Genomic DNA, 57,671 nt, shown 5'->3' with positions numbered 1-57,671 from the left:
ACTCTACTACCGCTCCACCACTAGCTGGTAAACCTACTGTTTGCATTCCTTTTAAGTGGTTTGCTGGATGACCATCGATGTAGACATCTTCCATGATTGTACCAATTACATGGAAGCTACTTAATTCGTTTGGTCCAACATTGTTTATATAGAAACGGATTCTATCCCCTACTTTTGCTTCAAGCGGTGTATCGATTAATGCTCCAACGGTACCATTGGTATTAATTTGTCCCTCTTCCAGAGCTTTTGCAGAGAATACAACTTGGTTAGGTTCCCCTTCTATCATGTCTTCCATATTGTTGTAGTCGTACCACTCATTTTGTACAATTACAAATTCTTTATCAACTAAATCATCTGTTGGATAGCCATCCGCTGGTTTAACGATGATTACTCCATGCATACCATTTGCAATGTGTGCTATAACTGGAGCTGTACCACAATGATACATAAATACCCCCGGACTGTTAGCTTTATATGCGAAGGTACCTTCTTCATTTGGCATTACATCAGCAAAGCCTACGTTAGGTGCAGTATGCACAGCATGGAAGTCCATACTATGTGGTACTGCTGGATCCATATTGTCTAATGTAAAGTGAATGGTGTCACCTTCATTAACAACAACTACTGGACCTGGAGCTTCACCATTAAATGTCCATGCTTTATACAATGTGTCTTTATCCAGTTGTATATCTGTAATCTGTGCAGTCATTTTCACAAAAACATCCGTTCCATCACGTTCCATCTCTAGGGGAACAGGCTCCTGATTTACTCCTTCATGAGGCGCAAATACTTGTGTGCTAACTTCCACGACATTCTTATCTGCAGCATCCTTTAGTTCAGTATTCTCTGGTTGTTCACCACAAGCAGATAATAATAATACAGGAATACTTAACCCTACAAGCAAACCAAATTTTATTTTTTTCATAATGCTCACCTCAGAGTTTTTTAATAGATAAGATAAATTAGCATAAAGATAATTTGTGATTTATTGAACATTTAATTAATCATTTATCTTATCTTCACCTTGATTATAAAACCATTCCATCATTATCGTTGTGATTTGAATCACACTTCCTTGTGAAATTATGAACAATTAATGTCGGAGCAATAGTATTGCACAAATACATACTACGGTCGTACTATGTTCCATAATAATTAGCATTACTTTTAAGTAAAAAATAGATCATTTACTTACAGTTTGTTGCTATTGGTATAAACTATTAAGTAACTACATGAGGAATACATTGCTATATATCATTTTGAAGTAGATAATGGGTTGAAATGATGTATAAAAGTGTTCTATACGTTATTTTGAAGCCAGTTAGATGTTTAGAACATAATCATAATCATAAGCAATTTACTTCACACTTTCCATCAACTATTCGTTGGGTTCAAAGCTTAGAAAAACTCGCATTCGTTCTTCCTTTTGCAAATGTGTTAGTTTTTCTTATGTTGGCGGAAAGTTTTTTATACTTTCCTAACTACAAAAAAAGAAACCCCAAGTCCTTTTCGAATCTTGAGGTTCCATTAGTATATTCATTATTGAACTACTAGAGTTGATACCATATCGCCGTGGCCTTCACCGCACATGATGCTACAGATTATTTTATATTCTCCAGGTTCTGTTGGTGTAAAAGTCGCTTCTCCTTCACCATCAATATTTACATCTAATCCTTCGATAGTAATTCCATGCATACCTTCATCATTTTTAAGTGACACTTTAACTTCTTCACCTGATTTTACTGTATACACATCTTTATCAAATTGGAAGTTTGAAGCAACAATATTTACTTCATTGTTTGGATCTGGAGTGCTTGAATCTGCGCTTTGTTCTGTGTCAGATGATGTATCCGAATCCTTAGACTCTGCGTCATCCCCACCACATGCTGCTAAAACTAAAATTAATGAAAATAGTAATGCTAAAAGTAATTTTTTCATAATAAATTTTCCTCCTAAATGCAATTTTTTTTACATCTTCATCATAAAGTCTTCCTGTGCACTTGAATGTGATATAAATCACATTCAAGTTAAAAATTAGCCATTTTTCACCATCTTGTCACAAAAATTCCATAATTATAAGCTAATGATTCTACCCTCATCACCTATTTTTTACCGATTGCAACTCTCCAAAGGGTTGGTCCATCTTCTAAATATTCCCAAGTAAACTGTCCTTCTCTTTCCATCATAAATTGATACTGAAGTGGTTTAGGATCATGATCATTGGTAAGTTCCATAAACTCACCAGAATTCAAGCTTTCAAACACTTCAAAAATTCGCGGGTGACGAATCCTTGGTTCTATATCTGGTGCATGTAATTTTTTTGAAAATTGTATTTCACTCATCTAAAATGCCTCCTTTTTTTGTACATGTCCATCATATGCCCTACAGAAAAACATTTTAGTGAAATACTTCACTCTATACCTGTGATTTTCATCACACCAAAAGTAGGGTATGATGATAATATATAATTGTCAATCTAATAGAAAGGATGATTCTATGTCACCAGATACTATCAGAGAACTATTACAGCGATTTCCTATATTTAAAGATTTAACAAAAGAAGAAATGAACCCCATTGTTAATATCGCAAATACTCGCTTTTTCCCTCAAGGAACTCATATATTTATGCATGGAGATCCATTAACGAACGTCTATTTTATTCAAAAAGGACGAATTAAGATATATCGAACTGATTTACAAGGTAAAGAACAACTTATTAATATGCTTGGAACTAATGAAATGTTTCCACATCAAGGATTTTTTCGAAAAGATAATTATCCTGGTCATGCAGAAGTAATGGAAGATTCTATTCTCATTTATGTCCCTATAAAACTATTCGAAGAGTTGCTATTTACTCATCCTGAAATTAGCGTGAAACTCTTTCGGGTACTAGGAGACAAAATTGTAGAATTACAAAATCGCTTAGAGGAAAAGATGCTACATAGTACATATGAACAGATTGTAATGCTTTTATTAAGACTTGCTAAAGATGGAAAGAAGCATGACGAAACATTTACTCGGTTAAACCTGCAATTAACAAATAGAGAATTAGCAAATATGATTGGCTCAAGCCGTGAAACAGTCAGTAGAACACTAACACAACTAAAAAAGAAAGATTTAGTTAGTGTAAATGATGGCGGATATCTTGTAATAGACATAATGGGCTTACATAAAGAAATATTTTGATTACGAAGAGAATGTGATTAGGAATTGACCTATTACATTCTCTTTAATTTTGGTTGTTTGTCAGTAATATACAATTTCATGGGATACAATCATTAATTATTTTCATAGTTTACCTATTATTTTTTGTATAAAACGTAATTTTTATCTTAGTAAAAAGAATAACTATAACCTAGCATTATAGTGATAAATACGCAAATACATCAAGTAGGTGAATGAATTCAAGTTAAATATCACTCAATACGATAATCAACAAATAAATGATATACTTAGCAATCAAAATAAAAAGACTATTGAACTAATCAACTTATTAAAAGGTTGCAAAAGGAAGTTTCACTCTAAAAGAAACAGCCAAGCATCTCGTTCGCTTGGCTGTCCTTATTACACGGTCTTTTGTTTTCCTTTTTGACGCATTGCTTTAGGAATATAAACACAATATGGTTCACTTTCCATATAATCACCAGTTACATTATAGGCTCTGGAACGTGAACCTCCACATACATGACGGAATTCACAGACCCCACATTTACCTTTATATTTATCTGGGTTTCTTAGATTTTGGAAAATCTCTGATTCCCTATATATTTTAGCCAACGGTGTTACGCGTACATTTCCCGCCTTAATGGGTAATAATCCACTAGGATAAACATCGCCAGTGTGAGAAATAAAGACAAAGCCATTTCCATCATTTACTCCTTTAGGAGCACGACCTAATCCATCAATCTGCCCAGTCTTACCCTGGTTAATTGCATCCTCATAAAAGATATGCTCGGAATCACTCATTCCTTTATTTTCACGCATTTTTTGTTGAATGACTACCCGACGATAATGTTGACCTGCTGTTGTTTTAATATCAAATGGTACCCTCTTGGAAAGCCGGTAAAGCCATCTAAATACTTTTTCATGTTCGGCAGGTGTAATCATATCTGATTCCTTTCCCCGACCAGTTGGTACAAGGAAAAAGACACTCCATAACACACATCCTAATCTTTCAACCATTTCTGCCATTTCATCTAAGTACTCATAATTATACCGTGAAATAACTGTATTTATTTGTAGTGGCATCGCTAATTCATGAAGATATTTGATTCTTTCCATGGTTAAATCAAATGAGCCTGTTGTTCCACGGAAATGGTCATGTACTTCTGCACAGTGCCCATCTATACTAAATGCCCACCTTGCTAGGCCAATGTCCTTTGCCTTTTGCATGGCTTCTTTCGTCACGTTAGGAGTTGCAGAAGGTGTCATTGATACCCGAACACCTTTCTTAATTGCATATTCTGCTATATCAAATACATCTGGACGTTCCAGTGGATCTCCACCAGTGAATACAAGCATTGGATTATCCATTTCATAAATATCATCAATTAACTTTTTACCTTCTTCAAATGTCAGTTCTAGTGGATGACGATGATGCTGTGCCTCTGCCCGGCAATGTAAACAATGTAGTTGGCAGGCTCTCGTCAATTCCCAAATTACAATAAATGGATTTTCATTATAGTCTCGATTAAACAAGTTAATCCCTCCTTGTCACTAATGACAACTTTAAGTTAAAATTATTTTCGTTTTCTCGCTGTGACATTCTTCACACTTTAAATAGATAAGTAGGATGTAAAAGTATATTGTCAAAAAACGTTTAAAAAATAGCCATTAAATTTGCACATTTAACGGTACAATTGAAAATAAGATTACTCTATGCTAGAAAAAAGATTGGAGATTTACGTAATGAAAAAAATTCACTTATATATAATCCTTATTGTAATTGTCCTACTAGCTGCAATTTTCCTTGTTTTAGCTTTTACTTCTGATGATGAGGAAAAATCGAAAAAAACATCTAGTGAGGATTTGTCTGCCTTAGTAGAATCAAAACCCTTACCTATTCCGCCTATTTTGGAAGATTTAGATCCTGATCCTAAGCAAGCCGAATTTCATTTAACCGCACAGAAAGGAACAAGTGAAATCTTAGAGGGTGTAGAATCTACAACACTTGGGTATAACGGAAACATACTAGGACCAGTTATACGAGTACACGAGGGTGAAAAGGTAAAAGTAAAAATGAAAAATGAATTAGACGAAGCAACTACCCTTCACTGGCATGGTTTACGAGTAGATGGTAAAAATGATGGCGGCCCACATTCCGGGATTAAGTCTGGTGAAACTTGGGAGCCTGAGTTTACCATTGACCAACCCGCCGCAACACTATGGTATCATCCCCACATGATGCACATGACTGCAAAGCAGGTCTATGAAGGATTAGCAGGGTTCTTTTATATTGAAGATGAGGTATCTGAACAACTTGATATTCCAAAAGAATATGGCGTCAATGACTTTCCAGTAGTCATCCAGGACCGAAGATTAGATTCTAAAGGTAATATGCAATATGATCCAGGCATGACCGATGTTATGATGGGACTTTATGGAAATGCCTTTCTTGTAAACGGTGTAATTTCACCATATTTAGAAGTACCAAAAGGAATGGTTCGATTGCGTCTATTAAATGGTTCAAACGGTAGAACGTATCATTTTGAATTAAGTAATGGACAAGAATTTTATCAAATAGCTAGTGATGGAGGTTTTCTAGAAAAATCTGTTGAAATGACTTCCATTCGGATGAGTCCTGCGGAACGAGCGGAGATTCTGGTTGACTTTTCTAAGTTAGAAACTGGAGATAGAATTAAACTAATCGATACTGGCTCAGAATTAAGTAAAACTGTTTCAGAAGTTGTAGAAGTGGAATTGATGGAATTTGTTGTAACCGATGAAGAGTCAAAGGTTTTTGAAATACCTGAACAATTAACAGAAATAGAATACATTGATCCAGATAGCGCTGTAGTTACCCGGGATATGGTCATGGCAGGAGTAGGAGCTACTTTAACCATTAATGACAAGTCTATGGATATGTCACGTATCGATGAGGAAGTAAATTTAAATGACACAGAAATCTGGGAAGTCACAAATCAACGAACTGGATTAAATGGTGGCATGCCACATCCATTCCATCTACATGGTGTCCAATTCCAAGTACTAGACCGCGACGGAAACCCACCACCAGCAAATGAAGCCGGCTGGAAAGACACCATCCTAGTACAACCAGGAGAAACCGTTCGAATCATAACAAAATTCACACACACCGGCATATTTATGTACCACTGCCACATCCTTGAACACGAAGACGCAGGCATGATGGGACAATATGAAGTGAAATAAAGTTTATGGTGCCTGTCACTTCCCGATTTTTGTTGCATTTTGTCGAAATGAAATAGCGGCTGAATAAAATAAGTATAAACTAGAAAAAGTTGCAGAGAAACCCTGCGACTTTTTTCTATGATTTATTTAGTCTTTTCAATACTATTCTCTCAATTATAGACCAAGGAACTAATTTCTTAATAAACCATAATGAATTTGCTCCTTTTCCTACTCGATAACGAAACTTCGGCTTTTTCTCATGGCATATTTTTCGTACTAGATTAGCTACTTCAAATGGATTCCCCGCATTTTTAGAAGCCTGCTTGGCAAAGTCAAAAGCATTTCTTTTCAATATTTCCTCTTCCATGATAATTTCTCCTATCTCTAGGCCTTTTTCCCATATTCCTGTTTTAAAAGAAGCTGGTTCAATAAGGGAAACAAAGATATGTTCAGATAGCAATTCCAGTCTCAAACTCTCACTAAATCCCTCAACAGCAAACTTAGACGAGCAGTACGGACCCATGCCAGGAAACCCAAAATATCCGCTAACACTACTAATATTAATGATTTGACCTTTATGTGATTTCTTAAGCAATGGTAATAATGATTTAGTTATTTGGATAACTCCAAATACATTGGTACCATACTGACTCTCCCAATCTTCCATCGTTAAATCCTCTATAAACCCACCTTGTGAGTATCCAGCATTATTAACTAATACATCCAATTGACCGAACCTAGACTGAATCCATCCCTTAATTTCTCCAATCTCTTCTTCTTTAGTAACGTCCATTTGGACAATTTCCAAATTTGCTTCTAACCCCAAATTCTTAACAATACCAACTAACTCATCTTGCTTAGCTGTATTTCTCATCGCTGCAATTACAAGAAACCCTGCCCTAATCAATTCCAACGATATAAGCTTCCCAATTCCCCCATTTGCACCAGTTACTAAAGCAACTCTCATCGCCTTCTCCCCTTTAAGCCCTATAGCTCATCCATTATTCGTTCGTAAAACTCGATAGTTTCTTGTTCAGTAGGTCGATTAAGAATAACATAATCATCATTTACCCGTATATAGAGAAACGGACCTTTATCACCTGTTACAAATAACCTTCCGAACCCATATGGTTCTTCCAACTTAAATTTACCCTTTCGTGAATTTCCAGAGGAAAAACCATTTGTTTTCATTACTACTTCGGGGAGTTTCTTCAATAATTCAACATTCTCTATTCTCTCGAGAGACCATTCTATACCATACATCCCTGATATAATGAATGTGTTATTTTCTATCAAGATCTCATTATCCTGATTTCCTGCAAATGAAACACCTATAATTAGTCCAATAGTAAGTATAGCAATTATTCCATATAACCAACGATACTTTTTTCTTTTCGTTGGAAATTCAAACTTTTGCAAATACAACAGACCACCAAACGTAAAAATAATAAATAATCCCCAACCAATCTCTACTCCATAAGGAATGTGAAAGATGGGCAATACTGCTGCAATTACTAACATAAAAAAGGAATAAAGCAAAACTTTCCCTAATTTTTCAATAAAGCCATTTTGTATCAAATATTCTTGTTCTTCTTTTGGCCGATTAGAAAAACCAGATATCAAACCATATTCTTTCTTTTTTATAATGAAATAGGCTATACTGCCGTAAACAATCAATGTCCAACCCATTACAATTATGTATATAAGCATTCCTGTAGACAAAAAATCACCTCAACAAACCTATTACTTTCTTAAGAAACACATTATTCCAACGATCAGCAGTACAATACCACCTGGGATAGTTGCCTTAACAAGTGTTAATAAAGTAAGACCACTTAGAACAAAAATAATGGCTGAATGTTTTGCTTCGTATTGCACATTGTAAGCTGCTTTGAATGCAATTATACAAGCACCAATACGCAATAATCCATGCAAAAAGTCTGTAATTATTTCTTCATTCCCTGGAACCATATTAAATTGCAAATACAGTATAGTTCCGATTAAACCTAGTAAGCCACCAATTACCCCTAATGCTAATTCTGCATCTCGCGGTAATAGTCTCATTTCTACTTTTTCTTTTAACATTTAATCACTCCTAAACATTTTCTTATCTAGAAGTTCCATCTTGTTTTTACTTCATACGATTGCAATAGTAAATATGTTTCATTTAAAAGATATATTAAAATGCTGTTCTCCTAAAGTGGGTTACCCTCATCTACTCTATTGATGGAAACTGCGCAGCAATTTAAAACATGAGCCCTATCTTACTGAGGATGGACCTTATTCGAGGAAACATGAGCCCTGTCTTACTGAGCATGGGCCTGATTTGAGAAACATGAGCCCTATCTTACTGAGCATGGGCCCGATTCGAGGAAACATGGGCCCTGTCTTACTGAGCATGGGCCCGATTTAAAAAAACATGAGCCCTGTCTTACTGAGCATGGGCCCGATTTGAAAAAACATGAGCCCTGTCTTACTGAGCACGGGCCCGATTCGAGAAAACATGGGCCCTGTCTTACTGAGCACGGGCCCGATTCGAGAAAACATGGGCCCTGTCTTACTGAGCATGAGCCCGATTCGAGGAAAACTTGGGCCTAGTTACTGCGCACCTTAAACAAATTATGTAACTTGTATCAAGTTATAAAACAAAAACTTTTTTATTTTCCAACTTGACCAATTTTTCTGATAGTGGTACTTTTTACTTATCCCTAAAAGTTAATCAACAAGGATGATGAATAATGAGAATTGTCTTTTCAGTAGGCGGACTATTAGCTTTTATCTTTTTATTAGCTGCTGTTCCTTTATCCATAACAATAATCGATGGAAACCTATCTATATCCTTACAGACTATAGTAGATTTGGTAAAAAGTTATTTAAACGGACTTTTAAATGGTGATTCTTTTACTTATCAAGAAGGAAAAAGTCGTACATACAGTTTCTTAAAAGATGTATCAGCTTATTTTTTCACATCATTACGGTACCTTTTATTAGCAGGGATTCTTGCCGTTGTCATTGGAATGCTTATTTCTGCTTGGTACAGTAAATCAAAAAAAGAATGGATAAAAGATATTATAGGATTCCTTGGAACAATTCCTGATTTTATCTTAGTATTTTTTTTGCAACTGGGAGTTGTTTTTATCTATAAATCTACTGGATTAAAAATAGCAAGAGTAGCATCACTTTCTGCGGATGAAAATGCATATTTACTTCCATTAATTACATTAACAATTATTCCAGCAATTTATCTTATTCGGACTTTGTCGGAACGTACATATGATGTTCTTTCTGATGACTACATCTTAACAGCAAAAGCAAAAGGATTGAAGAAGCGTTACATACATATTCACCACGTTGTACGTAATGTACTCCCTTTTTTAAAGGCAGATTTACATAAAGTTTTAGCTATTATGATGAGCAACTTATTTATTGTGGAATATCTATTCAATATTAGAGGCTTAACCACGATTTTGTTCGGTGGAACCTTGTATCAGTTTAACCTTACTGTAAATACATTAATTGCCCTAGTGTTCCTTTACTTAATTATTTACTGGTCCATTCGATTGCTTATTCTACTGCTAGAAAGGGTGTTTGCCCATGACTAATTGGCGATTATGGGTTGGGATGATTGCTACTGGCTTGATTGTTTTCGTTGCAATTTTTGGACCCATCCTTGCTCCTTATGAAAAAGATTATGTGGAGCCTACAGGGTATTTTTATAATGGGCCTGATGATTTTGGCATTCATACTTCCCCCTATCCCCCATCAAAGGAGCATCTATTAGGAACAGACCAATGGGGATATGACATCCTCACCCTTCTACTATATGGTGCAAAATACACTGTGTTTGTAGGAGTGGGGGTAGCATTTTTAAGAATTATTATTGGTGGATCATTTGGCATTTGGTTTGGCTTAGTTGGGAAGGAAAAAAATAAAGCGGGTACTATTTTTGGATTACTGGGTAGTATTCCAGCATTTCTAATCATTTATTTTCTTTTAATAAGAATCACCATTAATTCACCGCTATCAGTTATAGAACTAGTATTATTACAATCATTTCTAATGGTCATTGTCGGATTTCCTGGAGTATATGCAGCTGTCTTCAGTAAAACAGTTGAATTGAAAAAGGAGTTGTATATTACAGCTACAAAAGCGCTTGGATCAGGAAGAATTAGGATATTATGGAAACATATTTTCCCTCATCTAAAAGGTACTCTTGTAGCAATGTTTGTAAAAGAAATTATACTAGTTCTTACATTAATTGGACAACTAGGTATTTTTAATTTGTTTCTAGGGGGAACGATTTTACGATTAGGTGGCCCGCCGGTCTATATATCAATCAGCAGAGATTGGGCAGGTCTAATTGGACAATGGCGCTCCTTCATTTACGACTATCAGTGGATTCTTTATTTTCCATTACTAGCATTTGTTCTATTATTATTTTCTTTTTATATGCTGTCACGGGGAATAGAACTGAAGCAAAAAGCAACCTTACAAAAATTCCCACATATTTAAAAAACAGCCCTTAGGCTGTTTTTTATACTATTCAATATAATTACAATCACTGCTAGTTATACGACATTCGAGATAATCAAATCATTTATTACGCTTTTTTTAACTTGCTGCTTTTAGGAGTCCCCGAACTTTAGTATCAATTTCCTGTTACGTTTTATTTAGTGCAATAGCTAGTTCTTCGAATAAATTATGTTGTGTTTTTACAAGTAGCTTTTTGTCTTGCTCTGTAAAATGTTTCTTTTCATATTCTGTTTCAATTTTTTTCCGCATTAACGTGTTAACAATTTTCGAGATTCGTGCCCGATTACCTGTTTGGATAAAATTATTATATTCCTTATTACGTTGTCTCACATCAAGTACCCATTCGATTCCTGGACCATTAAAAGATTGAATTATTTCCTTTGCCTCTTCTACATCCATAACCTTCATCATTATTTCCTTCTCATTTTGAACTGGTATATTAATACTTAACTGGGCATTCTCTATAGGATGTAACACGTAATAGGTCCTTGTTTTGCCGCCATAGGTCTTATCACTAATATCATCTAAATTAAGTTCAATATGGTCAGTGTCGCATTTCAACATTGACCATATTGAACTTTTTGCTCCTACTTCCATTACTCTTTATTGTATTCATCAATATCTTCATTTAAAGTACTTGCCCAATATAATTTTTCCATACCATTCAAATAACGATGTATTATTTTCGTTAATGGATATGGTTGTAAATTATGCTCCTCTAACTCCTCCACATGTTGCCATAAAAATTCAATATGCGATTCTTTAGATATTGGAATCTCTATGTTAAGCAAATCGTCGCATTGCACTTCAAATACTTGATTCACTTCATAGTTAACCACACCTTGTTTCATCCATTTATGTTCAATCACCCCTACAAAGGTACCAACCTTACAATCCATCCCTAGTTCCTCATTAATCTCTCTAATCAAAGCATCCTTTGCACTTTCTCCAAATTCAATATGTCCACCTGGTAGAAAAGTATTTCTGTGTCCAATGGCATGTGCTACAAGTATTGTATTGTTTTTAATAATAATTCCCCGAGCCAAATGATGAAATGGTCTATCCATCAAATCCCCCTTCCTACTACACTTTTATACGAATAATATAGCGTGAAAATGTTATAGGTAGTCCTTTGTGTGAAGCATTTGCCTCAAATATTTTTAAGATTTGATCCATATTTTTCCCTTCAACCATCTCATAAACAGTTTCTTTTTGACCAAAGCAACACAATTTAATAACATCAATCGGTGACTGCAAAAATTCTATACTATTAATTGATTCTATTTCAGCCTTAGCAAAATTACTATTCTTTAATCTATCATTCAATACATCAATGATTTGTATTGTTGATTTTTGGAACAAATTAGGAAACCATTGTAGCAACTCCACTCCTGACTCATCACCCGGATGTAATCCTAGTATAGTACAACCTTTTTTAACTACGCGATTCACAAGAGGGTAGGCTGATGTAGGTCCTTTTCGAATGTAGGCGCAATCAAATTGATCCATTTCAAAGGGTAAGCCATCTTTCAAATCTCCAACTACAAAAGAAACGTTTTCCTTTTTATTCCTATTACCCGCTTCAACAAATTGTTGTGTTATATCAAATCCTACAATTTCTTTCGCGGTCTCACTACATTCGATAGCAAAATCTCCATGACCACATCCGATATCCAATACTTTTTTGTCGTGAACCATCCTTAATACTTCATTATCAAATATGGATTCTCCATTAGGCTTTTCTAAAATAGAATTCCATGGATAAAGGTACTTTCCATGAAGCGAAGCAAGTTGTTGATACCATTCCAATGAGTGTGGTTTTAACCAATCCGGATGTAGAGATGGATCAATCAATTTCTTCATTAGTAGTTGATCCCTTCGCTATTAAATCCAATACCTGCATTGGATTTTCTAGCTTAGGAAATTCGGTAATCCTCTCACTGATATAAGCAGGTAAGAACCATACCGCCTGGAAAGATTGCATTCCTACCATAGATGCCCCACGCAACTCATTTGATCCACCGTCACCAATAAAGAGACATGACTCAGGTGAAACTTTTAGATTTTGGCACGCAGTCAAATAAATCTCCGCATTAGGCTTTGCTTGTTTTACTTTGTATGAAAAAATAACATCATCAAATAATTTGGCTAATCTAGAATCCTTAAACCCTATTACTTCTTCAGGTGTGCAATTACTTATTAAACCAATCTTTACATTCCTCTTCCTTAAGGCTTGCAGCATGTTGATTATTTTAGAATCTATTTCCTGGAATGGTTTTAACTTTGTACTAACTCTTTGTTGATGTACTTCTTCAATCACCTGTTCATCAACGGATTTCCCTAAGGATGTTACAATCTCTCTCAGTACAGTTTGATGGTCTGGGTATGTCCCATCCATTCTTTTTTCTACTCTTTTTGCCCACTCCACTTTATATTCTTTTTCGTTTATACCTAATGGGGCAATTGAATATGTTGCTTTTTTTTGGTTATCCTCCCACTCCGTAATAAGTGTTTCATACAAATCAAATAAGACAGCCTGAATCAAATCATAAGCCTCCCTTAATTATTTTATATGGTAATTCCCCATATTTTCTATTTACCTATCATACATATAGGAATAAGATAAAATGAAATTTATTATTTTTACACTATAATTTCACAATACAATTCTATCATGATAAATGGAGGGCTAACGATGGCACTTGCACAGTATGTAAATATAAATACTCGAAGTATCCATATAAATATTATCGGAAAAGGTGAGCCGATTATTTTCCTACACGGAGGTCCTGGTAGTGAACATCGTTTTTTTCTCCCATATGTCTTACCTTTGTCTAAAAAATATAAAATAGTTTTATATGATCAGCATGGTTGTGGTAAGTCAGATCCGATTGAAAATGACAAATATTCTATGCAAAACGAAGTAAATACATTAGAGTCATTAAGAATTCAATTGCAACTTGAAAAAATGAATCTTTTTGGAGAATCATGGGGAAGTATGCTTGCACTGCTATATGCTACAACATATCCAGAAAGAGTTAATAAACTATTTTTAACAGCCGTCATTGGTATAAACCAGAAAGGATTTAAAGTATTCGAAAAAGCATTGTTAAGAAAAATATCCATAAAGGACAAAATAAACTTAGTAACCACAGATAGAAAAGTAAAGAAAGGTACGGCTTCTATTGAAGATATATTAGACATTGTAGATCCATACTACGTTTATTCTAAAGAATCATTACATGGGAAAATAAAAACTAGAATGAACCATACAGTCAATCACATAATGATTGAAGATATTGAGAAAAATTATGATTTATCTAATAAAGTAGATAGGTTGGCACGTATACCAATCACAGTTGCACAAGGAAGTCATGATATCCTCCCACCTTCTTTGATAAATGAATTATTTATCAACTACATACCACATGCAGAATTACATGAAATTAAAAACTGTGGGCATTGGACGATTGTAGAGAAACCGGATGAAATTAATTTAATGGCTGAACAGTTTTTTAGTAATGAATCATCTTAGAAACACATGAAAAGAATGGCTTGGTTACTCAAGCTGTTCTTTTATGGTGGTTACACCTTATTTGGCCCAAACACCCGATTTCCAGAAGTTGATTCCTTTCCTTTCAATCGTTTATGTAGTGTCTGCTTCCAATTTTCTGCTAGTGCTTCACAAGCAGCTAACTCTACTGCTAGATTTAGATCATCCTTTTTTTCATACATCACTTCATTACATTTTGCAATTGTCCATTCAGGAAAAGCTCGTTGTAATAAAATCAATTCTTCTCCACCTTGAACAAACCCTTCCTCTAACACTCGAAAATACCACCCCGTTCTACCTGAATTCTGAATTTGCAATGCAAGGTCCATCGTCCGAAAACGACGAGCTGGTTTCCAGCAAGGCCTGCGTGGTTGAGAAACCTGGATAATCGCCTCACCGAATTGATATGAATCCCCTATACAAACAGAATTTTCATCCATATTCTCAACAACTAGATTTTCACCAAATCCACCAAAATCTATTGCTTCAATATGTTGTTTATTCTTCCAAAAATCATAATGCATTGCTGAGTATGTGAAAATTGCCTTCTCCGGTCCACCATGATTTTTCTTATCTGCAACCTCGTCACCTACTAACCCAGTTTTACTAAGCCAGATTTTTTCGTTTGTTCCTTTTTTAAACATACCACTTTCCCATACTCGGTCCATTGCATTCTTTGCACCAGGGTCTCCAATCTGCTTCACTTTTCCAACAAATAGTTGTTTTACATTTGGTAAACTCATCGTAATATCTCCTTGTACATTAATGATTTTCAACTTAGAAAATAACTTAAAATATATGGACTAACAAGTAGTAAACATGAAACAGCTATGAGTGTAGTTGACACAGTTCTGGGTAGCTTTTTACTTCCTATGCCAGAAATTGGATCACTTTTTCTATGCCCAGGCAAAATACCTTTTCCATCCATGATGATGGGTGGGACATTATTCTGATTAAATAGTGTGATTTTAATTGTGCCTTCCTTGTCGACAATATTAAGTTTTTCAACATGTAGTTCAGTAAATTTCTGATTACTGTTTGGCATTTCTTTCCCCTCTTTTATTAAACATAAGTTTTCTAATAATATATTACCATAAAATTTTCAAACAATTTAGTCTAACAGTAAAAAGCAAGAAATTTTTCCAAAAAGAATAAGAACTGGTACCTCCCAGACATTAAAACGGGTCAATTAGGAAATGTCCCTATTTGACCCGTTTTTATTAATTGATTGCTTTTGTTCTGCTTGTAAAGTATAGACTGATAATACCTGCTGCTAGAATGATTGTTCCAAGAAATATGAGGTTGTAGATATTAGTCGCTGTGTTTGGTAATTTAGCACCTGTAACTTCCGAATTTCCATCAGTAGAGGTGCTAGTTTCTGTTTTAGCATTATCAGCAGCAGATTCTTTACCACCGTCTGCTCCTTTACCTTCTCCCACTCCAGCTGTTTCATCATCAGAACCAGTATTGTTATCTTCATTTCCTTCATTATCAGAACCAGTGTCCCCATCTTCGTACCTTCTTCTTTACCTGGTTCTTCCTCTTTAGGATCCTCTATACTGTCACGATTATCAATGAAATCTTCGTGATAAACTTGTACTCCTTCTTTAGATAATCTTTCTAAAAGCTCATAATCATCGTTCGATAACTGAACTCCGTATAAATACACTTCTTCCAAGTTCGGTAACTCACCTAGTGCACTAACACCTTTAATTGGGTTATCATTTAGATATAAATAGACTATTTCCTTTAATTGTAAGTGAGAGGTTAGGACACAGCAAAATTTCAGTTACTTTAGACACATACTCACACGTGTTACCAGATATGCAAAAACAAACTGCTGAGAATTTCTCTAATTTCCTACGTGGTCAAAATGTGGTCAAAACAGATAAATAGAAAAGTACCAAGAGCCTTAAACCCTTGGTACTACTAGTGATTCCGATTGGGCTCGAACCAACGACCTCTACCCTGTCAAGGTAGCGCTCTCCCTGCTGAGCTACGGAATCATTATGTCATGCGATTATTTAATTCTAATTATATGAAAGCAAATAATTAATGTCAATCAAAACTTATTACCACTACCCTGACCAAGAAGTACTTTAGAATCTCGCCCATCACATTTCTAAAGGTCAACTAATATTTGTATTTTGATCCAAAAGTAAGAGCCAGTTTCCGTCCACGTTTTCAAATAACAACTGTAAATAATAATCGAAATGATAGGAATTTGCATTCTCATCAAGATCATCGTAATGAATTTTTAAAAGGACTGAAGCTAAATCCGATGATACAATAGATTTCACAACTTTAAAGTCTATACTCCAATCATCATCAGCAAACCATTCCTTGTGGAAACGGATAAACTCCTTTCTGTCTTGAATCATTCGACCATTACCTAATATTAATGTAATAGAATCAGGATGAATGGTAGATTCAAATTCCTCCATATTTTTTTGCATAATGGAATTCATATGTTTATCAAATGTTTCGTAAAATGACATTTTATTTCCCCCAATTTTAAAGTCTAGTATATAACTAATATCACTCTAATAAACTATATGTTAATTTCCTTCCTACTATTTCATCATACAAATTTCATTCGAAACACGAAATAAATCCTTGGAACTAAACTTGTTTATCTATTATAATAAAATAGCATTATATTTTCCATATTGAAAAAATTCATATTTTCGACAACGGGGGTAAAATTCATTTGAAAACAGTATTTTCCTTTTTAAAGCCATACAAATTGCCTGCATTTGTTGCCTTTTTCCTCATGCTCATCGAACTTGCTGTCGAGCTACTTCTTCCATTTTTCTTAGGGAAAATGATTGATAATGGGGTTATGAATGGTGACTTAAATAATATAGTCATGTGGGGTAGCATCATGATTGGTTTAGCATTTTTCTCATTTATTTCTGGAATTATTAATTCCTTTTATGCTTCCCATGTAAGCTGGGGTTTCGCTCATGATATTCGCGAAAGATTATTTCGTAAAATACAAGAATTTTCATTTGCAAATTTAAATCATCACCCAACATCACATCTGATGACATTATTTACAAACGATGTTAGACAAATCCAAAACACTATTTTCATGGGACTACGAATAATGGCTAAGGCACCACTGATTGCACTAGGCGGAGTCATCATGGCTTTTGTTGTTAATCCAAGACTTGCTATTATTTTCTTAATTACAGTTCCAATTCTTCTAGTTTTCTTACTATGGGTTCTAAAGATAGCTTCCAAAATGTTTAATAAAGTTCAAAAAAGCATTGATAATGTTAACCGTGTCATGCAGGAGAACCTTGCAGGAATGCGATTGATCAAAGCCTTTTTTAGGCGGGATTACGAAGAAGAACGTTTTACAGATGCAAATACGAACTTAAGGAATAATACAAGGTTTACATTCCGCTTCATCGAGGCATCGATGCCTATACTATTATTCGTCATGAACTTAAGTATAATCGCCATTCTCTGGGTTGGTAATACGCAATCTATTTCTGGTACTGCTGAAGTTGGAGATGTTGTTGCAATACTTAACTATGCAATGCGTGTTGCCATGGCAATTTCAATGTTCTCATTCATTATCATGGCACTTTCGCGTACTAAAGCATCCGCAGAAAGAATTAGTGAAGTTCTGGTGGAAGAAGTTGATTTATTGGACTCAAAAGATTCTGATGCAAAACAAAAAATCACACATGGTAAAGTAGAATTTAAAGACGTATCTTTCCGATACCCAACTTCTGATGGTCCTGTACTTAGCAATATTTCCTTCACCGTAAATCCCGGTGAAAAACTTGCCATCATCGGAGCAACAGGTTCTGGAAAATCATCTTTATTCCAACTCATCCCAAGATTATATGATGTTACTGATGGAGAAATTTATATTGACGAAAGACCAATCTCTTCTTATAAATTAGATTCACTACGTAATGCAATCGGATATGCGCCGCAGACTCCTTTACTTTTCAGTGGACCAATCATCGAAAATATTTCTTGGGGTAAAGATAATGCATCGAAGCAAGAAATACTAAATGCAGCAAAAGACGCACAAATTCACGATACGATTATGGATTTACCGAACCAATATCAAACCCAAATTGGGCAAAAAGGTGTTAACCTCTCTGGTGGACAAAAACAACGTATTTCGATTGCTAGAGCATTAATTCGTAAACCTAAAATTCTAATGCTTGATGATAGTACTAGTGCACTTGATTTGGCAACAGAAGCAAAATTGCTCACAGCCATTCAAGATGACTTAAATACAATGTTTATTATTACACAAAAGGTTTCTACAGCTATGAATGCCGATCGAATTCTACTATTAGATGAAGGTAAAATGTTACACATTGGTACACATGAGGATTTACTAAAGGATTCCGAATTGTACCAAAGAATTGTGGAATCTCAGTTTGGAAAGGAGTATCCAAATGTCCGTTAAACAACAGCTAAAAGCTCCCTTTCAATATGAAAAAATACCGATTGAAAATATTTCCGAGGAAGTAACGAAAAAACGTGCCTCCAACACGGTTGGAACAATTAAACGAATTTGGTCGTATCTTGCAAAAGAAAAAGCTAAATTGTGGCTTGTTGTTTTAATGGTACTCATTAGCTCGGCTATGAGCTTACTTGGACCGTTTATGGTCGGGATGGCAATTGATAATTTTATTGTAGATAAGGAATTATCTGGTTTTGGAATGTTGGTAATCGGACTTGTTTTCGTTTATCTGTTGAATTCCCTTTCCATCTTTCTACAAAGTTTCTGGATGATAGGTATTGCACAAAATACGGTGTATGATTTGCGTTCTGAGCTTTTCCATAAATTCCATCGTTTGCCAATTGCCTATTTTGATAAAAGACAGCACGGAGAATTAATGAGTCGGATCACAAATGACATCGATAATGTCAATAACACGTTAAACCAGTCTGTAATCCAAGTTTTTTCCAGTGTAATAACACTAATTGGAACGATTGGTGTAATGATTTATCTTAGTCCAATATTAACGGTTGTGACTATGTCTATTGTACCTGTAATGTTCTTAGCAACTCGTTGGATTACAAGGAGAACCGGTCCATTATATAAGTTACAACAAAATCGACTTGGTGAACTTAATGGATATGTTGAAGAAATCGTGTCTGGACAACATGTTGTAAAAACTTATTCCCAAGAGGAACGTGTCACCAAAGAATTTGAAGTAAAAAATAAAGATTTAAATCAATCTGGTTTCTGGTCATTAACCATTGCTGGTTTTATACCTAAAGTGATGAACATGTTGAACTTCCTGAGTTTCGGAATGATTGCCCTTGTTGGTGGAATCTTAACTATTAATACAACACTTGTTACAGTTGGAACGATCGTAATTTTCACTGAATACGCTCGTCAGTTTACTCGCCCATTAAATGAACTATCCAACCAATTCAATCTTCTCCTGTCAGCTGTTGCTGGTGCCGAGCGCGTTTTTAATGTAATGGATGAAGTTGAAGAGGAATTAGATGAAGGAAAAGCTATGGATCTTCTAAAAACTAAAGGACATCTCAAATTTGAAAATGTATCTTTTGGTTATGAAGATGAACTAATTTTAAATAAAATTAACTTTGAGGCAAAACCAGGAGAGTCCGTAGCCTTTGTCGGGCATACTGGTGCAGGTAAAACGACTATCATTAATTTAATTTCTCGATTCTATAATTACGAAAGTGGGAAAATTACACTTGATGGAATTGATCTAAAGAATATCACTAGGTCTAGTTTAAGGTCCCATATGGCGTTCGTTTTACAAGATTCCTTCTTATTTCATAATACAATTAGGGAAAACATCCGATATGGTCGTTTAAATGCAACTGATGAAGAAGTTATAGAAGCTGCTATGAAAGCCAATGCCCATGACTTTATCGAACAATTACCAGAGGGATACGATACCATTTTAGACCAAGATGGTAGTGGAATCAGTCAGGGACAAAAGCAATTATTAACAATTGCACGTGCATTTATTGCAGAACCAACTATCCTTGTACTTGATGAAGCAACAAGTAACATTGATACAATAACCGAATTAAAAATCCAAGAAGCATTAAGTGAGTTAATGAGGGGCAGAACAAGTTTCATCATTGCTCACCGATTAAACACCATTCAAGAAGCTGATCAAATTGTGATGTTAGAACACGGGCAAATCTTAGAAAAAGGGAATCATGATGAACTACTAGAACGAAAAGAAAACTATTATAACCTTTACAAAGGCCAAATTCGTGAAGTAGTTGGTAGTTAAGGTTACAACTTAAGGGCTTTCATGATAAAATAGGAATAGGTAATTTGCTGATGAGGTGAATCGATTGGCCAGAAAAGGAAAAATGCAAGAGCATATAATAAACAGCGTTTATCTTGAAGAAAATATGACACTAAAAATTTATCAACCTGAAACTTTTTCACCCTTGTATAAGTATCATATTTGCATTATGCAGGATGGAAATGATTACTATCAGATGGGGCGTGTGGCAACATTTAGTGATCAACTTCATGATGATGCTGAAATTGAAAATACAATTTTCATTGGCATTCATTATAAGGACCGATACGATCGCTTAAAAAAATACCATCCATCTGGAGAACAATATGAAGCATATTCAAAGTTTTTAATGAAAGAGGTTGTACCCTATTTGGACGATATCCTCCCTACCTATCATATGGGTGGTACACGTGCCTTAATGGGAGACTCATTAGCGGGTACGCTAGCCTTAACAATGGCCATTAAATATCCAAATACATTTGGTAAGGTAATTATTCAGTCCCCACTTGTTGATGAAATGGTATTAGAAGCAGTTAAAAATACATCTAAAATTCATGCTCTCGATATATACCATACTATTGGTACTTCAGAGACTAACGTGGATACAACAAAGGGTCTGAAAGTGGATTTCTTAACTCCAAACAGAGAACTAAAGGAAGTACTAGAACAAAAGAGATTAACCTATCATTATAAAGAAATTCAAGACGGTGAGCATACGTGGAAGTACTGGCAAAATGATATGGTAAATGCTTTAAAAACAATCTTTGGTGACCATTAGTTTTAGTAATCATTTAAATAGGGAATAAAACACTTTAACTATTATAATTTTTGTTATAAATTAAGAGAAACCATAAAACCATAATACTTAAACGATAAAATAATAGGAGGTTCTAGCATGAAATACGGAATCGCAATTTTCCCATCAAAAAAAATTCAAGATGAAGCTAATTCTTATCGTAAACGTTATGACCCGCATTATCCTTTAATTCCACCCCATATCACATTGAAGGAAGCCTTCGTTGCTGATGATGATATGATAGAGGAATTGATTCCAGAATTAAAACGAATTGCAAATGAAACAGAACCACTGACAATACGTATTAATAAGGCTAGTTCATTTGTACCTGTAACAAATACGATTTACTTAAAAGTGGAGCCAAACGAAAAGTTAACCGAACTATATGAAAAGCTTCATGAAGGAAAGTTTCCACAAAATAAGAAATTTGCATTTGTTCCGCATATTACGATTGGGCAAAAATTATTGGACGATGAGTATTCTGATGTCTTTGGTCGAATGAAGATGAGAAGTTTTCAATATGAAGAAGAAGTAGATCGTTTCCAGCTTCTATATCAATTAGAAAACGGTTCTTGGACTGTTTACGAATCATTTGTTTTCGGTCAGGAACTATTATGAAAATAAAGATTGTAGAAACACCTGAAGAAAAGGAACATGCGTATCAAGTTCGTACGATTGTATTTGTTGAGGAACAAAAAGTTCCCATAGAAGAAGAAATTGACCGCCATGACGAAACTGCCATTCATTTTGTTGGATATAAGGATAACATTCCAATTACAGCCAGTCGTCTACGATTTGTAGAAGAATATGGCAAGTTGGAACGTATCTGTGTTTTAAAGGAATACCGTGGAAAGTCGTTTGGTAAAGAACTTATTCTAGCAATGGAAAATATTATTAGAGAAAAAGGCTTTAACAAGGCAAAATTAAATGCTCAAACACATGCCGAGAATTTTTATAAAAAATTGGGATATATATCTGTTTCAGGCGAATTCCTTGATGCAGGTATCCCCCACGTAACGATGATAAAAGAAATAATGTAGACAGTCCTTTGTTCGGACTGTCTTTTTTCTTATCCCCTAATCTGTGTATGACTTTTTACATTCCGGTTAATCTAAGAATGGAAAGGGGACATTAGGGTTGATTTCATATTTTCAAATGTTTATAGACACACTCTTTGGCTTTTTCGCCTTATATTTAATGACAAAACTTCTTGGCAAAACACAGATTTCTCAACTAACAGCATTTGATTTTATTTCAGCTATTATACTTGGTGAACTTGTTGGGAATGCGTTATTTGACGATAAAGCTGGGATTCTGGAAATTGCTTATGTGCTTTTTTTATGGGGGGGATTATTATATCTTACAGAGTGGATTACACAGAGGTTCAAAGGATCACGCGCCTTACTAGAAGGTTCACCCGAGATTGTTATTCGTAATGGGAAGTTGATTCGAGATGTGCTGAAAAAGAATAAATTAGATGTCAATCAGCTTCAACATCTTCTGCGTGAGAAGGATGTGTTTTCTATTCGTGAGGTAGAATACGCAATTTTAGAAACGAATGGTGCTATTTCTGTATTGAAAAGATCAGATTACCAGACACCCACTCGTAAAGATATGAAGCTAGCGCCACAACCCGCTAACCTATCCGTCACACTAATCAATGATGGAGAAATTATCTATGATAATTTAGAAGAAAAAAACCTTACAGAAGAATGGTTGTTGGAAGAATTAAAAGTACAAGGCTATGATCAAGTAAAAGATGTGTTTTATGCAGAGTATATGAAAGACGAGGAATTATTCCTATTACCATTTATCAATAGAGGGAAAAGGAAGCATTAAAAGCAGATTAAAAGCCCACTCTGGGTTTGTCAAATAAAGTGTGTAAATTAATTATTATTTATTGATATTTTAACCAACTATTCGTGAATGGAACCACTTACCAACAAATGTGCGAGCTATTAAATAAGTGTCACAGCAAGCCACCATTGACTGCAGCGCCCGATTCTTAGTATTCGGTGGAAGGGGTCGGGGCCCCGCCAGCGAATGCTTAGAATCGATTTGTCCGTGTTACAATTTAAAGCAGGATTGCCCCAAAGGGCTTTATTTTGACCATCCTGCGAAGAATTCAACAACACGGACAAAAGCAAAGTCAATGGTGGCGTACGTGATACGGGTTCTATATCCTCCTTAAATATATTTGTGTACTCTTTCTTCTAGTCCTTCATGAATTAATAGCTGATTCATTACGATAGACCAGTTATTAATATGACCACCTTCCCACTTAGCTCCCAACTCTTTAATTCGCAAATATAGAACTTTTAAAAGAGCATTTTCATTTGGAAACGCACCTTTTTTGGTTACCTTTCTAAAGCTTGAATGGATGCTTTCAACCGCATTCGTTGTATACATGATCTTTCTTATCGCACTTCCATATTCAAATAGCTGTTCAACATGATGATAGTTTCTTGTCCACACATTAATTGCCCCCGGATACGCTGACCATTGTTGTTTAAACGATTCAAATGCACTTTGACAGGCCTTAAGACTTTGAGCACCATAAACCTTCTTCAATGAGGCTGTAAAGGCTTTGTAATCCTTGCTTGGAACATATTTGATGGAGTTACGTATCAAATGAACCATACATCGTTGAACGGTTACTTCTGGGAAAATGGCACGGGCACCTTCCTCTAATCCACTTACACCATCCATAGAAATAAAGAATATATCTTCAACGCCTCTCGCCTTAATCTCATCAAATATTTGCATCCATTTATGCTTACTTTCGGTTTCATTTAACCACAAGCCAAGAACATCCTTTTTTCCTTGCATGGTATAGCCAAGAATCGTGTAAACAGCATATTTCTTGGTTTCATATTCATTCCTAATAGTTGTAAACATACAGTCTACAAACAAGAAAGCATAACAGTTACTTAGTGGACGGGTTTGCCATTCCTCTAACTCAGGAATCACCGAATCCGTGATATCTGATACCATGTCATGGGAAACAGAAAAGCCGTAAATATCTTCAATGGTTAATGAGATATCCCGTTGTGACATGCCCCGAGCATACATAGAAATGACTTTGTCCTCAATAGCTGAAACATCCCTTTGGCGCTTGGGAATAAGTTTTGGTTCAAATAATCCATCACGATCACGTGGGGTAGCAATTTCTACCTCTCCAGAACTTGTGTGTAACATTTTCTTACCGTATCCATTTCTTCTATTTGATGATTCTTTTTCACCTTTATCATTTGATTCATAACCTAAATGGTGATTCATTTCACCTTTTAACATTGCTTCGAACATTGGTCCGAAAATATCCTTAAGAGCTTTCTGCATGTCATCCACAGATTTTGGTTGATACTCTTCGATAATTCTATTAGCTAGGTCTACAGATTTAGGATCACGCTTAATTTTTGCCATATCAATTCCTCCAATTCCTTATATTCCCATTATGGGAATATAAAAAAAATCTAAACTGTCAAGCAGAAGCCGTACGCTCTTCTACTTACACAGTTTAGATTACACTCTCGCCCACTCTTATTTCGAGTGGGCTTTTTCAAATTCCTTAAGCTCGCTAATTTGCTCACAAATATGCAACTAAGTTCCACCTATGGACTGTTTCATTTCCCTTACTAAGAAGGTCCTCTACACACGTTCATTTACAAAATGTCCTAATCCTGTTATTTCTGTATATACCTCATCCATATCACTATAGGAAGATATAGGAGCTTTTGTTGGACGCATTGCCTCAAGATCCTGATTTCTTATCTCTTCCTCATGTTTCAATTCTTCATACTTCGTCCTTAAAACCGTTTTATAGGATTTTTCAACCGATGTTATTGTTCTTTTCCTTGTAACCATTCTTCTCTGATAATCCGCATATTCATGTTGTTGAATCGGTAATATATATCCCATATTACTACCCCCTCAACCTTTTACTATAGATATTCGATATCATTCCTTATTTTATGTCTGTCTATCACAACAAATTAACCTTCCATTTTCTTTTCTAACTCGGTTATCCAGTGCTCCATTTCGCCAATTGTTTTCAAAAAACGTGTATTCCATTCCCCCATTTCTTTTTCAAATGTAATCATTTTCTTTTCAGGCTGTTGAAACCACTTTTCATTTTTCTCTAGATGCTTTTCAATTATGCCTAGGTTTTTTATCAGTTTTTCCCTATCCATTCGCTTCCCCCTCCCTATTTTATCGCAGGTTAACTGGCTGTAAGATCCCCACTTCGAGAATTCGAGTGAAATTCAAGAATTATAAGTGAGGGATCAACAGCCAGTAAAAGCCCGATTCGTTCAACTAACAATCAGTGGGGGAAGTACAAAAACCCCCACTGATTGAAGTTTCACTTTATGTAAAAAAAAATGCAGCTAAATTAGCTGCTATGATGTTGGTTATAATGGGCCATAAAACTTATTCTATATCCAGGAAAATGGCCCTCTGCCCCTATTATTGTTATCACGTTCATCGCTTCCGGATTCACTGCTACTACTACTGCTTGATTCTAATTGATCGTCTTCATCTCTAAAGCCACCTAAAATTGGATCATGCCTTCTTTTTGGGTTAATAATTACATTTTCCGCTTCAATCACAAGATCTTTAACTCGAATTACTCTTCTATTTTCAGACATTGCTTGTCACTCCTTCATGAATTTTGCTCGTTATTAGTCTATGTAACTAGCCCGGGATAAGTATGGTCAAATGCCCTATTTCTACTGCTTTTTATTCGACTTTAAGACTTATCAAAATATCGTACAGGTGCCCACACCATATAGTTGCTAACACATATTCTATTAAAGACAATAAGTCAATAAGCATGATGAAAGGAGAAATGTTTCATGGGTTGTAGCCATGGTAGAGTAGAAGGTGCAGCAACAAGAGAAAACTGCGTTTGTGAGATTCTTCGTGATATTGTTGATGCTCAAAACGATGTTATTGAGAACTGTTGCGACACTAGTTGTGAACAATCAATCAACGATTTATTAGGTGAAACAGATCCTGGTAATGGGCTAGACACAGTACCTGTAATTTTATACTGTGCAGGTGATTGTAAACCATTTAAAGGATTCGGAGCAAAACGCGGTGGTGGATTAGGTACAATTGGAGATTTAAAAGCTAGCTTCATCTTCCGTGTAAAAAAAGTAACAGATGATTGCTGTGCAGTTCTAGAATTATTACGTGATCCTAATGATCCATGTCATTGCGACCACTTAAAAGACCCGTGCGATCAATCAACTAACAATCTAGAAAATACTGGAATATGTATTACTGTAGATCTTGATTGCTTCTGTCACGTTACTTGTTTACCTGCAATAAGTGTGTTTGACTGATAATTTGAAACACCATGGAGAGTTCACTGCTCTCCATGGTGTTTATTTTTTTAGTTTCCCAAGATTAAAGCTCATTCCAAGTGGTCCAAATACATAGGTGTATAAGGGCCACTTGGTCATATTAATTCAACTCATAAATCGTCTCTGTTATAAGCCTAAACCTAACAATTGTATTTCTATAATATCTTCCATCGTAATGAAAACAGTTCTTCTCCCTACTCTCATTCGAACTTCATTATCTTCTAAATCAAGAATAATACCTCGATATTTTCTTTCTTCGGTTCGCACTTCACATTTCATTCTCGGTAAATGACTAGGAGTATTAATGAAATAATGGACTTTCTCCTGGATAGTCATGTCCTTGAATTTCTTTTTACTTTTATCATCCGATTGTTCTTGTATTTGAGGTGAGGAAGTATTCATAATCATTTTTTCTTCTTTCGGACCACTAATACTTGGTCTTTTTTGTTTTACTTGTGGCTTCTGTGACTTCTGTGGCTTCTCAGCAATATCATTGTGGAAGGAATTTAATGTAGGTCTTTTTTTAATTGGAGTTGGTGTTGTATTTTTTTCCGTTTGTGGTGATAATGCTGACACTGCTGATTTCTTTGGTGTTATATAGGAATGCTGCATAGGGGCACTTGGTTTACCTTGAGTCGGTTGATGAATATACATTAACGGTTCATTTGCAAATTTACTACGTTCAGACAAGATGGGTGATCTCCTTTCTTTTTCACTTATCATCTCATTATATGAACCTCGATATGGAATTGTGTAAATGCCTAGGAAAAAGTACACCATTGCATTAGAAAACATGGTGTTTTCCTATAAGTAGAAAAAAAACTACCTATTTTTAGGTATACTTAAAAAAGTAGGAGAATCTCATTCCCCTACTATGCTCATTCTTCTTCGCTATTACAACAAAAAGCTCATAAAAGCTGTCGCTAAACCAAAATAGATTAATACGGAGATAATATCGTTAATCGTCGTAATAAATGGACCCGAGGCAACTGCTGGATCAATTTTCATGCGATGCATAATGATTGGAATTAATGACCCCGCGATTGTTGCAACAACCAAAGTGGCCATGATTGATAAACCAACAAGGATACCTAAGTACAGATTATGCTGCCATAAGAAAATAACTACCGTAATAATAATTCCACATACTGTTCCAGTAATAAGGCCTGTTCCAGCTTCTCTAAATATCAATTTAAGTTTTCCTTCCTCCCCATATTCTCCAGTTGCAAGTCCTCTAACTGCTACGGCAAGTGCTTGCGTACCAGTGTTACCCGCCATCCCCGCAATTAATGGAATAAAGATGGATAGGATTGTTACTTTACTTAAAGTTTCTTCAAACTGCCCAATAAGACTAGCAGTTAATAGCCCAAGGAATAATAATATGATTAGCCAAGGAAGCCGCTTCCTCGCTGCAACCAACGGATTTGTATCCGGTTTGTCCCCTTCGGAAATACCAGCTAATTTTGAGTAATCCTCACTTGCTTCTTCGTCAATAACGTCTAAAATATCATCAACTGTGATAATTCCCAATAAATGTTGCTGAAAATCAACAACTGGAACCGCTAGGAAGTCGTAATCACGCATAACCTTTGCAACTTCCTCTTGGTCTTCCGCAACAGATACATGGAAGACATTCTCATTCATAATGCTTTCAATCGTAATTTCATCACTTGAGATGATAAGGTCTCTTAAAGATAATACCCCAACCAATTTCTTGTCACTATCCACAACATATAAATAGTAAATGGTCTCTGCTTCTGGTCCCTCTTCCTTTAATTGAAGCATCGTATCTCTAACAGTTTGGGTTTTAAAGACAGAAATGAATTCCGTTGTCATAATACTACCAGCAGTTTTTTCTTCATAATGGAGAAGATCTTTAATATCCTCAGCATCCTCAGCATCCATAATCGTTAAAAAGCTAACAACCTTATCCTTTTCCATCTCATTTAATATATCAACTGCATCATCTGTTGCCATTTCTGCAAATATCATCGAAGCAAATTGCGGATCCATTTCAGAGAAAAATGGTTCTGTGTCTTCAAGCTCAATATGCTCCATCATTGCCGCAACTTCTAAAGGAGAAAGATAACTGTAAATTAACATTCGATCGGTTGCATCGACTTCCATGAAAAACCCAGCTTGATCGTATGGATGAATATCCAAGAAACTCATTCTGAATTCTTCAATATTCTCTTCCATCAAATCTTGTTTAAGTTTTTCAAACAATTCTTCTTTCAATTCTTCAATATTTTCCATGACGCAACCCTCCCTTTTTATTTCTCTTATAGTTATACCATACCCTTTAAAATCATTCAGCTAACACAAGAAAAAAATGTTATAATAATATAATGCTTAATAAATGATTGGAAATCGTGTAAACTTTAAAGAGATGTAAGTTCATACAGAAAGTTAGGATAATACATGAATAACACAAAAAATAACCTTGACTATACGTTAATAACAATTGTTATACTTCTTGGCATTGTTAGCGCATTTAGTATATATACTGTTGAACCAACATTGCCAGCCAACTTGCAGGGCCTTCACTTTACGGAAAAGCAAATCCTTTGGTATGTAGGTGGCAGTATTATAATTGCACTTATCATGCTGATTGATTATGACCGATTTAGGCAACTGACCTGGGTATTGTATGGTATTGGAACAATGATGCTCTTTTTGATATTCTTAAGGAAATACTTTGGAATTCTATCAGGCATCATCCCTGAAATAAATGGTGCCTACAGTTGGTTTAAGTTTCCAGTACTAGGTACCTTGCAACCGGCTGAGTTTATGAAAGTAATCCTTATCCTGGCACTAGCTCATGTCATCTATGCTCATAACCAAAAGTTTGTCGTACAGACTATTAAAAGTGACCTCTGGTTGTTAGCCAAAATTTCAATCTATTCTCTACCGCCAATGGGACTCATCGCTGTTCAGCCTGACTTAGGAGGATTTCTAGTATTATGTGCCATCGTAGGAGCAATGATTTTAGTTTCCGGAATTCGGTGGAGATTAATATTTTCAATTCTGTTACTTACACTAGCGATAATCGCTATTATTATGGCAGCATATTTTATGTTTCCAAATTCTGTTGCTGTTTTCTTAGATGAGACGGTATTTAAACATGTATCTAGTCGTTTTTATGGTTGGCTAGAACCAGAGAAATACTCTGATTCAGGCTTTCAACTTTTACGTGCAATGATGGCCATTGGTTCCGGTCAGCTATTTGGTAAAGGTATTGAAGTAATGCAAGTGAGTGTTCCTGAACGTCAAACTGATATGATCTTTACTGCCATTGCAGAACAATTTGGTTTTATTGGTTCCAGTATCGTAGTAACATTATTCTTCCTGTTACTTTATCGCCTTATCCATATTGCAATCCAAAGTAATGATAGCTATGGTAGCTATATTGTAACTGGAGTTGTCGGTATGTTTGCATATCAAATCTTCCAAAACATTGGCATGTCCATTAAATTACTTCCTATCACCGGGCTACCACTTCCATTCTTAAGCTACGGAGGTAGCTCAACATTAACGTATCTAATCGCAATCGGTATTGTATTAAATATTCACTCTCGAACGAAGAAATATATGTTTGAATAGAGCGGGAATAGCAAAAACTATTCTCGCTTTTATTTTATGGAGGTGAGACGATGAAAATTGATGTTATAGGTGATATCCATGGATGTTATAAGGAGCTATGTTCTTTGTTTGAAACGTTAGGTTATAAAAAAGAACAAGATATTTATACCCATCCCGATGGTCGTATTCCTATTTTCGTCGGCGATTTAACCGACCGTGGTCCAGAATCCATTAAAGTAATTCAACTGGTTTTTGAAATGGTTGTAAAGAAGAAAAAAGCATGGTATGTACCAGGTAATCACTGTAATAAACTGTATCGTTTTTTTCTTGGTAATAATGTTAAGCAACAGCATGGACTGGAAACTACCGTTGCAGAATACGAGGCACTAGATAAAAAAATGCAAGGACATATCAGCAGCCAGTTCATGCGCCTATATGAAGAGGCACCACTCTATTTAGAAATTCCTGAGGCAAACGCGGTAGTAGCACATGCAGGAATAAAAAAGGCCTATATTGGCCGACATGATAAAAAAGTGAAGACATTTGTTTTGTATGGGGATATTACAGGTGAATTTGATGAGGCTGGAAGGCCAATTAGAAGAGACTGGGCACAAAGCTACAATGGAGATAAATGGATTGTGTATGGTCATACACCTGTGTTGAAGCCAAGACTGGTTAATCAAACGATTAATATCGATACAGGATGTGTTTTCGGGAATACGTTAACAGCTTTTAGACTTCCTGAAGAAACAACTATCTCCGTCCCATCTGAACAACCATATAATGAAGAAAAATTTAGATCCTTTCCAGATGAATAATTAGTATTCGTCTGGAAGGATCTTTTTCATATCTTCGGGTAATTCTGTTGTAAAGGTCATCCATTCTTTTGATTGAGGGTGTTCAAATTCGAGTGAACAGCAATGTAATGCTTGACGGTCAATCACTGTTTTCTCTCCCCCATACAAATCATCTCCAGCCAGTGGATGCCCTAGATGGGAAAAATGAACACGGATTTGATGAGTTCTTCCGGTTTCAAGCTGTACTTCAAGCAATGAATGTGAATTGGTTTCTTTCATAACCTGGTAATGTGTAACAGCCCTTTGCCCATCATTACTTACTGTTCTCTCAATAATAGAGCCTTCTTTTCTACCAATATTCGCATCAATCATACCTTGCTCTTCTTGTAAAGCACCTTGAATAATTGCATAATACTTCCTCTTCACTTTCCCTTGTTTCTGGGAAGCAGATAAAATAGAATGGCTGTAGCGATGCTTAGCAATTAATAATAGCCCTGACGTATCTCGGTCAAGTCTTGTTACTACATGAACCGTATAAGGAATATGATGTTTTTCGTAATGAAATAGAACGCCATTAGCTACTGAATTGTTCGGATGGTTCAAAGATGGTATAGTTGCAATTCCTGCTTGTTTATTAATCACTATGACTGCATCATCTTCATAAATAATATCAATCAGTATTTTTTCAGGACGCATTCTACTTCCTTTTTCTTCTACAGGAAACGCAATGGTCACGATATCCCCTAACTTTAAAGAATAGCGTAAATTCTCTTCTTTTTCATTAACTAGTATACTGCCACCATCATAAATAAGACTTTTCAGGATTCTCCTTGAAAAGCCTTGGTCATTGCGTAAAAACTCTCGTAAAAGTTTACCCTCGTCTTGATGCTCAATTGTCCATTTCATGATGAATTCACCTTGTTATTTATTATTATCAGCAACAAATGAGTCACGAACTCGATTCCAGAATGGGAATGGTCTAAAACGTGCAAAACGAATTTTTTCTTTTGCTACACGACACTGGATAGACTTAACGTTCGTATAATTATATGTGTTATGATCAATGGTAATAAAGAAACTACGATCTACGATTGGCTTAAGTAAACATGTATGATGTTTAGGTAGGATTAATGGTGAACCAATGGTACGGAATACACGATTATTAATGGATGCCATTTCAGTTAATTGAATGGCTTCTATTGATGGATGTAGTATCCCACCTCCAAGCGCCTTATTATAGGCTGTACTTCCTGAAGGTGTAGAGATACATAGCCCATCACCACGAAACGTTTCAAAGTGTTCTCCCCTAATTTCAACATCAAATACGACAGAGCTTTCTGGAGTTTTAATGGTTGCTTCATTTAAAGCTAAGTAGCAATCCACCTTGTTACCGGTATTGGAACGAATAACCACCTCTAACAAAGGATATTCCACAATTTGATACGGTGTCTTTGCAATTTCAATTACGAGCTTCTCTAATTCCTCAGGTACATAGTCTGCATAAAACCCTAAATGGCCGGTATGTATCCCAATAAACGCCGTATTAGCTAATCGATGCTGATAACGATGGAAAGCCTCCAAAAAAGTTCCATCACCACCAACTGAAATAACCAAATCTGGCTCTTCTTTATCGTATAGTAAATCAAAATCGATTAAGTGCTGTTTCATTCTTGCTTTAATTTTATTCGATCTCTCGTCACCCTTAGAGATGATTTTAAACTTCATTAACATGACCTCCCTTTAGCCCCGACATTATTTCCGGTGAAAAATACGTTGTGCTTCTTGCACTTCTGTTTTTATCTTTGACATTTCTTCATCGAGTTTAAAAGCTGCTTCTGCTGCACGCTGCAATCTTTGTTTTACTTCAACAGGGATTCTTCCCTTATACTTATAATTTAATGAGTGTTCATTTGTTGCCCAGAAATTCATAGCCAATGTACGAATCTGAATTTCAGCTAAAACCTTTTTATTTCCGTGGATTGTTTCAACCGGATATTCAATGGTCATATGGTATGAACGATAGCCACTCGCTTTTTTATCAGATATATAATCTTTTTCTTCAATAATTTTAAAATCCTTTCGTGAACGAAGCATATCAACAACCATGTAAATATCATCAACAAACTGACATACAACGCGCACTCCAGCAATATCTTGTATATCTGTTTCGATTCTCTCTAAAGGTATTTGCCTTTTCTCCGCTTTTTCTAAAATACTTTGAACAGGTTTCACTCGACCAGTAATAAATTCAATTGGAGAATGCCTTGCTTCATACTCAAATTGCCGGCGCATTCCCTTTAATTTTACTTTTAATTCTTCGACAACCTGTGAATATGGTGCAATTATTGCTTCCCAATTCATCCTAACACCACCTGTGTCTAATAACTATTCGTCCTTATTTTACCACAAACTAAATGGATATTCTTTGCATATTTACTTCTATTTAGCCATAATCAATGTAATTAACCAAACTTTTTGGGGGAATATTCGTGACACAAGAAATAGAAATTGAATTTAAAAATCTTCTAACAAAGCGTGAATATGATATCCTATTAGAACGTCTTCCATTTCCAAGTGTTGGAAAAAAACAAATAAACTACTATTTTGAAACACCAGATTTTAAGTTGCGCAAAAATGGTTCAGCATTAAGAATACGGGAAAAAGAAGGAAAATACCAATTAACTTTAAAAGAACCATATAAAGATGGGCTTTTAGAAACACATGATAGTCTTTCAAAAATAGAAGTAACAGAGTGGCTTCAAGATAAACCAGTAACAAAAGAAGCTACTGCAAAGCAACTGGAAAAAATGGATATTTCAGTGGGAGAGTTACAGTATTATGGAAGTTTAACAACTATTCGTAGGGAATTTAAAGATAATGGTCTTATTTATGTTCTTGATCATAGTTATTACCATGATGTAGAGGACTATGAATTAGAAATTGAAGCAACCGATAAAGACTCCGGAATAAAAGCGCTAAAGACTACTTTAGACGAAAACGGAATTACTAGAAAAGAGACTCCGAATAAGATTGCAAGATTTTTCCAAAAAATATAATCAGATAATTTGCCCAGTATTATCTAATGTTGCTACAATATATACACAAACTTTAAGGAGTAATTGAGAGATGCATGGAACAATATATGAGGCAATCGGTGGATTTGAAACAATTGACCGCCTTGTTACTCACTTTTATAAACGAGTAGGGAACCACCCAAAGTTAACCCCAATTTTCCCTGAAGATTTAACGGAAACTGCTAGAAAGCAGCGTCTTTTTTTAACACAATTTTTCGGTGGGCCTCGGGCTTATACAGAAGAACGTGGACACCCAATGATGAGACGTAGACATCTGCCGTTTGAAATCACACCTTCAAGAAGAGATGCTTGGTTAGAATGTATGGAGCAAGCATTAGAAGAAGCAGAAATCGAAGAACCATACCGCTCAGCTATATTTGAAAAACTAACCATGACCGCTAATCATATGATGAATACACCTGAATCATGAAAGGAGAAATCGATGTGAGTTGGGAACTACTTGAGCTTTTAAGCTCACAGAAAGCAAACACATCGTCTGAATATAGTTGTGGTACTATCAAAAAACCAATTGAAATTTATTTATTTATCGACCCGATGTGTCCAGAGTGCTGGTCACTAGAGCCGTATTTAAAAAAGCTATCAATTGAATATGGACGATTTTTTACAATTAGACCAATAATCTCAGGTTCTTCTAAACCATTAAACCACGATAACTTTGATCAACCAAGGAAGCTTAGAGAAATATGGGAACGAACTGCTTCTAGAACCGGAATGAGTTGTGATGGTGATTTGTGGATTGAAAACCCTGTACACTCACCTATTACAGCCTATTTAGCTGTAAAAGCTGCCGAACTACAAGGAATACGTTTTGGAAAAGTATTCTTACGAAAAGTGCAGGAAAGTCTATTTTTGAAGAAGCTAAATATTTCGGACGAAGCAGTTCTCTTAGATTGTGCGAAAGCTGCGAACCTTGATATTCAAGAATTTAAAAATGACCTTCATTCTGTTTCTGCTAAAAAGGCCTTACAAAGTGACTATAAACTAAATGAAGAAATGGATATTGATTACATGCCCACAATGGTCTTTTTCCATAAGAATATTGAGGAACAAGGGATCAAAATTTCTGGACTTTATCCATATGATATTTATGTACGGGTTTTAAGTGAAATGGTTGATCATCTGCCAATTCCCTCACAACTCCCCTCACTTGAAGATTTTGTTCAACATTACGAGGTTGTTGGAACGAAAGAGGTTTCTGTAGTGTATAACTGGTCTATGGAAAAAGCTGAACGTGAAATGAAAAAACTACGCTTAAAACAATTTGTAGAAAAAATTCCAGCGAAACATGGTTCATTTTGGAAGTATATTCAGTAATGAACTAATATCTTACCTAAAGACCCATTGATTTCTATGGGTTTTTATTTTTGCGAAAAAAAATAAGGATATACGGGGCAGCGTATATCCTCTTTTTTCTCACTTCTTTGTATAAAACAAAGGGGGATGGGAGAAAGTTTCATGATCAAACAAAGGGGTTTTGTTTGTGATTCATCTCACATTTATAATATACCAAGGACTAACGAATTTATCAAGAAGTTTGTTATACATTTCACAAATCTGTCACTTCTATTATATTTTCTTATTACATATATATTAGTAGACCATGATTAGGTTCTTAAGGGGGAAATACTATGCGAGAGATAATTCCATATCTATTTATTATTCTTACTTTCTTTGCTGTTTTCTTGAATTTATTTGGATTAATGCAATTGATTCCATTGTATATTACACTACCAATTTTATTTCTTTGTGTTTATTTTACACTTTTTTCATTTGCAAATCGGAATAAATATCGAGGGCGAGCGCGATAATTATTTACTTTTATATTTAATTGATAGAAAACTTACTTATGGCTAGTTGAAAAGCTTGCTGATAGTTAACGAAGATTGTTTTCTAAAAGAATATATTTTCTCAGACATGATATTCTACCTAACAAATAGTTGATAGAAACTGCGCGGTAACTACTGTAAACATTTCCTCACTCTTAGGAATGGAGTGGGTGTAGTGCTAAAATCCCGCTCCGGCAGAATACTCCGCTTTTACTTCCAGCACAGGGGCGACATCTGTTCGAAAATACCTCACAGTGTCTACCTTGCCTCGGGCACGGCCTCAGCCTCCACGCGGAAAGTTCACCGCTGCGGGGTCTTCGGACACGTGCTGTTCCCGTAGGACAAATGTTTTCGGTGGGGCGAGTAATCGCAGTCCCAAGGAAGGCTTCGGCAGTGTAACATCGCACGGATAAAATCGATTTTTATTTTCGAGAAGTCTCCGTATTCTTCCTGCGCTAGTATTGGTTTTCTAAATGAAGATTAATTTAGAACATGTTTTTAGTGATATTTGCTGTCATTCTAATTCCAAACTTCATCAGCGGGGGAAATATACGGAGACTCCTGTGGGAGGACAGGCATAGGTGAGACCCCGCAACGACGAAGGAGTGAGGAGGCTCTCCAGCCGCCCACGGCAAGGTAGACACTGCGATGGTTTTTTCGAGCAGATGTCGCCCCTGTGCTCGAAAGTGAAAGCGAAGTATATTTCCCCCGCGGGTAGATGCTCAACCCAAGGTACCTAGATACCGCGCAGTCTATACAAAATAGCAACAAACCGTACGAAAACTACTTAACAAAAAGGATGATCAGCAATGTGATCATCCTTTTACTTATTTATTCAACAATAACTTTTCCATTTCATTAAGTTTTTCTTCAAATACATCTAATGCATCCAAGATAGGTTGTTTAGATGTCATGTCTACTCCAGCTTTTTTCAATACTTCGATTGGATAATCGCTACTACCTGATTTTAGGAAGCCTAGATAACGATCAACTGCTCCTTCTTCACCAGAAAGTATTTTGTTTGCAAGTGCAGTAGCAGCGGAATATCCTGTTGCATATTGATAAACATAGTAATTGTAATAGAAATGAGGAATTCTTGCCCATTCTAGACCAATTGCTTCATCTGATACAACATCTTCTCCAAAGTATTTCTTGTTAAGTTCATAGTACATTTTCGTTAAATAATCTGCTGTTAATGCTTCACCTTCTTGAGCACGTTTGTGAATCTCATGCTCAAATTCTGCAAACATCGTTTGACGAAAGACAGTTCCACGGAATCCTTCTAGGAAGTGATTCAATAGATATAGCTTTTGTTTTTCATCATCCAATGTTTTTAACATATGATCATTAAGTAGTGCTTCATTACATGTCGAAGCTACTTCTGCAACGAAAATAGAATAATTACCATAACGATATGGTTGGAATTTTCTTGTGAAATAACTATGTGCTGAATGACCAAGTTCATGAGTTAGTGTAAACAGGTCATTAACACGATCCTGCCAGTTAAGTAAGATATAAGGATTTGTACCGTATGTTCCAGATGAATATGCTCCACTACGTTTTCCTTTGTTTTCTTCCACATCAATCCAACGATTGCGGAAACCTTCTTTAATTACATCCATGTATTCTTCCCCAAGTGGTTGAATACTATCTAATACATACTCTTGTGCTTTTTCATAAGGGATTTTCATATCTACATCCTGCACTAAAGAAGCATACATATCGTACATATGAAGCTCATCCACACCTAGTACTTCCTTACGTAACTTAGCATAGCGATGTAATAATGGAAGTCTTTCATTTACCGCTTCAACTAAATTGTCGTACACTTGCTCAGGGATATTATTGTTATCTAAAGCAGCTTGTCGTGCTGACTCATAATGGTGCACCTTTGCATCAAAATTATGAGCTTTAACTGTGCCACCTAATGTAGATGCAAATGTATTTTTAAATTGACCATATGTATCATACATTGCGTTAAATGCGTCTTCCCTTACACGACCGTCTTTTGATTCTAGGAAACCAACATAACGACCATGCGTTAAGTCTACTTCTTCCCCAGCCTCATTTTTTATACTAGGGAATTTTAGATCTGCATTGTTAAGCATGCCAAACGTCTGTGACCCAGTAGATAATGCTTCAGATGCCTCAGCAAGAAGGGCCTCTTCCGTTTCACTTAACACATGCTTACGCTGCCTTAGAATTTCATTAAGGACATGTTCATAATGCTTTAAATCTTCTTTGTCTTCTAAATAACTTTTAATCGTTGTCTCATCCATTTTCAAAATTTCTGGGACTAAATAACTCATAGAGCTCTGTGCTAATGTCAACACAGATTCTGCTTTCGCGTTAAGCGCTTGATAGAATGAATTAGTAGTATCCTGGTCGTAACGCATATGAGCATATGTATATAGTTTTCCAAGTCTTTCAGATAATTGATCCTGTAGTCTCAAGACATTAAATAAAGTATCCGCTGACTCTGCTACTTTACCTTGATATTCTGTGATACTAGGAATTTCATCCTTTAGATTATTTAGTTCTTTTTCCCAAACATCATCGGATGCGAAAATATCCTCTAATCTCCACGTTCTCTCTACAGGTACTTCGCTTCTTGATTGAAGTTCTTTTGTTGCCTTTGCCATATTTCATCCTCCTATACTCTTCAACATAAAATAATTCATATAGAATAAATCAAATATCCTACAGAATTACTCTAATATTTAGTATAACGAATCAAGTGTGAATCATGCTCGTATTTTGTCTTGAAATTTTTTAAAATTTCGTCCATTAACTTATTGTCTCCAATAAGAGCATCTTCCATGTGCGTATAATGTATGATCTCCCTCTTTTTTACAAACTGATATTTGGATAGCTGTTGTATTAAATTTAAGGAGCAAAGTATCATGAGGTATTCTAGAATCGGGTCACCTGGAGATTTAATAAGAGGTAATGATTCAGTGGATATAGATCGTTGTAGTTGGTATCGACAAGTACTTAGTGAAAATGCACCTTCTAAAGGCAATGGGTCGATGATTCCTAAGCAGATTCTGCTCTGCCAATCCCAAGGAGGAGTTACCATCCTGTATTGGGAAGGAACTGGTAGATAAATAATAGATGGTAACTGTTCACGATGTGTTCCCTTATAATATAGCCATTTGTACCAGAGTTGTTCTTTTCCATAAATCCTTTTTGGATGGTAAATTCTAAACTTATATTTAGCTTTCTTCCATTCATTTATTAATAAATTTGGCTGTATACGAGATATTTTAAATATATTCTTAAAATGTATCTGTTTAAGCTTCTCCATGTTAAGAATTCCAATCATTCGATTTTTGTCTGTCTGATATAGGTTTGACGCAGTAAGGAAGATGTTTGAATGAGGGTCAAAGAAATACATTACTGGTAGATAATCGCGACTATATTGTTGAAGGAACTGAAGCGTAAAGTGATCTACTTTTAATAAGTTTCTACCTATGCGTTGAAAAAGATTAGCTCCCAATATCCATAAGGGTTGAATACCTCCAGATAAGTATCCTTTTGTCCGGCTTTGTACATTTACTGTGGGAATTCTTGCACATTGATATTCAATTGCAATTTTCTTTTTCCCTATTCTAAGGAAGATATCTGGACGTTGTTTGATAGATGGAATATATTCTTCCAAAGAAGCATTTAACCCTTGCGCCTGTAACCACCTGTATAACAAAAGCTTGCCCTGCTCATGATATACCCCCTCTCCCCCATCACTAGACTGACAGTCTGTTATACTTCGATGTGCAAAGTGAGCAATGGTTTTAGAACCTGCTTTAATAATTACCTTTTCATTACAAGTTGGACAAAAAAATTGTTGGTTTGCTCGTAGTTTTTCAATCTCCATTTTGGAATACTGAAATAAAGTAATTAACTTTCCATTATTTAATTTTGCTTGTAGCAAAAAATCACCTCCGTTATTATAAATTCGACGGCGGTTGCAAAAATCCTGCATTGAATAATAAATTAATTCTATACAGGTATTTTTCTTATGTCGTCGGAAAGGTTTTTATACTTTCCTAACTACAAAAAAGACACCTCTAAAGGTGCCTTCTTATACATTCGCAGGAAAATGGGAACGTACTTCTTCAAAAGTGGTGGTATCAAATATTTTCTTACCATATTCTTCTAATACATGAATCGTTATATTTGAATCATCACCAAATTCAAATACTCGTGAAATAATATCCTCCTGTGAATTCTCATCTAATACATCTTGTGAAAATTCCATATATAGATAGTACTTTCCATTGTAGAAATATAACGTTTCTTCTTCGCTACCGGTATCCTCTTGGAAATGGTGACTCAATTGAATCACATCTTCAAAATCATCAAAGCCGGCAATAATCCAAAGGTTTTCCTCAATGAAGCCCTCATCTAAATCAACATTTTCGCCATTTCCAAATTTCTCTTCCAAGAACGATTCAACCTTCTCATCAACTGGAATATCTATGGTAGAGCCATCTTCATCAATTGGAAATTCTAAATTATCCCCATTTTTTGAAAGCTGTGCTTTTGTAACCACTATTTCCAAACCTTTTTCTAGAGCATGAACTTGAATCCATAAAGGGCCATCTACATGAAAGTCTTCTTGATAATTTACCTCGTCCATCATTTGCCAGAATAATTGTTCACTGCGCTCTCGATTGTACCAAATTTCTTCTCTTCCGAAACCACGATCTTCAATGTCTACGTATGAAATAAAGAATTTAACCGTGTTCTCATTAATTCTTTCGATTTCCATGTATTTCTCTCCCTTCTTTTAATAGTGAAGCCAAAGCCAAAACCGTATTACTACGAGGGCTTTTGCTGTATGTTTTGGCAGAAGAAGGTCTGCTCCTGATCTCTATATATAAAGTATGACATCTTATTAATATTGTATGTTAGCATATTGCATAATGGAAATTAATATGCCTATAAAATGTAACTTAATTTACCGAGGTATTTTGCCACTACATTTTAGTACAAGATGATGACTACCTAACCACTTGAAATAATTACCATTAACTATAGTTGATGGATGCACACTTTCTTAGATTAACTATTCACTAAGGTTTCTTATTACTAGTATAATGCTGGAGAAATATCCATTTAAATTCTAATTTTAACTTATAATAATGGTTTTGTCATCTAAATAATTCCGATATCAAAAGCGCAGATCATTCATATTGATCTGCGCTTTTTTACTTTTCATTTGCTGCCTTCTAGTTTACCATGCGTCTTGCTTCCTCTAATTGAAAAGTTCGTACTGTTCTTGGTAAAAACCTACGAATTTCATCTTCATTATATCCAACCTGAAGTCTTTTAGCATCTAAAATAATCGGTCTTCTAAGCAGCCCTGGATTTTCTTGAATTAATACATATAGTTCTTGCAATGGAAGTTGTTCAATAGTTACATCCAGACTTTGAAATACTTTTGAACGAGTGGATATAATCTCATCAGTACCGTCTTCCGTCATTCGAAAAATCTCTTTAATTTCATTTAATGATAATGTTTCAGAGAACATATTTCTTTCCGTAAAAGCAATATCATTATTTATTAGCCAAGCCTTTGCTTTTCTACAAGATGTACAACTTGGTGAGGTATAAAGTGTTACCATAGTACTCACTCCTCAATATTTGATTCTATTTAATTAAACATTTTAGCTATTATTAAATTAAAATTACTATAAATAACTAACATGAATAATTATACTATATAGGTCAAATTAAGAATAGACTATTTAGCACCTATATTACATTGTTCACAAAATGTTTTGATTTACTACTATCTTTCCCAAATCAAATATCTAGTAAACACGTTTAGTAACAGAAAGGGCTGCTATTAGCAGCCCTTTCTGTTACTTTATTTACTTTTTTCTATTCCTGCTAATATATCATCGGATCCCCGCGCTTCATCAAAAGTCAATACTTCATCAACAGGTTGGTATGCTTGACCATATATTTCTTCGTCTTTATAAGTATGAATAGATTCATACATTTTCTTCATTTGTTCAAAAATTATTTCTTCTGATTCATTACTTGGCGACCAATAAAGGATTTCCATTGTGTTTTCCTTATTAGTAGCAAGTGACCTTCGATTATAACCTATTGACTGTGCGTGACTAAATCCTTCTCGCTTATAAAAATGAAGCCTTTTTTCAGTATCAGAGTCATCGTAATCTATTGGTTCTACTTCGAGAATTATCGGCTTATTTCGTTGCTTTAACTTTTCCATAAGCTTATGGCCAATCCCCTGTCCCCTTGATTTTGAAGAAACCCAAACATAATCAATAAATATAAACGTATTAAATTCTGCATACATTAAAACATGGTATGCACCTTCATCCTTATGATAAACGTCTCCTTTTTCTTTTAACAAAAGCTCCATATGTTCTTTCGATTTCATTTCCTCTATAGGGAAATATTCACTTAATTTCTCATACCAGTCCATGAATCTGCTCCTTCTTCTTTTCTACGTTGTAAGTATACCGAAATAACCCTAAGATGTTAAATCGCCTTTTGGGTTGTATATCTTCAGTATGTGTAGTTATCTAAAAAAAAGAGAAAAAAAGCCGAACTTTTTGTTAAAGTTCCGGCTCTTATCATCAATTATGGCGTATAATCAACGTTTTCACTATAAACGTTGCCTGCATTCCAAATTAGATACTCATTTATTCCATTATCTTTAAGTGCTCTAATTTGTGCTTCTACTTCTTTTTTTCCATATTGGGTAACTGGAATACCAGTCCCATTGTAAATCCATGGTGCTTCAAAATCCTGAATCCAAGGTCTAGATACTGGAGGGTTTTCGAGTTTTGAAAGTACCTCGTTTTCTACCTTTGCATATTCATCTGTTAAACGATAAGGCTCTGCATCAGGAAATGGAATGCCAAAGTAATTATTAGACCAATGACTCGGATAAATCATAGATGAAATAACATCCACATGTTCGGATATTTTAGAGAAGTTTTGACCGATACCTGGTGCTTCAGGAATTGTAGCAGAATATCCAAAAATATCTACTGCAACATCAATATCATAAGGCTCTAATTCTTGTTTAGCATATGCTACAAAGTCCGTTACAGCTTGAACGCGCTGCTTGACATTATCCGTACCATCATCAGCATATTCTCCTTTTGAATAACCTAACTCATCATCACGTTGCTCAAAACCTTCAGGAAATCTAACGTAGTCAAACTGAACCTCTTTAAAGCCTAATTCAGCTGCCATTTTCGCAAGTTCAACATTATACTCCCAAACTTCCTTCTCAAACGGATTTACAAAAGCTTCACCACGTGGATTTTTCCAAACTGCTCCATTTTCAGTAAAGGAGAGTTCGGGTTGTTTTTCAGCTAATACACTATCTTTAAACACTACTATTCTCGCAATTGGATAAATTTGATTTTCTTCAAGAGTTTTCATCATATCATGAATATCTTTAATATAGTTTTGACCAATATCAGCAAATGCCGAGTCTTTTTCTGGGTTAAATGTTAAATAGCCAAAATCATCTTTAATATCAATGACCATTGCATTCAGATCCGTCGTCTTGACTAGGTCTACTAGATGATTAAAACGACTTCCACCAGCTGAATGGCCTGTTACGTAAATACCACGAACAGCGTCCGGATACTCAAAATGATAGCCTGAATCAAATACGAATCGTTTCAAACCTTTATTTTCTTCAATTAACTGAATAGATGTTTGCCTTTCTTTATGAAAAGAAACAAGCATTTCCTCGTCCCCACTACTTTTAGTTGGCATTGCAAACGGCAGTATAATAACCAGTAGAAGAACAAGCGGTATCATAATTCTCTTAAGCTGTTTTTTGTTCATTCTATCAATCTCCTAAACCAAAGTTTAAGCTGCTCCCGGCAAGTTAAAAAAAACAACTTTTCGTTTGCAACACAATTAGTATCTATTATAAAACAGATATGTTAGATTTTGAATGGTATTTACTAGATATTTGTCTTTTTTTTAGAAAAATAGTCGAATATAGTTTATTTTCTTCCAATTGGTTATCATTTTAGCTTACAAAAAAATCATAGTGCGTATGAGTATGTATAGCAATGTTTATTTTAAATTATTGCTATAGAAGTTAGATGTTAATTACACAATTGTATAAAGTGCGAAGTAACTACATGAGGAATTACATTTCTGTACGTCATTTCGGAGTGGATAATTGGCTGAAATGACGAATAGGAACGTGCTATACATCATTTTGAAGCCAGTTAGATGTTTAGAACATAATCATAATCCTAAGAGATTTTATAAAGTGATTATAAGAAGCCTTATTCAATCTTATTATCTATGTTTATTGAAACTTGCTACTGTACTTACTCGTATTTACTAGAAAGGGAGATACATTATGAAAAAACAGTTAATATTTCTATTGCTCTTAGCTATCCTATTATTATCATTCTGAGCAAGTAAGTAAATATATAGGACTCTACCAAAAGCTATGGGAACATGGGCTTACTTTTGAATTTATAGAAAAATAAAAAAGTGACCTATTTAAGTGCTTCAGTTATAAACCATTAGGGGCATTAGCTAAATAACAGAATAACAACTAATGTAAAGGCCTTAGACCATTGGAATATAGAGCTAATGTAGCTTAAATCATTTTTATTATTTCCACTGTCTTGACAAGGGGAAGTTCAAACCCTAAAACTCCAGAATTATTGTCATAGCAATAAAAAATAGCAGGAGAATTATCCTGCTATTTCACCTGTTAAATATAATGTTCTTTTCTATTTTGTACTTCACAACGGAACCGTTTAGACATAATATCTCAGCTTTTACTCTGAAATATCTTCTTCCGCTGAATGGTCTGTAAATACATATTGTAAAACATACATGACCATCAATGCAGTGATAAAGATAAATCCCCAGCCTAGTATTTTCTGTTGAGCTAATAAATAATTATTACATATCTGTATTGGTGAATCTAAATATAACCATCCCATTAAACCGAACATCGATAAATAGTTTAGAAATATAAATACCCTTCCAAATACTTTAATTTTCCGCCAACTATCTACTAGAAGAATACCGACTAGGGGCAAGCTAATGAATTTGAAAAGTTCATACAAAGGGAATGTTAAAGCCTCATCCAAAGTTCTTGGAAGCATCCAAAACATTGTAATAGCAACAAATACGATTATTCCAGGGATACCATTATCATTCAATAATTCAAATACTCGTGGTGCTTTATCCATTAGGAACTCGCCTATGAACCAACCAACTACAATTAATAAAGGTAATTGGATAAGCATATGAATAATCATAATGGATTCCATGTAAATCCTGATTGGAGGGATAATCAAAATTAGTAATATTAAACTACCTATTACTAAAGGTTTCTTCATACGCTATCCCTCCATATCATTTAGAAGTGTATCTATTACCTTATCTGCTGCTGCCTCTGTCTTTTTATAGTCCATCACTTCAAGTAACTCTCCGTCACGACCAACAAAATAGAATGCTGAATTATGGGTGAATCCACCCTCACCATCAGGAATTACAATTACACCAAATTCATCTAGTAAAGAATCTAACTCCTCTTGATTGTTTATCCGAGCCATTCTCCAAGTCTCACCATCACTGTTAAAAAAGTACTGATACTTTTCCAATGTAGTTGGATTATCGCGTTCCGGATCAAAGCTAACACTCAAAAAGACTATCTCTTCCCCAAGTAATTCTTTCGGAACTTGATTATAGACCTCAGCTAGATTCATTTCTAGCTGAGGACAAACATCTGTACAAGATGTGTAAATAAACGTTAGCATGGCATACTTACCCTTAAATTCAGAAAAAGGATAAACTCTTTCTTTGCTGTCCTCTAAGGTTACATCTGGAAATATAGGCTTTTCTTCCATCAGTCGATTGATTCTAGCACTCTCCGCTGTGAATGCTTGGAATCCATTTGTTCCAAAGTAAAACAGAAAGAAACTAAGAACGATACTAAAACAAATTAGTATAACGTTACGCAGGTTTTTGTTCATTCAAACCGCTTCCTACTGTTCCTCTATTCTTCAAATAACGCACGAAATGAATAATGAATATAGTTGTAGCGATTACTAGAAATACTCCTGCGATAGCTCCAAATACTGCTGGAGTCATCCAACCCGGATAATGAATTGCCCAGCGTCTTGGTGTACTTAATGCACCTGAAACTAAGAATTGAGCACTAATTGCGAACATTGCAATTGCGTAGCACCAAAATGCTATCTTGTCTAATTTAGATTCTTTTACATTACTATCAATTTTTGCCAAATAATAAGTAAAGGAGAATAACATAACGACTGCACCTAGACCCATGTACATATGGAAATGCCCAGGTACCCATTTGGTATTGTGCATAACATGGTTAACTACGATTGTTGCATCGACTACAGCCGGTACAACACCAACTGTCCAACCAAACATAGATAGAAACGCTAGACCTGATGCCATATCCCATTTAATACCTGATTTATAAACGACCATTAATGCACCATATGCTGTTACGACAAGAACTGGTAAACCATTTGCATAGGATAATGCCTGCCCCATGATAAGCATCCATTTTGGCATTGCAAAGTCCATTAACATATGGTGTGTATAGATAACTAAAGTAAATGCTGTCGACATTGTCCAAGCTACTAGGAAAAGCTTTGAAACCGCCCAAGGACGATTTGCATACTTAGGTAATAGCTCATATACGACAATAACTCCCATATAAATAATTGCGTTAGCAAAGATATGTCCAAAAGCGTAAGTTAGGTTTTTAGCTAACATTGGATCAAAAGTAAATGAAGGGTTAATTACATTGATAATGTTCATAATTAGAACAGCTGCACCTGCAATTAAGGCAGTCGTGTTTACAATCGTAACCATTGTACTTGCCACAACCGCTTTAGGTGGTGCATCACTCACTTTCTTTTTGCCAGAAAGAACATCCCAACCTAAACCTTTGCCAAGACTTCCGTATTTTTTAATAATGGCTCTACCTGTGTCAATATATAATAGTAAGAAACCTGTACCTAATATAAGCATACCGAAAAGATATAATAGAGCGCCAGTTACTCCCCATGCATTTGCTGATATAGCAGGTAATGGATATAGGAATGTCCATGCACTAGCATATTTAAATGAAAACACCCCGATAACTACCAAAACAACTCCGATTAATACTAGTCCTAAAAACCAGATAAATATTTTTTTAGACAGTTCCACATATCGATTTAAGAAATACCACATTACTCCAGCAGCTGCGAGTGCTGCAGCTCCTACCATTCCGGTTCCATGAATCGTTAAGAATTGATAGAATGCAGCGTCTGATACATCAATTACTCCCCCTTGTGCAAGAAGCATTAATATACCAAATATCATCATAACAGCGATTAATACTCCACCAAGTAATAAAGAGGTTGAAACTAGTTTGTTATTTGATTTCAATTTTTTATTTTCAATTGCTGTACTCATTCTAGACACTCCTTCCTTTATTCTGTTACGGTAATTTCACTTACCATATAATGGTGAGCAAGTCCGCAATATTCCATGCAAAGGATTTTATACGTACCTGGTTTTGTAAATGTTATATATACAGTATTTGTGTATTCCGGCATTGCCTGTGTTTGTGCAATGATCGTCATATCCTCATCATAAATACCAAAACCATGGGTTACGTCACTACTTGTTACATCAAATTCGATTGGTTCTCCAACCTTGAATTCTGTTTCACTCATAATCCAGCCAAATTGGACTGCCTCTACATCAACAACGGTAGGGTCTTGATCATCCCCGTAAATTGGTAGATCATAGGGAAGTTCACGTAATGTATAAATACAAACTACCAATAACACCGTGACTAGAGATGTCGCATATATTTTTCTAGCCTTGGTCCATTTTTTCTTAACTTGTTCGTAATCACTCTTCTCCCTTGACTTCCATGCTACTACTGCATAAACTACAAAAACTAAACTCATGAATACTAAACTTGTTACCCATGCTGCTGTTTGTACCATTTAATGACCTCCTCAAATTGAAGATTTATTTAACTGCCCCTATCATATCGGCTTCCACAACACAAGCCTGTGAAAAAAGTCACAATGAACATTATTTATTTTAGGGATATTCTCCTATAATAGATTATTTTGTAATTATACGGGCAAATTACAAAAGAACTGTTATACCTAAGGAAGGAGTATGAAAATGGATAAACAAATGTGGATAGTTATTGTTGCTGTTGCTATCTTAACAGTAATAGGATTCTTTGCTTTTCAAAACATGGCTGAAGATGATACAAACGAACCTCCAGCCGAGGAAAATCAGGCTGAAAATGAGCAACCAACTGAGAATAATGAGGCTGAACCTACTCAAAAAGAAGACCATACTGCGGTCCAGCACTCTGAATATCAAGGTGAGTTAGCTCCTAAATTCACCTCTGAACAATTACTTAAACCACCAAGTACAGATTGGATAACACATGGTGGTGATATGTACAATCGAAGATATTCTACATTAGAAAAAATCAATACCTCTAACGTAGCTGATTTAAAGCTAGAATGGGTAACAAGCTTAGGTTCAGGCTTAGAGTTTAAATACTCTGCGGAGGGAACCCCGCTTGTCTATGATGGCATTATGTTTAATATTACCGGTGCCGATGTTGTCCAAGCAATGGATGCTACTACTGGAGAAATCATTTGGGAATATGTACCTCAATTAGCTGACGGGTTAGATACAGCATGTTGTGGATGGATTAGCCGTGGTGTGGGTATAGGTGATGGTAAAGTTTATGTTGGACTTCTGGATTCAAGATTAGTAGCGTTGGACCAAAAAACCGGTAAGTTTTTATGGGAAACAACACTGGATGATTGGGAAAAAGGCTACACCATTACTGCTGCTCCACTTTATCACGATAATAAAATCTATATTGGAGTTGCAGGTGGTGAGTATGGTATTCGGGGATATATGGCAGCATTTGATGCCAATTCAGGTCGAGAGATTTGGCGTACTTATACAGTCCCAGGCCCTGGGGAAACAGGGCATGATACATGGCCACAGGACAACGATGCATGGCTAAAGGGTGGTGCGCCAATTTGGCAAACACCCGCAATCGACCCTGAATTAAACACGATATACTTTTCTACTGGAAATGCATCACCCGACTTTGATGGAAGTACTCGAGAAGGAGATAATCTTTTTTCAGCTTCTATACTTGCATTAGATTTGGATAATGGTGAATATAAATGGCATTTCCAGGAAGTAAAACATGACATTTGGGATTTGGATGCTCCAAATCCAGTTATTTTATTTGATGTGGAAATGGATGGTGAAATGCGAAAAGGAGTTGGACAGGCTGGTAAAACCGGATGGGTTTACTTATTAGATCGAACAAATGGTAAACCTCTTGTAGGAATTGAAGATAGGCCAGTTCCACAGGAAGCAAGGCAGAAGACTGCAGCCACCCAACCATATCCAGTTGGAGACAGCTTTGTTCCACAAACGATAACAGAAGAAATGATAAAAGAGGATCTTGGTGGTGAAGAATTCGAATATAAAATAGGTGATTTGTTTACCCCATTCTGGGACGAACCAATGACGATTACACCTTCTCCTCAAGGTGGTGCAAACTGGCCACCTTCAGCTTATAATCCTGAAACAGAATTATTTTACGTTTTAGGAAATTGGACGTATTTCGCATATGCACACAATGAGGGTGACGAGGCTAACGAGTATAAGGAAGGTCAAACTTGGATTGGTAGTGTAATGCAGCCAATTCAAAATGCCCCGAACCGTGGAACGATTACAGCAATTGATGTAAAAACGAATAAAATTGTCTGGCAAAATGAATGGGATGACCTCGCATATAGTGGTGCATTAACTACTAGTGGTGACCTATTATTTGTAGGACATAATGACGGTCGTATCATTGCTTATGACGCAACAAATGGGGAACAGCTTTGGGAATTCATGACAGATGCTGGAGCAAATGCACCACCTATGACGTATGAGGTTGATGGTAAACAATATATATCCATATTCTCCGGAGGAAACTCTCTTGCAGGTACACAACATGGGGATAAAATTTATACCTTCTCATTAGAAGGAAAATATGCTGCCTTAGACGATGTACCAGATGAAGGGATTAATACGTCTCCGTTTTTCAAAGATACGGATAATGAAAATAGCCAAGGTCAGACAGAAGCTCCTGAAGGGGATGCTGTTGTACAAGAAGGACTTAAAATTTATGAAAACAATTGTTTAGCTTGCCACGGTGCGGAAGGTACTGGTGGTCATAATGGACCTAAACTCAGCAACCTCGATTGGTCAACAGAACAATTAATTACCCAAGTTAAAAATGGCGGAGCAAATATGCCACCATTCGAAGGAGCATTATCAGAAGAAGAAATTAATGCAGTAGTTAAATATTTAGAGTCATTAATAAACAAGAAATAAGTAGTAAAATAAGTCTGTTCTCTAAAATTATTGTTGTTAAACGATTTGTATAAAGTGTGCGGTGACAAGTGCTGTGGTTTCTCAATCTGGTCACATGGATTGTTTATAAAGGATCATGTTTCCTGATTCGAGCACATGTATTGTTTGCAGGGCACATGTTTTAATGATTCGGGCTCATGTATTGTTTGACTGGGCACATGTTTTGCTGATTCGGGCTCATGCATTGTTTGACTGGGCACATGTTTTGCTGATTCGGGCTCATGCATTGTTTGACTGGGCACATGTTTTAATGATTCGGGATTATGTACTGTTAGAAGTTTTAAGAGTAACTCTATCCCGCTCGCGTTTCATTCTCATTCGTGAGAGAACTACTACTAGTCGCGCAAAATTCAACACGGCTGCGAAAGAAGTAGAGCAAAAGTTACTAGAACAGAAAACAAAGAGGTAATTGCCTTGAAAAGCAGTTACCTCTTTCTATTTAATATTTAGTTAGCAGATGTTTTTTCTACTAAAGGAATATGAATCAAGCGATCATCTTTATCTGTTGGCTCACCACGGTTGTCTTGATTGCTTGTCACAACATATAATGCATCATCTTCAATGAAAACATCACGAAGACGTCCTGCTTCATCATAGAAATCTGCTATCGCCTTAGTTGCAATATCATAGGTGAATATTTTTTTCCCCGCTAATGAAGCAACATACAGTTTACCCTCGCTAAACCCAACACCAGATGGTGCCCATGTTTTGTCTCCAGAATGTGCTAACGGGGTTTCCATTCCTTCTTCTTTTTCATCGCCTCGAATTTCAGGCCAACCATAGTTCTTACCTGCTTCAATTAAGTTAATTTCATCAAAACCATCTTCACCATGCTCTGAATTATACATGTTACCTTGGCCATCCCAAGTTAACCCTTGAGAATTTCTGTGTCCATAAGAGAATACATATGAATCTTCAAATGGATTATCAGAAGGCATGTCACCATTTAATTCCATACGTAAGATTTTTCCGGCTAGGCTATCTAACTCTTGTGCTAGTTCATTTTCACCTACAACACCTGTCGTAACGTATAGTTTTTCATCAGGTCCTATCGCAATTCTACCACCAGTATCCTTTTCCCCACCTGGAATATTATCAAATATTACTTTTTGTTCCTTCCATGTGGAACCATCTAAAACTAGTGAGACAATACGATTTAAAATTTCTCCATCTTTTTCATACGTATGATAAGCAATTGCTCCTTTAGATTCTTCAAAATTAGGAGCTAAAGTAAAGCCAAGAAAGCCCGCTTCTCCTTTATGAAATATCTCCTCCGAAAGTTCTACATCCTGAACGTCTACTAATCCCAAGTCACCATCAATTTCAACTACCGTTCCATCACGTTGACTTAAATAAAATGTACCTTCAGTCTTGTTAATTGTCCATGGAATGAACAGTTTATTAGCATTAATATTCCCGTCATCTGACGCAACAACTTCGATTGACTCCTCGAACACCTGAACTGCATCAGGTTCATTATTTTGTTCTTGATTTGCCTGTTCCGTTTCTTTTTCTTTTGAGTCATCATCTTTGACAAAAAGAAAAACAATTGCAGCAACTAACAGTATTCCTATCAAACTAAGAAAACCATATTTCTTCAAATCTGTCACCTCTTATATTTATTCTTCGCATTAAGTCGAAGTAATCTTTAAGAATAATTATTTCCATTTTTTTGTAGCTTATACATATATTCATAGAAAAGAATAGTATTTTCACAGAATGGGAGAGTATTAAGTATGAAATTCCATTTCCACTTTTGTCCATTTAGATAATGTACTGCTTTGGAGTGAATACTCTCGGATAAATCCTGTACAATTTTATTAAACAAAAAAAGATACTCCGCAAGATTATTGCAGAATATCTTTGTATTTGTGTTTATGTCATAAATAAGGATAAAACTAAATATAAAATACCGGCTAGCGTTGCAGAGATGGGTAACGTGATAACCCACGTTATTACCATGCTTTTTGCTGTTCCCCAGTTTACACCTTTGACACGGTGTGCAGTCCCAACTCCCATAATGGATGAAGAGATAACATGGGTTGTACTTACAGGTAAATGAATCAATGTAGCACCAAAAATTACCGATGCACCCGTTATATCAGCCGCTACACCATTTACTGGACGGATTTTCATTATCTTTCCACCGACCGTCTTAATTATCTTCCATCCACCAACTGATGTTCCAAGTCCCATTGCAGTAGCACAGGATAGTTGTACCCAAAATGGCACATCATGTGCTGTTAAATAACCATTGGTCATCAATGCTAATGTAATGATTCCCATTGCTTTTTGTGCATCATTTGTACCGTGGGAATAGGATTGAACAGCAGCAGTAAGAATTTGCATCATCCTAAAGTTACGATTAGTTTTAGCTAAATTAGCATTTTTGAATATAAACTTAATTATGGTGTAAACAATATATCCCACAACAAAAGCTAAAATAGGTGAAATAATAAGTGCAGCAATAATATTTAGAAACCCACTCCATCTGAGTGCGGAAAACCCAGCAGCAGCTATGGCAGCACCAGCAATAGAACCAATTAATGCATGGGAGGAACTACTCGGAATACCGTAATACCAAGTAATTAAATTCCAAGTTATTGCAGCTAGAAGTGCTGCAAGAATCACAATTGATCCATTAGGTAATGTAAATGGGTCAACAATATCTTTTGTTATGGTTTTTGCAACCCCCGTAAATGTCATAGCCCCAACAAAGTTCATTACCGCGGCTAAAATAATTGCATGACGAGGTCTTAATGCTTTAGTAGAAACTGATGTTGCAATTGCATTAGCCGTATCATGAAATCCATTAATAAAGTCAAAGACTAAAGCAAATATAACTATCAGCATCGTGATTAAAAATATACTATCCATCATTCAGCCCCTCTTATGCATTCTTCATGATGATTGTCTCAAGGGTATTGGCAACCATTTCACAAGCATCAGCAACTTCCTCGAAACTTTCATAAATTTCTTTGTATTGAATGATACGAATTGGATCTTTTTCAGTTATAAATAAGTTTTTAATAGACTCTCTTTCAATAACGTCACACTTGGATTCTATACCATTAATTTTTATTACTTTTTCCCGAATATTTTTAAACTTTTTAGTAGTTAGCAATTCTACTGAATCCGATATTTCATAGGTACATAATTTAATTTCATTTACAAAGTTTAACATATACTGATTAATGTCAGTAATATTATACATTTCAAATAAAGCTGCGCATTCCTCAAGACCATCTAACACATCATCCATACTATTGGCTAAATGTAAAATATCTTCACGCTCAATCGGTGTGATGAATGTGCTGTTTAAATCCTTAATCATTTCATGGATTATTTCATCACCCTTATGCTCATATTCTTTCATCTTATTCGAGAAAATTGCCAAATCTTTTTCCGATTTAACCTTATAATCTGAGAAATAGTCAGCAGACTCTTTTAGATTTGATGCAATTCCAGTTAAATAAATAGTAAATTTATTCTTTTTTGCCATGTTAATCCCCCAATTTTGTTAGTCACTCTTAGCATGAACAATTTAGCAAATACTAATCTATAATTTTCAAAACCACTGTGGTATTATACACCCATGTATGGGAAAAGCACAAAAGAAAAGAGCCGTTTATGGCTCTTTTTTTAGTAATTCGGTGTTGCTTTTGTCACACTGAAAAAGTTGACTTGCTTCCCTATTGCAGACAAGCTAAAGTAAGTTCGTATCATATGGGAATCATATAGTTGAATCCACCTTTATCGCTCTTCTAACATAATAAAAGGATATTTATCCACAGGTAGTTTATTTTATAATTTCCAAAACTAACAAAAGAAGCGGTTACTATTTCCCGCTTCTTTTGTTAGTTTACACATGGCAAACTATGCTTGGTCAAAATAACCACAAACAACATATCCCACTGATTTTGCTGCAACAAGTATTGCATCTTCATCAATATCAAATTTGGGATGGTGATTAAAGTATGGTTCTTCTACTCCATTGGGCGTACATCCAATATAGAAATAAGAACCTGGTATTTTTTCTAGGTAGTAAGCAAAATCTTCTGATGGCGACAATTTAGGGAACTGTTTCACTTCTTTTATATCTTTATCTTGAACTGCTTTTAATGTTTCAGCTACCAATGCCGTTAATTCTGGATCGTTATATAGTGGTGGGTAGTCAGGTGTATAGGTAAGTTCACAGGTTACCCCAAATAATTCTTCTATACCTTTAACAACTCGATGGAATTCTTGGTCAATAATAGCTTGTGTTTGCTTATCCGAATAACGTATGTCCCCTTCAATTTCAATACTATCCTTTATAACATTAAAGCTTCCTTTACCATCGAAAGAACCAATGGTTACTACGCCAGAATCCATTGGATTCACGCGACGACTGACAATTGTTTGTACTGCTGTAACAAAATATGCTCCCGCAACTATTGCGTCATTCGCTTTATCTGGGGAAGATCCATGGCCCCCAACACCTTGTATCTTCAATTTGAAATAACTACGACCATTAAAGGAATATCCACTATGGTACCCTACTACCCTCGCAGGAGCTAATGGTAAGACATGAATACCAAAAATAGCATCCAAATCATCTAATTTCCCAGACTCAACAATGCTTTTCGCACCACCTGGCGGCTGCTCCTCAGCATGTTGATGAATAATTTTTATCGTTCCTTTTAATTGATCCTTCAATTGAATAAGACAGTCAGCCAAAATCAACATATAAGCGGTATGGGCATCATGTCCACACGCATGCATAACACCTTCATTTTTTGATTTGAACGGTACATCAGCCTCTTCTTGAATAGGTAAAGCATCAAAATCAGCACGAATGCCGATTGTTTTACCTTCTGTTCCACCTTTTATAGTAACAATTATTCCAAAACCATTTCCTACGTTTGTTTCTATTTCGACATCCTTTCCTTTGTAAAAATCAGCAATGTATGCGGCTGTTTTTTCCTCTTTAAATGAAAGCTCTGGGTTTTCATGTAAGAAACGACGGATTTCAATCATTTCTTCTTTTCGTTCTTCAAGCATTTTCATTAATTCACTCTTCATCTAATTAGCCTCCTTAATGGTAAAACACCGGTAGATTAAAAACATCAACACTACCATATCAACATATTATTGTTTTGCTAACACTTGTTCGTTCAATGGACCTGGATCCTTCTTCCCATCATTGGGAACAAGTATCATGATGGAGATTAAGGATATTGCAGCAAATATAACATTAGCTATTATACCAACCATGGCGGCAGTATGAACACTGCTTACTGTCTGTATTGTACTAAACACAGTTGCTGAAATAGCAACACCAAATGCATTCCCCAAGGAACTAGCCATTTTATAAATCCCAGAAGCCTCCCCTACTTTATCATCAGGTGAAGCAGAAACAGCCGTATCCGTAGATGGAGTTGCATAAATTCCAAGACCTAGACCAAACAGTACAAATCCTATAACCACAATTATTGTGTACATTAGATCGGGCAAGAAGGTTAACCCCATAACAGCTACCCCGATCATGGTTATTAACGATCCCCACACCATTGGTTTTTTTGCTCCTGTACGTTGCATTATCTTTTCCCCAACACGAATCATGGTTAGTACAACAATTAAATAACCAATTGACAACATACCGGCTTGAAATGCTGTAAATCCACGACCTAATTGCACATACGTGTTTGCAACTATTAATGTACCAGCAACTGCATTAAGTAAGAAGTTTGATATCGTAGCGCCTGTATAAGGTTTACTTTTAAACAACTTGAAATCAATCAAAGCGGTTCTTCGTTTTGCTTCAAATCGCACAAAAACTATAACACCAATTATAGATATTGCGGCTAATACAATAGATGTTATGCTTGTCCACCCTAATTCTCCACCTTGGGTAATAAAAATATTTATTGCAAGCATGGTTACGATAAAAATAGCTAATCCACCAAAGTCAAATTTAAATTTACCACTTGTCTCTGCTTTACTTTCCGGAACATCTCGTATTAGCCACATTGCAAGTAAAGCGAAAATGATAGAGAAAATGAAGATCCATTTCCAACCCATATAGGTTGCAATAGCACCACCAGCAAGCGAGGTAATTCCAGATCCACCCCATGAACCGATTGACCAATAACTAAGTGCTCTTTGTCTTTCCGCCCCTTCAAAATATGCTTTCACTAAAGCAATTGTTGCGGGCATAATAGCTGCAGCAGATAATCCCTGCAGTACCCGACCAATTATTAAGAGTGTTGCCCCTTGTGCCAAAACAAGTAATAATGAGCCGATAACACTTAATATTAAACCAATATAGGTGATTTTTTTTCTACCAATTCTATCTGCCATTCCACCGGCAACCACAATAAACATTCCAGAAAATAGTGATGTCAAACTAATAGCAATATTTAATACACCTAAGTCAACACCTAAATCCGCTTGAACTGCGGGTACGATATTAACCATCGCCTGTGCGAATAACCAAAACGTAATTACCCCAAATACAATACCAATAATTAATTTATTAGTTCCTTTATATATTTTTGCTTCCATGTTCATCCTCCTCAATTTGAAGTCTATATAAATATCATTGCTATCTCATGCTCTTTAGCATATGTCTATTGTAAATAATCATCAGAAAAGCTATAACCCAATTTTTGCCTTGCTGTGAACATTATTCCATCCTTTTTTAAATACTTTTAATTAAGGTTCAAAATGTACCGTTATTTTTCTGCCAAGCAGGTATATCATGCTTTAAGAACAAAAGCGCAAGCGCCCGGTTAGCAACGCAAAGTGGGGGGGGTAGCAGTCCATTCCCCGTAGGAGATAAAGGAAATACGACGAACGAAGAGAGTCGATGTTGACTTATCATACGGAGGTGAAGGAAGTCCAATAGTCGCTGGGTGCTGGAGCTGGACGTGGCCATTCCTGATTAGTTATCCACGGGCAGAGACTTTTATAATTTCCTAAACAATAATAAAAAGCTGTCC

Annotated in this window: 59 protein-coding genes and 1 tRNA gene (1 of these 60 cut by a window edge); 20 read left to right on the top strand and 40 right to left on the bottom strand. The window is 35.6% G+C overall.

The features are described 5' to 3' along the window. The 3 genes from K332_RS0101220 to K332_RS0101205 all read right to left on the bottom strand — a co-directional run. Window positions 1–925, bottom strand: partial view of a multicopper oxidase domain-containing protein gene (locus K332_RS0101220; RefSeq protein ID WP_036687939.1) — the 5' portion only. 95 nt of this gene lie to the left of the window's left edge; 925 of the gene's 1,020 nt are visible here — the first part of the coding sequence; it begins with the start codon at window positions 923–925; its stop codon lies beyond the left edge, outside the window. A 614-nt stretch (window positions 926–1,539) separates the two neighbouring features. Continuing rightward, on the bottom strand, window positions 1,540–1,938 hold the full coding sequence (locus K332_RS0101210) for a cupredoxin domain-containing protein (RefSeq protein WP_026905784.1): 399 nt from the start codon (window positions 1,936–1,938) through the stop codon (window positions 1,540–1,542). Window positions 1,939–2,102: 164 nt separating this feature from the next. After that, a complete protein-coding gene (locus K332_RS0101205; RefSeq protein WP_026905783.1) occupies window positions 2,103–2,342 on the bottom strand; it encodes a DUF2249 domain-containing protein in 240 nt (79 codons plus the stop codon). 154 nt (window positions 2,343–2,496) lie between these two features. Between K332_RS0101205 and K332_RS0101200 the strand changes: the two genes are divergently transcribed. Further along, the gene (locus K332_RS0101200) at window positions 2,497–3,186 is read left to right on the top strand and encodes a Crp/Fnr family transcriptional regulator (RefSeq protein ID WP_026905782.1); all 690 of its coding nucleotides are present in this window, start codon (window positions 2,497–2,499) and stop codon (window positions 3,184–3,186) included. A gap of 378 nt (window positions 3,187–3,564) precedes the next feature. On the opposite strand, the gene K332_RS0101195 is transcribed toward K332_RS0101200, so the two are convergent. Further along, complete coding sequence (locus K332_RS0101195; RefSeq protein WP_026905781.1) at window positions 3,565–4,698, bottom strand: TIGR04053 family radical SAM/SPASM domain-containing protein; 1,134 nt, start codon at window positions 4,696–4,698, stop codon at window positions 3,565–3,567. A 210-nt stretch (window positions 4,699–4,908) separates the two neighbouring features. Between K332_RS0101195 and K332_RS0101190 the strand changes: the two genes are divergently transcribed. Next, window positions 4,909–6,390, top strand: coding sequence for a multicopper oxidase family protein (locus K332_RS0101190; RefSeq protein WP_026905780.1), 1,482 nt, complete (start codon window positions 4,909–4,911; stop codon window positions 6,388–6,390). Between the two features lie 115 nt (window positions 6,391–6,505). Here the strand turns inward: K332_RS0101190 and K332_RS0101185 are convergent, their stop codons facing one another. Genes K332_RS0101185 through K332_RS0101175 form a run of 3 tightly spaced genes read right to left on the bottom strand, consistent with a single transcriptional unit; the run spans window position 6,506 to window position 8,454 of the window. Next, window positions 6,506–7,336, bottom strand: a complete 831-nt coding sequence (locus tag K332_RS0101185; protein WP_036687795.1) for an SDR family oxidoreductase — start codon at window positions 7,334–7,336, stop codon at window positions 6,506–6,508. 20 nt (window positions 7,337–7,356) lie between these two features. Further along, window positions 7,357–8,091: a DUF3784 domain-containing protein gene (locus K332_RS0101180; RefSeq protein WP_051359309.1), complete on the bottom strand. Its 735-nt coding sequence runs from the start codon at window positions 8,089–8,091 to the stop codon at window positions 7,357–7,359. Window positions 8,092–8,112: 21 nt separating this feature from the next. Beyond that, on the bottom strand, window positions 8,113–8,454 hold the full coding sequence (locus K332_RS0101175) for a hypothetical protein (RefSeq protein ID WP_026905777.1): 342 nt from the start codon (window positions 8,452–8,454) through the stop codon (window positions 8,113–8,115). Window positions 8,455–9,107: 653 nt separating this feature from the next. On the opposite strand from K332_RS0101175, the gene K332_RS0101170 reads away from it, so the two are divergent. Together K332_RS0101170 and K332_RS0101165 are read left to right on the top strand one after the other, a co-directional pair. Beyond that, on the top strand, window positions 9,108–9,971 hold the full coding sequence (locus K332_RS0101170) for an ABC transporter permease subunit (protein WP_026905776.1): 864 nt from the start codon (window positions 9,108–9,110) through the stop codon (window positions 9,969–9,971). After that, window positions 9,964–10,881 (top strand): ABC transporter permease, encoded by a 918-nt coding sequence (locus K332_RS0101165; protein WP_026905775.1) that lies wholly within the window; start codon window positions 9,964–9,966, stop codon window positions 10,879–10,881. The genes K332_RS0101170 and K332_RS0101165 overlap by 8 nt, the downstream gene beginning before the upstream one ends. A 147-nt stretch (window positions 10,882–11,028) precedes the next feature. Here K332_RS0101165 and K332_RS21780 read toward each other — a convergent pair whose 3' ends face one another. From K332_RS21780 to K332_RS21770, 4 genes are read right to left on the bottom strand one after another with little or no spacing between them, the layout of a single operon-like run. Continuing rightward, window positions 11,029–11,499 carry a CarD family transcriptional regulator gene (locus tag K332_RS21780; protein WP_245604614.1) on the bottom strand — a complete coding sequence of 157 codons (471 nt, stop codon included), beginning with the start codon at window positions 11,497–11,499 and terminating at the stop codon, window positions 11,029–11,031. Next, window positions 11,499–11,969: an NUDIX domain-containing protein gene (locus tag K332_RS21775; protein WP_036687790.1), complete on the bottom strand. Its 471-nt coding sequence runs from the start codon at window positions 11,967–11,969 to the stop codon at window positions 11,499–11,501. Before K332_RS21775 ends, K332_RS21780 begins: the two co-directional genes overlap by 1 nt. A gap of 16 nt (window positions 11,970–11,985) precedes the next feature. Beyond that, window positions 11,986–12,765 carry a class I SAM-dependent methyltransferase gene (locus K332_RS0101150; RefSeq protein ID WP_026905774.1) on the bottom strand — a complete coding sequence of 260 codons (780 nt, stop codon included), beginning with the start codon at window positions 12,763–12,765 and terminating at the stop codon, window positions 11,986–11,988. Next, the gene (locus K332_RS21770) at window positions 12,749–13,447 is read right to left on the bottom strand and encodes an HAD family hydrolase (protein WP_051359308.1); all 699 of its coding nucleotides are present in this window, start codon (window positions 13,445–13,447) and stop codon (window positions 12,749–12,751) included. The genes K332_RS0101150 and K332_RS21770 overlap by 17 nt, the downstream gene beginning before the upstream one ends. 150 nt (window positions 13,448–13,597) lie before the next feature. Between K332_RS21770 and K332_RS0101140 the strand changes: the two genes are divergently transcribed. Next, window positions 13,598–14,437: an alpha/beta fold hydrolase gene (locus K332_RS0101140; protein WP_026905773.1), complete on the top strand. Its 840-nt coding sequence runs from the start codon at window positions 13,598–13,600 to the stop codon at window positions 14,435–14,437. Window positions 14,438–14,487: 50 nt separating this feature from the next. On the opposite strand, the gene K332_RS0101135 is transcribed toward K332_RS0101140, so the two are convergent. The 5 genes from K332_RS0101135 to K332_RS0101115 form a co-directional block, all read right to left on the bottom strand. Continuing rightward, window positions 14,488–15,198, bottom strand: a complete 711-nt coding sequence (locus tag K332_RS0101135; RefSeq protein ID WP_036687787.1) for an MOSC domain-containing protein — start codon at window positions 15,196–15,198, stop codon at window positions 14,488–14,490. Between the two features lie 29 nt (window positions 15,199–15,227). Further along, window positions 15,228–15,500, bottom strand: coding sequence for a hypothetical protein (locus K332_RS0101130; RefSeq protein ID WP_026905771.1), 273 nt, complete (start codon window positions 15,498–15,500; stop codon window positions 15,228–15,230). Between the two features lie 228 nt (window positions 15,501–15,728). Continuing rightward, complete coding sequence (locus K332_RS24135) at window positions 15,729–16,133, bottom strand: hypothetical protein (RefSeq protein WP_026905770.1); 405 nt, start codon at window positions 16,131–16,133, stop codon at window positions 15,729–15,731. Window positions 16,134–16,388: 255 nt separating this feature from the next. Next, window positions 16,389–16,461: transfer RNA gene (locus K332_RS0101120), tRNA-Val, on the bottom strand. A 123-nt stretch (window positions 16,462–16,584) separates the two neighbouring features. Beyond that, window positions 16,585–16,953, bottom strand: coding sequence for a nuclear transport factor 2 family protein (locus tag K332_RS0101115; RefSeq protein ID WP_026905769.1), 369 nt, complete (start codon window positions 16,951–16,953; stop codon window positions 16,585–16,587). A 212-nt stretch (window positions 16,954–17,165) separates the two neighbouring features. On the opposite strand from K332_RS0101115, the gene K332_RS0101110 reads away from it, so the two are divergent. From K332_RS0101110 to K332_RS0101085, 6 genes are all read left to right on the top strand, one after another. Beyond that, window positions 17,166–18,896 carry an ABC transporter ATP-binding protein gene (locus K332_RS0101110; protein ID WP_026905768.1) on the top strand — a complete coding sequence of 577 codons (1,731 nt, stop codon included), beginning with the start codon at window positions 17,166–17,168 and terminating at the stop codon, window positions 18,894–18,896. Further along, window positions 18,886–20,718, top strand: a complete 1,833-nt coding sequence (locus tag K332_RS0101105) for an ABC transporter ATP-binding protein (protein ID WP_026905767.1) — start codon at window positions 18,886–18,888, stop codon at window positions 20,716–20,718. Before K332_RS0101110 ends, K332_RS0101105 begins: the two co-directional genes overlap by 11 nt. 64 nt (window positions 20,719–20,782) lie before the next feature. After that, a complete protein-coding gene (locus K332_RS0101100; RefSeq protein ID WP_026905766.1) occupies window positions 20,783–21,514 on the top strand; it encodes an alpha/beta hydrolase in 732 nt (243 codons plus the stop codon). 117 nt (window positions 21,515–21,631) lie between these two features. Beyond that, window positions 21,632–22,150, top strand: coding sequence for a YjcG family protein (locus K332_RS0101095; protein WP_026905765.1), 519 nt, complete (start codon window positions 21,632–21,634; stop codon window positions 22,148–22,150). Further along, entirely contained in the window at window positions 22,147–22,572 is a 426-nt protein-coding gene (locus tag K332_RS0101090) for a GNAT family N-acetyltransferase (protein ID WP_026905764.1), read from the top strand. Before K332_RS0101095 ends, K332_RS0101090 begins: the two co-directional genes overlap by 4 nt. Window positions 22,573–22,669: 97 nt before the next feature. After that, on the top strand, window positions 22,670–23,371 hold the full coding sequence (locus tag K332_RS0101085) for a DUF421 domain-containing protein (protein WP_026905763.1): 702 nt from the start codon (window positions 22,670–22,672) through the stop codon (window positions 23,369–23,371). A 348-nt stretch (window positions 23,372–23,719) separates the two neighbouring features. Here the strand turns inward: K332_RS0101085 and K332_RS0101080 are convergent, their stop codons facing one another. The 4 genes from K332_RS0101080 to K332_RS21760 all read right to left on the bottom strand — a co-directional run bounded on the left by K332_RS0101080 (window position 23,720) and on the right by K332_RS21760 (window position 26,178). Then, window positions 23,720–24,955 carry an IS256 family transposase gene (locus K332_RS0101080; protein WP_026905762.1) on the bottom strand — a complete coding sequence of 412 codons (1,236 nt, stop codon included), beginning with the start codon at window positions 24,953–24,955 and terminating at the stop codon, window positions 23,720–23,722. A 225-nt stretch (window positions 24,956–25,180) separates the two neighbouring features. After that, window positions 25,181–25,450 carry a hypothetical protein gene (locus tag K332_RS21765; protein ID WP_036687782.1) on the bottom strand — a complete coding sequence of 90 codons (270 nt, stop codon included), beginning with the start codon at window positions 25,448–25,450 and terminating at the stop codon, window positions 25,181–25,183. A gap of 74 nt (window positions 25,451–25,524) precedes the next feature. Continuing rightward, on the bottom strand, window positions 25,525–25,722 hold the full coding sequence (locus tag K332_RS0101070; RefSeq protein WP_026905761.1) for a hypothetical protein: 198 nt from the start codon (window positions 25,720–25,722) through the stop codon (window positions 25,525–25,527). 243 nt (window positions 25,723–25,965) lie between these two features. Then, on the bottom strand, window positions 25,966–26,178 hold the full coding sequence (locus K332_RS21760; protein ID WP_036687779.1) for a hypothetical protein: 213 nt from the start codon (window positions 26,176–26,178) through the stop codon (window positions 25,966–25,968). Between the two features lie 207 nt (window positions 26,179–26,385). Between K332_RS21760 and K332_RS0101060 the strand changes: the two genes are divergently transcribed. After that, window positions 26,386–26,877, top strand: coding sequence for a CotY/CotZ family spore coat protein (locus tag K332_RS0101060; RefSeq protein WP_026905760.1), 492 nt, complete (start codon window positions 26,386–26,388; stop codon window positions 26,875–26,877). A gap of 147 nt (window positions 26,878–27,024) precedes the next feature. Here the strand turns inward: K332_RS0101060 and K332_RS0101055 are convergent, their stop codons facing one another. Together K332_RS0101055 and mgtE are read right to left on the bottom strand one after the other, a co-directional pair. Then, window positions 27,025–27,588, bottom strand: coding sequence for a CotO family spore coat protein (locus K332_RS0101055; RefSeq protein ID WP_026905759.1), 564 nt, complete (start codon window positions 27,586–27,588; stop codon window positions 27,025–27,027). A gap of 204 nt (window positions 27,589–27,792) precedes the next feature. Then, window positions 27,793–29,154 (bottom strand): magnesium transporter, encoded by a 1,362-nt coding sequence (gene mgtE, locus K332_RS0101050; protein WP_026905758.1) that lies wholly within the window; start codon window positions 29,152–29,154, stop codon window positions 27,793–27,795. A gap of 165 nt (window positions 29,155–29,319) precedes the next feature. On the opposite strand from mgtE, the gene K332_RS0101045 reads away from it, so the two are divergent. Both K332_RS0101045 and prpE read left to right on the top strand, forming a co-directional pair. Next, entirely contained in the window at window positions 29,320–30,501 is a 1,182-nt protein-coding gene (locus K332_RS0101045; RefSeq protein WP_026905757.1) for an FtsW/RodA/SpoVE family cell cycle protein, read from the top strand. A gap of 50 nt (window positions 30,502–30,551) precedes the next feature. After that, entirely contained in the window at window positions 30,552–31,298 is a 747-nt protein-coding gene (gene prpE / locus K332_RS0101040) for a bis(5'-nucleosyl)-tetraphosphatase PrpE (RefSeq protein WP_026905756.1), read from the top strand. Here the strand turns inward: prpE and K332_RS0101035 are convergent, their stop codons facing one another. The 3 genes from K332_RS0101035 to yjbM are packed head-to-tail and all read right to left on the bottom strand — an operon-like array spanning window position 31,299 to window position 33,638. Further along, window positions 31,299–32,183, bottom strand: coding sequence for an RluA family pseudouridine synthase (locus K332_RS0101035; protein WP_026905755.1), 885 nt, complete (start codon window positions 32,181–32,183; stop codon window positions 31,299–31,301). Between the two features lie 15 nt (window positions 32,184–32,198). After that, on the bottom strand, window positions 32,199–33,002 hold the full coding sequence (locus tag K332_RS0101030) for an NAD kinase (protein ID WP_026905754.1): 804 nt from the start codon (window positions 33,000–33,002) through the stop codon (window positions 32,199–32,201). A gap of 27 nt (window positions 33,003–33,029) precedes the next feature. Further along, complete coding sequence (yjbM, locus tag K332_RS0101025; RefSeq protein ID WP_026905753.1) at window positions 33,030–33,638, bottom strand: GTP diphosphokinase; 609 nt, start codon at window positions 33,636–33,638, stop codon at window positions 33,030–33,032. A 128-nt stretch (window positions 33,639–33,766) separates the two neighbouring features. Between yjbM and K332_RS0101020 the strand changes: the two genes are divergently transcribed. The 4 genes from K332_RS0101020 (at window position 33,767) to K332_RS0101005 (ending at window position 36,180) form a co-directional block, all read left to right on the top strand. Continuing rightward, window positions 33,767–34,333, top strand: coding sequence for a CYTH domain-containing protein (locus K332_RS0101020; protein ID WP_026905752.1), 567 nt, complete (start codon window positions 33,767–33,769; stop codon window positions 34,331–34,333). A 70-nt stretch (window positions 34,334–34,403) separates the two neighbouring features. Then, the gene (locus K332_RS0101015) at window positions 34,404–34,781 is read left to right on the top strand and encodes a globin domain-containing protein (RefSeq protein WP_026905751.1); all 378 of its coding nucleotides are present in this window, start codon (window positions 34,404–34,406) and stop codon (window positions 34,779–34,781) included. A 14-nt stretch (window positions 34,782–34,795) separates the two neighbouring features. Next, the gene (locus K332_RS0101010; protein WP_026905750.1) at window positions 34,796–35,686 is read left to right on the top strand and encodes a ClpXP adapter SpxH family protein; all 891 of its coding nucleotides are present in this window, start codon (window positions 34,796–34,798) and stop codon (window positions 35,684–35,686) included. Window positions 35,687–36,000: 314 nt separating this feature from the next. Continuing rightward, on the top strand, window positions 36,001–36,180 hold the full coding sequence (locus K332_RS0101005) for a hypothetical protein (protein ID WP_026905749.1): 180 nt from the start codon (window positions 36,001–36,003) through the stop codon (window positions 36,178–36,180). Window positions 36,181–37,025: 845 nt separating this feature from the next. On the opposite strand, the gene pepF is transcribed toward K332_RS0101005, so the two are convergent. The 10 genes from pepF to K332_RS0100955 form a co-directional block, all read right to left on the bottom strand. Next, window positions 37,026–38,840, bottom strand: a complete 1,815-nt coding sequence (gene pepF / locus K332_RS0101000) for an oligoendopeptidase F (RefSeq protein ID WP_026905748.1) — start codon at window positions 38,838–38,840, stop codon at window positions 37,026–37,028. Between the two features lie 71 nt (window positions 38,841–38,911). Further along, window positions 38,912–40,129, bottom strand: coding sequence for a competence protein CoiA (locus K332_RS0100995; RefSeq protein ID WP_026905747.1), 1,218 nt, complete (start codon window positions 40,127–40,129; stop codon window positions 38,912–38,914). 150 nt (window positions 40,130–40,279) lie between these two features. Next, window positions 40,280–40,969, bottom strand: a complete 690-nt coding sequence (mecA, locus tag K332_RS0100990) for an adaptor protein MecA (RefSeq protein ID WP_026905746.1) — start codon at window positions 40,967–40,969, stop codon at window positions 40,280–40,282. 460 nt (window positions 40,970–41,429) lie between these two features. Continuing rightward, window positions 41,430–41,825, bottom strand: a complete 396-nt coding sequence (gene spxA, locus K332_RS0100985; RefSeq protein ID WP_026905745.1) for a transcriptional regulator SpxA — start codon at window positions 41,823–41,825, stop codon at window positions 41,430–41,432. 245 nt (window positions 41,826–42,070) lie between these two features. Then, window positions 42,071–42,658, bottom strand: a complete 588-nt coding sequence (locus K332_RS0100980) for a GNAT family N-acetyltransferase (protein WP_026905744.1) — start codon at window positions 42,656–42,658, stop codon at window positions 42,071–42,073. Between the two features lie 158 nt (window positions 42,659–42,816). After that, the gene (locus K332_RS0100975; protein WP_026905743.1) at window positions 42,817–44,043 is read right to left on the bottom strand and encodes a putative glycoside hydrolase; all 1,227 of its coding nucleotides are present in this window, start codon (window positions 44,041–44,043) and stop codon (window positions 42,817–42,819) included. Window positions 44,044–45,005: 962 nt separating this feature from the next. Beyond that, window positions 45,006–45,575: a hypothetical protein gene (locus K332_RS21755; RefSeq protein ID WP_036687773.1), complete on the bottom strand. Its 570-nt coding sequence runs from the start codon at window positions 45,573–45,575 to the stop codon at window positions 45,006–45,008. 3 nt (window positions 45,576–45,578) lie between these two features. Continuing rightward, a complete protein-coding gene (locus K332_RS0100965) occupies window positions 45,579–46,211 on the bottom strand; it encodes an SCO family protein (RefSeq protein WP_026905742.1) in 633 nt (210 codons plus the stop codon). Continuing rightward, window positions 46,192–47,673 (bottom strand): cbb3-type cytochrome c oxidase subunit I, encoded by a 1,482-nt coding sequence (locus tag K332_RS0100960; RefSeq protein WP_051359306.1) that lies wholly within the window; start codon window positions 47,671–47,673, stop codon window positions 46,192–46,194. The genes K332_RS0100965 and K332_RS0100960 overlap by 20 nt, the downstream gene beginning before the upstream one ends. A gap of 17 nt (window positions 47,674–47,690) precedes the next feature. After that, window positions 47,691–48,215 carry a cupredoxin domain-containing protein gene (locus K332_RS0100955; RefSeq protein WP_026905740.1) on the bottom strand — a complete coding sequence of 175 codons (525 nt, stop codon included), beginning with the start codon at window positions 48,213–48,215 and terminating at the stop codon, window positions 47,691–47,693. Between the two features lie 187 nt (window positions 48,216–48,402). Here K332_RS0100955 and K332_RS0100950 point away from each other — a divergent pair, with 187 nt between their 5' ends. Together K332_RS0100950 and K332_RS0100945 are read left to right on the top strand one after the other, a co-directional pair. Continuing rightward, the gene (locus K332_RS0100950) at window positions 48,403–50,649 is read left to right on the top strand and encodes an outer membrane protein assembly factor BamB family protein (RefSeq protein ID WP_026905739.1); all 2,247 of its coding nucleotides are present in this window, start codon (window positions 48,403–48,405) and stop codon (window positions 50,647–50,649) included. Between the two features lie 163 nt (window positions 50,650–50,812). Beyond that, window positions 50,813–51,097, top strand: coding sequence for a hypothetical protein (locus K332_RS0100945; RefSeq protein ID WP_026905738.1), 285 nt, complete (start codon window positions 50,813–50,815; stop codon window positions 51,095–51,097). Between the two features lie 37 nt (window positions 51,098–51,134). Here the strand turns inward: K332_RS0100945 and K332_RS0100940 are convergent, their stop codons facing one another. From K332_RS0100940 to K332_RS21750, 5 genes are all read right to left on the bottom strand, one after another. After that, window positions 51,135–52,298, bottom strand: coding sequence for a PQQ-dependent sugar dehydrogenase (locus K332_RS0100940; RefSeq protein ID WP_245604613.1), 1,164 nt, complete (start codon window positions 52,296–52,298; stop codon window positions 51,135–51,137). Window positions 52,299–52,563: 265 nt separating this feature from the next. Then, on the bottom strand, window positions 52,564–53,565 hold the full coding sequence (locus K332_RS0100930) for an inorganic phosphate transporter (RefSeq protein ID WP_026905735.1): 1,002 nt from the start codon (window positions 53,563–53,565) through the stop codon (window positions 52,564–52,566). Window positions 53,566–53,578: 13 nt separating this feature from the next. After that, complete coding sequence (locus K332_RS0100925) at window positions 53,579–54,196, bottom strand: DUF47 domain-containing protein (protein WP_156914123.1); 618 nt, start codon at window positions 54,194–54,196, stop codon at window positions 53,579–53,581. A gap of 368 nt (window positions 54,197–54,564) precedes the next feature. Next, entirely contained in the window at window positions 54,565–55,752 is a 1,188-nt protein-coding gene (locus tag K332_RS0100920; protein ID WP_026905733.1) for an amidohydrolase, read from the bottom strand. A gap of 66 nt (window positions 55,753–55,818) precedes the next feature. After that, window positions 55,819–57,234, bottom strand: coding sequence for an MFS transporter (locus K332_RS21750; RefSeq protein WP_051359305.1), 1,416 nt, complete (start codon window positions 57,232–57,234; stop codon window positions 55,819–55,821). Window positions 57,235–57,671: the final 437 nt, after the last annotated feature.

This window comes from Paucisalibacillus globulus DSM 18846 (genome assembly GCF_000482485.1).
Lineage (GTDB): Bacteria > Bacillota > Bacilli > Bacillales > Amphibacillaceae > Ornithinibacillus > Ornithinibacillus globulus.
This window is presented reverse-complemented; position numbering and strand designations above follow the sequence as displayed.

Bases quoted from the DNA above. Each gene is read 5' to 3' on its own strand.
- K332_RS0101105 (WP_026905767.1), top strand. From the start codon at position 18,886: ATGTCCGTTAAACAACAGCTAAAAGCTCCCTTTCAATATGAAAAAATA.
- K332_RS0101165 (WP_026905775.1), top strand. From the start codon at position 9,964: ATGACTAATTGGCGATTATGGGTTGGGATGATTGCTACTGGCTTGATT.
- K332_RS0100920 (WP_026905733.1), bottom strand. From the start codon at position 55,752: ATGAAGAGTGAATTAATGAAAATGCTTGAAGAACGAAAAGAAGAAATG.
- K332_RS0101060 (WP_026905760.1), top strand. From the start codon at position 26,386: ATGGGTTGTAGCCATGGTAGAGTAGAAGGTGCAGCAACAAGAGAAAAC.
- K332_RS0100975 (WP_026905743.1), bottom strand. From the start codon at position 44,043: ATGAACAAAAAACAGCTTAAGAGAATTATGATACCGCTTGTTCTTCTA.
- K332_RS0101095 (WP_026905765.1), top strand. From the start codon at position 21,632: ATGAAATACGGAATCGCAATTTTCCCATCAAAAAAAATTCAAGATGAA.
- K332_RS0101140 (WP_026905773.1), top strand. From the start codon at position 13,598: ATGGCACTTGCACAGTATGTAAATATAAATACTCGAAGTATCCATATA.
- K332_RS0101185 (WP_036687795.1), bottom strand. From the start codon at position 7,336: ATGAGAGTTGCTTTAGTAACTGGTGCAAATGGGGGAATTGGGAAGCTT.
- K332_RS0101035 (WP_026905755.1), bottom strand. From the start codon at position 32,183: ATGAAATGGACAATTGAGCATCAAGACGAGGGTAAACTTTTACGAGAG.
- K332_RS0101115 (WP_026905769.1), bottom strand. From the start codon at position 16,953: ATGTCATTTTACGAAACATTTGATAAACATATGAATTCCATTATGCAA.
- K332_RS0100980 (WP_026905744.1), bottom strand. From the start codon at position 42,658: ATGGACTGGTATGAGAAATTAAGTGAATATTTCCCTATAGAGGAAATG.
- K332_RS0100955 (WP_026905740.1), bottom strand. From the start codon at position 48,215: ATGGTACAAACAGCAGCATGGGTAACAAGTTTAGTATTCATGAGTTTA.
- K332_RS0101150 (WP_026905774.1), bottom strand. From the start codon at position 12,765: ATGAAGAAATTGATTGATCCATCTCTACATCCGGATTGGTTAAAACCA.
- K332_RS0100960 (WP_051359306.1), bottom strand. From the start codon at position 47,673: ATGAGTACAGCAATTGAAAATAAAAAATTGAAATCAAATAACAAACTA.
- K332_RS0101170 (WP_026905776.1), top strand. From the start codon at position 9,108: ATGAGAATTGTCTTTTCAGTAGGCGGACTATTAGCTTTTATCTTTTTA.
- K332_RS0101175 (WP_026905777.1), bottom strand. From the start codon at position 8,454: ATGTTAAAAGAAAAAGTAGAAATGAGACTATTACCGCGAGATGCAGAA.
- K332_RS0100950 (WP_026905739.1), top strand. From the start codon at position 48,403: ATGGATAAACAAATGTGGATAGTTATTGTTGCTGTTGCTATCTTAACA.
- K332_RS0100945 (WP_026905738.1), top strand. From the start codon at position 50,813: ATGATTCGGGCTCATGTATTGTTTGACTGGGCACATGTTTTGCTGATT.
- K332_RS0101090 (WP_026905764.1), top strand. From the start codon at position 22,147: ATGAAAATAAAGATTGTAGAAACACCTGAAGAAAAGGAACATGCGTAT.
- K332_RS21765 (WP_036687782.1), bottom strand. From the start codon at position 25,450: ATGGGATATATATTACCGATTCAACAACATGAATATGCGGATTATCAG.
- K332_RS21780 (WP_245604614.1), bottom strand. From the start codon at position 11,499: ATGGAAGTAGGAGCAAAAAGTTCAATATGGTCAATGTTGAAATGCGAC.
- K332_RS0101080 (WP_026905762.1), bottom strand. From the start codon at position 24,955: ATGGCAAAAATTAAGCGTGATCCTAAATCTGTAGACCTAGCTAATAGA.
- K332_RS0100930 (WP_026905735.1), bottom strand. From the start codon at position 53,565: ATGGATAGTATATTTTTAATCACGATGCTGATAGTTATATTTGCTTTA.
- K332_RS21775 (WP_036687790.1), bottom strand. From the start codon at position 11,969: ATGGATAGACCATTTCATCATTTGGCTCGGGGAATTATTATTAAAAAC.
- yjbM (WP_026905753.1), bottom strand. From the start codon at position 33,638: ATGAATTGGGAAGCAATAATTGCACCATATTCACAGGTTGTCGAAGAA.
- K332_RS0101045 (WP_026905757.1), top strand. From the start codon at position 29,320: ATGAATAACACAAAAAATAACCTTGACTATACGTTAATAACAATTGTT.
- K332_RS0101205 (WP_026905783.1), bottom strand. From the start codon at position 2,342: ATGAGTGAAATACAATTTTCAAAAAAATTACATGCACCAGATATAGAA.
- K332_RS0101200 (WP_026905782.1), top strand. From the start codon at position 2,497: ATGTCACCAGATACTATCAGAGAACTATTACAGCGATTTCCTATATTT.
- K332_RS21755 (WP_036687773.1), bottom strand. From the start codon at position 45,575: ATGAAGAAACCTTTAGTAATAGGTAGTTTAATATTACTAATTTTGATT.
- mgtE (WP_026905758.1), bottom strand. From the start codon at position 29,154: ATGGAAAATATTGAAGAATTGAAAGAAGAATTGTTTGAAAAACTTAAA.
- K332_RS0101130 (WP_026905771.1), bottom strand. From the start codon at position 15,500: ATGCCAAACAGTAATCAGAAATTTACTGAACTACATGTTGAAAAACTT.
- K332_RS0101005 (WP_026905749.1), top strand. From the start codon at position 36,001: ATGCGAGAGATAATTCCATATCTATTTATTATTCTTACTTTCTTTGCT.
- K332_RS0101030 (WP_026905754.1), bottom strand. From the start codon at position 33,002: ATGAAGTTTAAAATCATCTCTAAGGGTGACGAGAGATCGAATAAAATT.
- K332_RS0101190 (WP_026905780.1), top strand. From the start codon at position 4,909: ATGAAAAAAATTCACTTATATATAATCCTTATTGTAATTGTCCTACTA.
- K332_RS0101070 (WP_026905761.1), bottom strand. From the start codon at position 25,722: ATGGATAGGGAAAAACTGATAAAAAACCTAGGCATAATTGAAAAGCAT.
- pepF (WP_026905748.1), bottom strand. From the start codon at position 38,840: ATGGCAAAGGCAACAAAAGAACTTCAATCAAGAAGCGAAGTACCTGTA.
- spxA (WP_026905745.1), bottom strand. From the start codon at position 41,825: ATGGTAACACTTTATACCTCACCAAGTTGTACATCTTGTAGAAAAGCA.
- K332_RS21760 (WP_036687779.1), bottom strand. From the start codon at position 26,178: ATGTCTGAAAATAGAAGAGTAATTCGAGTTAAAGATCTTGTGATTGAA.
- K332_RS0101015 (WP_026905751.1), top strand. From the start codon at position 34,404: ATGCATGGAACAATATATGAGGCAATCGGTGGATTTGAAACAATTGAC.
- K332_RS0101135 (WP_036687787.1), bottom strand. From the start codon at position 15,198: ATGAGTTTACCAAATGTAAAACAACTATTTGTTGGAAAAGTGAAGCAG.
- prpE (WP_026905756.1), top strand. From the start codon at position 30,552: ATGAAAATTGATGTTATAGGTGATATCCATGGATGTTATAAGGAGCTA.
- mecA (WP_026905746.1), bottom strand. From the start codon at position 40,969: ATGGAAATCGAAAGAATTAATGAGAACACGGTTAAATTCTTTATTTCA.
- K332_RS0101210 (WP_026905784.1), bottom strand. From the start codon at position 1,938: ATGAAAAAATTACTTTTAGCATTACTATTTTCATTAATTTTAGTTTTA.
- K332_RS0100965 (WP_026905742.1), bottom strand. From the start codon at position 46,211: ATGAACAAAAACCTGCGTAACGTTATACTAATTTGTTTTAGTATCGTT.
- K332_RS21750 (WP_051359305.1), bottom strand. From the start codon at position 57,234: ATGGAAGCAAAAATATATAAAGGAACTAATAAATTAATTATTGGTATT.